Origin of the sequence: Knoellia flava TL1 (assembly GCF_000768675.1) — a bacterium.
GTDB classification, from domain to species: domain Bacteria; phylum Actinomycetota; class Actinomycetes; order Actinomycetales; family Dermatophilaceae; genus Knoellia; species Knoellia flava.
In genome coordinates this window covers 1-41,317 of the sequence record NZ_AVPI01000032.1, presented here as the reverse complement: position 1 = coordinate 41,317, position 41,317 = coordinate 1, and the positions used below count along the sequence as shown (strand labels likewise).

At 71.9% G+C, this 41,317-nt stretch carries 28 protein-coding genes; 24 read left to right on the top strand and 4 right to left on the bottom strand.

Translation table 11 applies throughout. The features are described from left to right. From N798_RS11195 to N798_RS11180, 4 genes are all read left to right on the top strand, one after another. On the top strand, window positions 1–615 hold a 615-nt coding region (locus N798_RS11195), incomplete at its 5' end, for an FHA domain-containing protein (protein WP_156971711.1). After that, window positions 612–2,102: a serine/threonine-protein kinase gene (locus N798_RS11190; protein ID WP_035948524.1), complete on the top strand. Its 1,491-nt coding sequence runs from the start codon at window positions 612–614 to the stop codon at window positions 2,100–2,102. The genes N798_RS11195 and N798_RS11190, both read left to right, overlap by 4 nt. Before the next feature lie 4 nt (window positions 2,103–2,106). Next, window positions 2,107–2,799: an FHA domain-containing protein gene (locus N798_RS11185; protein WP_035948523.1), complete on the top strand. Its 693-nt coding sequence runs from the start codon at window positions 2,107–2,109 to the stop codon at window positions 2,797–2,799. Between the two features lie 248 nt (window positions 2,800–3,047). After that, window positions 3,048–5,918: an immune inhibitor A domain-containing protein gene (locus N798_RS11180; RefSeq protein WP_035948520.1), complete on the top strand. Its 2,871-nt coding sequence runs from the start codon at window positions 3,048–3,050 to the stop codon at window positions 5,916–5,918. On the opposite strand, the gene N798_RS18135 is transcribed toward N798_RS11180, so the two are convergent. Continuing rightward, complete coding sequence (locus N798_RS18135; protein WP_156971710.1) at window positions 5,834–6,469, bottom strand: hypothetical protein; 636 nt, start codon at window positions 6,467–6,469, stop codon at window positions 5,834–5,836. The two genes, N798_RS11180 and N798_RS18135, sit on opposite strands and share 85 nt — an antisense overlap. Window positions 6,470–6,567: 98 nt before the next feature. Between N798_RS18135 and N798_RS17415 the strand changes: the two genes are divergently transcribed. The 6 genes from N798_RS17415 (at window position 6,568) to N798_RS11145 (ending at window position 25,969) form a co-directional block, all read left to right on the top strand. After that, window positions 6,568–7,617, top strand: coding sequence for a hypothetical protein (locus N798_RS17415; RefSeq protein ID WP_156971709.1), 1,050 nt, complete (start codon window positions 6,568–6,570; stop codon window positions 7,615–7,617). Between the two features lie 377 nt (window positions 7,618–7,994). Continuing rightward, entirely contained in the window at window positions 7,995–8,963 is a 969-nt protein-coding gene (locus N798_RS11165; RefSeq protein WP_035948517.1) for an AAA family ATPase, read from the top strand. Window positions 8,964–8,997: 34 nt separating this feature from the next. Beyond that, entirely contained in the window at window positions 8,998–10,644 is a 1,647-nt protein-coding gene (locus N798_RS11160; RefSeq protein ID WP_229708768.1) for a DUF58 domain-containing protein, read from the top strand. 13 nt (window positions 10,645–10,657) lie between these two features. Continuing rightward, window positions 10,658–13,072: a transglutaminase TgpA family protein gene (locus tag N798_RS11155; RefSeq protein WP_052117219.1), complete on the top strand. Its 2,415-nt coding sequence runs from the start codon at window positions 10,658–10,660 to the stop codon at window positions 13,070–13,072. Then, on the top strand, window positions 13,069–19,476 hold the full coding sequence (locus tag N798_RS11150; RefSeq protein WP_035948513.1) for an Ig-like domain-containing protein: 6,408 nt from the start codon (window positions 13,069–13,071) through the stop codon (window positions 19,474–19,476). The genes N798_RS11155 and N798_RS11150 overlap by 4 nt, the downstream gene beginning before the upstream one ends. Before the next feature lie 112 nt (window positions 19,477–19,588). Next, window positions 19,589–25,969, top strand: coding sequence for an Ig-like domain-containing protein (locus tag N798_RS11145; RefSeq protein ID WP_229708772.1), 6,381 nt, complete (start codon window positions 19,589–19,591; stop codon window positions 25,967–25,969). Window positions 25,970–26,005: 36 nt separating this feature from the next. Here the strand turns inward: N798_RS11145 and N798_RS11140 are convergent, their stop codons facing one another. Further along, window positions 26,006–26,221, bottom strand: a complete 216-nt coding sequence (locus N798_RS11140; RefSeq protein WP_035948508.1) for a biotin/lipoyl-binding carrier protein — start codon at window positions 26,219–26,221, stop codon at window positions 26,006–26,008. A 188-nt stretch (window positions 26,222–26,409) separates the two neighbouring features. Between N798_RS11140 and N798_RS11135 the strand changes: the two genes are divergently transcribed. The 3 genes from N798_RS11135 (at window position 26,410) to N798_RS11125 (ending at window position 28,737) form a co-directional block, all read left to right on the top strand. Continuing rightward, on the top strand, window positions 26,410–26,982 hold the full coding sequence (locus N798_RS11135; RefSeq protein ID WP_035948506.1) for a M23 family metallopeptidase: 573 nt from the start codon (window positions 26,410–26,412) through the stop codon (window positions 26,980–26,982). 154 nt (window positions 26,983–27,136) lie between these two features. Continuing rightward, window positions 27,137–27,880: a hypothetical protein gene (locus N798_RS17410; protein WP_052117217.1), complete on the top strand. Its 744-nt coding sequence runs from the start codon at window positions 27,137–27,139 to the stop codon at window positions 27,878–27,880. After that, window positions 27,877–28,737, top strand: a complete 861-nt coding sequence (locus tag N798_RS11125) for a zinc ribbon domain-containing protein (protein WP_188450466.1) — start codon at window positions 27,877–27,879, stop codon at window positions 28,735–28,737. Before N798_RS17410 ends, N798_RS11125 begins: the two co-directional genes overlap by 4 nt. A 103-nt stretch (window positions 28,738–28,840) precedes the next feature. Here the strand turns inward: N798_RS11125 and N798_RS11120 are convergent, their stop codons facing one another. Both N798_RS11120 and N798_RS11115 read right to left on the bottom strand, forming a co-directional pair. Next, window positions 28,841–29,932, bottom strand: coding sequence for an inositol-3-phosphate synthase (locus N798_RS11120; protein WP_035948503.1), 1,092 nt, complete (start codon window positions 29,930–29,932; stop codon window positions 28,841–28,843). A 92-nt stretch (window positions 29,933–30,024) separates the two neighbouring features. Continuing rightward, window positions 30,025–30,633: a PadR family transcriptional regulator gene (locus N798_RS11115; RefSeq protein WP_035948501.1), complete on the bottom strand. Its 609-nt coding sequence runs from the start codon at window positions 30,631–30,633 to the stop codon at window positions 30,025–30,027. Window positions 30,634–30,944: 311 nt separating this feature from the next. Here N798_RS11115 and N798_RS11110 point away from each other — a divergent pair, with 311 nt between their 5' ends. The 11 genes from N798_RS11110 to N798_RS18735 all read left to right on the top strand — a co-directional run. Continuing rightward, window positions 30,945–33,155, top strand: coding sequence for a transglycosylase domain-containing protein (locus N798_RS11110; protein ID WP_035948533.1), 2,211 nt, complete (start codon window positions 30,945–30,947; stop codon window positions 33,153–33,155). Between the two features lie 2 nt (window positions 33,156–33,157). Next, on the top strand, window positions 33,158–34,372 hold the full coding sequence (locus tag N798_RS11105; protein ID WP_052117214.1) for a hypothetical protein: 1,215 nt from the start codon (window positions 33,158–33,160) through the stop codon (window positions 34,370–34,372). Window positions 34,373–34,510: 138 nt separating this feature from the next. Next, window positions 34,511–34,798 carry a 30S ribosomal protein S6 gene (gene rpsF / locus N798_RS11100; protein ID WP_035948499.1) on the top strand — a complete coding sequence of 96 codons (288 nt, stop codon included), beginning with the start codon at window positions 34,511–34,513 and terminating at the stop codon, window positions 34,796–34,798. Window positions 34,799–34,905: 107 nt separating this feature from the next. Beyond that, window positions 34,906–35,496, top strand: coding sequence for a single-stranded DNA-binding protein (locus N798_RS11095; RefSeq protein ID WP_035948497.1), 591 nt, complete (start codon window positions 34,906–34,908; stop codon window positions 35,494–35,496). An 83-nt stretch (window positions 35,497–35,579) separates the two neighbouring features. Then, window positions 35,580–35,816 (top strand): 30S ribosomal protein S18, encoded by a 237-nt coding sequence (gene rpsR / locus N798_RS11090; RefSeq protein WP_035904052.1) that lies wholly within the window; start codon window positions 35,580–35,582, stop codon window positions 35,814–35,816. Window positions 35,817–35,842: 26 nt separating this feature from the next. Beyond that, on the top strand, window positions 35,843–36,289 hold the full coding sequence (gene rplI / locus N798_RS11085) for a 50S ribosomal protein L9 (RefSeq protein ID WP_035948495.1): 447 nt from the start codon (window positions 35,843–35,845) through the stop codon (window positions 36,287–36,289). Window positions 36,290–36,382: 93 nt separating this feature from the next. Then, window positions 36,383–37,528: an MFS transporter gene (locus N798_RS11080; RefSeq protein WP_156971708.1), complete on the top strand. Its 1,146-nt coding sequence runs from the start codon at window positions 36,383–36,385 to the stop codon at window positions 37,526–37,528. A 15-nt stretch (window positions 37,529–37,543) separates the two neighbouring features. After that, window positions 37,544–38,929: a DNA repair protein RadA gene (gene radA, locus N798_RS11075; protein WP_035948492.1), complete on the top strand. Its 1,386-nt coding sequence runs from the start codon at window positions 37,544–37,546 to the stop codon at window positions 38,927–38,929. A 211-nt stretch (window positions 38,930–39,140) separates the two neighbouring features. Next, window positions 39,141–40,193, top strand: a complete 1,053-nt coding sequence (gene disA / locus N798_RS11070; protein ID WP_035948528.1) for a DNA integrity scanning diadenylate cyclase DisA — start codon at window positions 39,141–39,143, stop codon at window positions 40,191–40,193. A gap of 15 nt (window positions 40,194–40,208) precedes the next feature. Continuing rightward, entirely contained in the window at window positions 40,209–41,123 is a 915-nt protein-coding gene (locus tag N798_RS11065) for an HhH-GPD family protein (protein ID WP_035948490.1), read from the top strand. Continuing rightward, on the top strand, window positions 41,120–41,317 hold a 198-nt coding region (locus N798_RS18735), incomplete at its 3' end, for a hypothetical protein (RefSeq protein ID WP_035948487.1). The genes N798_RS11065 and N798_RS18735, both read left to right, overlap by 4 nt.

Sequence of the window (41,317 nt, the reverse complement as noted above, 5' to 3'; positions counted from 1 at the left end):
GGGCCCGCCGCACCCGCCTCGGACCCCCGACCCGAGCCGCCGTCCGAGCCCGTCCCGCCACCCGGACAGCCCGCTGCGAGCGCGCCGCCCGCTCCCGACGTCACGATGGACCGCAGCGCGCTCGGCCCGGCCGTCGACGGTCCCGCCGACAGCCCGATCGTCCTCGCCGTCATCTGCCCCGCCGGCCACCACTCGTCGCCGCACGCGAGCAGCTGTCGTGTCTGCGGTCGCGACATCCCGACGCAGCAGCCCTTCCAGACCCCGCGCCCACAGCTCGGCGTCCTGCGGGTCTCCACCGGCGGGCTCGTCCCGCTCGACCGCGGCGTCCTCCTCGGGCGCTCTCCCAAGGTCAACGCCGACCTGCCGCCGAGCAGCCGGCCGCACCTCGTCCGCCTCGCCTCGCGCGACAACGACATCTCGCGCAACCACGCCGAGGTCATCCTCGAGGGCTGGCACGTCCTCGTGCGGGACCTCGGCTCGACCAACGGCACGACGGTGACGCTGCCCGGCCAGGAGCCGGTGCGCCTGCGCCCCACCGAGGACTTCGGCATCGAGCCCGGCGCCGTCCTCACGCTGGCCGACGAGGTCTCGCTCACCTACGAGGTCTCCGAGTGACCCGAGCTGCCCCGGGCTCCGCGCCCGAGATCCCCGGCCTCGTCTACCGCCAGCCCCTCGGCTCGGGCGGCTATGCCGACGTCTTCCTCTACGAACAGCAGATGCCGCGGATGCCCGTCGCCGTCAAGGTCCTCAAGCGCGACGGCCTGACCCCGGCCATCCGTCGGCAGTTCGTCGAGGAGGCCAACACCATGGCCCAGCTCGCGGACCACCCCTACATCGTCCAGGTCTTCCGCAGCGAGCAGCTGGCCGACGGTGGCGCCTACCTCGTCATGAAGTACTACCCGCCGCCCAACCTCGCGACCCGGGCCAAGCGGGAGCGGCTCACCGTCGAGGAGGTGCTGCGCACAGGTATCCAGCTCGCCAGCGCCGTCGAGACCGCGCACCGGGCCGGCATCGTCCACCGTGACATCAAGCCGGCCAACGTCCTCGTCAGCCAGTACGGCGCCCCCGGGCTCACCGACTTCGGCATCGCCGGCCGCGCCGTCGGGCAGGACGAGCACGACGAGGACGTGGGCGTCTCGGTGCCGTGGTCCCCGCCCGAGGTGCTCTACGGCCAGAGCAACGGCGACGCCCGCAGCGACGTCTACTCGCTCGCGGCGACCCTCTGGCACCTCCTCGTGGGGCGCTCGCCGTTCGAGCAACCGGGAGGCGACAACTCGGCATACGCGCTCATGCCCCGCATCCGCGCGACCCCCGTGCCGCAGACCGGCCGCGCCGACGTCCCCCTGAGCCTCGAGCGGCTCCTCGGCCACGCCATGGCCAAGAAGCCCGACGCCCGTCCCCAGACGGCGATCGACTTCGCCCGTGGCCTCCAGGCCATCGAGCAGGAGCAGCGGTTCGCCCGCACTCCGATCGTCGTCCTCGACGAGTCGGGACACACGACGGTCGCCGACAGCACCGGCCAGCCGGCGCCCGAGCACACCGACCCCGACCGCACGAGCGTCCGCGCGCCCAAGGTCACCTCGGCCCAGACCTACACGCCGACCACGACCTCGACGAGCCGTCCCGCCCACGAGGAGGCCGACGCCGGATCGCAGCCCACGACGATCAGCGGCGGTGCCCTGCTCGCCGGTGTCGGGGTCGTGCTCGTCGCCCTCGTCGGCGCCCTCGTCTGGGCGATCGGCTTCCGCGGGGGCGACGAGCCGACCGAGGCCTCGACCGACGCCCCGACGGCGTCGGTCACCCAGGGAGGTGGGGGTGCCGTCGTCGACATCCCCGAGCAGCCGGCGATCGACGGGCAGGGCATCGCCGGCGGCGCGGTCTTCTCGTGGCAGTACGCCGGCGTCCGCAAGGGCGACTACTACCGCATGCGCATCGCCCCCAGCGAGGCCCAGGTGGCCGACGCCACGGTGACCACGGTCAAGGCGATGCCGCACCGCGTCACGGCCAAGCCCGGCCAGTCCGTCTGTGCGCAGGTGGCGGTGGCCCGCGCGGCCGGCCCGACATCGGCATACTCGGCGATCAAGTGCGTCCAAGGAGGGTGACCCGATGGCAGTGACCGTGGAGTTCTGCGGTGAGGAGTTCGTCGCGCCGGAGGGCGCGCCGCTGACGATCGGCCGCGTCGCCGACGTCGAGATCGACGACAACCCCTACCTCCACCGCGTCTTCCTCCAGGTCCACCGCGAGCACGACCTCTGGTGGCTCACCAACGTCGGCTCGACCCTCACCGCCACGGTCGGCGACCGCAAGGGCCTCTTCCAGGCCTGGCTCAACCCGGGTGCCCGGATCCCGCTCGCGCTCGAGGCCTTCACGGTGTGGTTCACCGCGGGCCCCACGACCTACGACTTCGACATCACCGTCGACGACGCGACCTTCACGACGATCGAGAACGACCCCGAGCCCGAGCCCGAGGACTCGCCCGGCGAGACGACCGTCGGCCGGGTCTCGATGACCCCCGACCAGAAGCTCCTCGTCGTCGCGCTGTGCGAGAGCTTCCTGCGGACCTCGTATGCCGGCCAGGGCCAGATCCCGTCCTCCGCCCAGGCGGCGGAGCGGCTGGGTTGGACGACGACGAAGTTCAACCGCAAGCTCGACAACGTCTGCCAGAAGCTCGCCGACGCCGGCACGCGGGGGCTGCACGGCGGTCCCGGCAAGCTCGCGAGCAACCGCAAGGCTCGGCTCGTCGAGCACGCGCTCTCGACCCGCATGGTGACCGAGGCGGACCTGGCCCTGCTCGACTGACGACGATCGCCGGAGCCAGCGAGCGCAGGACGAGTGGGGCCGTAGGCGCGGGGGAGTGGGTCGCGTCGGGACGCCCTGACCTGCGCGGACGGCATACGGGGGTCTCTTCCGGGCCATCCCGGGGACCCGTCGTGACCACTCGGCGCAAAGTTCTTCCCCTCTGTCGGTGCCTCGCGGCAGGATGCACAGAAGTTCGTGCAAAGACGCACGCACGCCCGGGCCCCCTGCCCGGTTCCTGGAGGAGAGACATGACTGCTCGCACATCTCCGCGCGGACGGCGGCGCTACCTCGCCGCAGTGCCCGCGCTGGCGTTGGCCGCGACCGGCTTGACCATGGGGTCGAGCTCCGTCGTCGCCGCGCCCAGCTCAGGTTCGCCATCGGCCGGCGCAGACAGCGCGTCGTCCGAGGGCTACATCAACTACGTCGCCCCGCGGATGGAGGCCACCAGCTCGACGGACAAGGCCGTCAAGCGCAACGGGAAGACCGTCTCCAAGGTCACCGCCGACCAGCAGCAGAAGGCGTTGGCCAAGGCCAAGCAGGTCGACCGCAAGCACAGCCAGGGCAACCCGCGCGCCGCGCGGCAGCTCGCCAAGCTGGAGGCGGAGTCGATCCGGACGGGCAAGAGCCCGAAGGAGATCAAGTCCAAGCGCTTCAAGCAGGCGAAGTCGACGCAGGAGGCCAAGCTCCTCACGATCCTCGTCGAGTTCAACGACAAGGCGAACGACGACTTCACCGACGTTATGGTCCCCGACGGCTTCAGCGCGGAGAACTGTGTGGCGGGCAACATCCAGAACGGCCCGAAGCACAACAACATCCCGAACCCCGCCGAGAGCGAGCTCAAGGACAACAACTCGATGTGGGTCTCGGACTTCTCGTCCGAGCACTTCAACAAGATGCTCTACACCCAGACGGGCATCACTGAGCGGGTCCGCCCCGACCTCACCGGGCCCGACGGCAAGCCGGGCATCGACATCTCCGGCTACACGATGAAGAACATGTACGAGGAGATGTCCAAGGGTGCCTACACCGTGAGCGGTGCCGCGACCCCGTGGATCACCGTCCCCCACTCCGAGGCCTACTACGGCGCGACCACCTGCCACAAGAACCCGGAGACCGGTGAGTGGGAGTACGGCGCGATCCAGGACATGCAGGGCCACCCCGACAACCCGCTCGGCCCGGGCCAGCTGCCCATCGACGCGGTGGCGGCGCTCGCCAAGGCGCAGCCGAGCTTCCCGTGGGCCGACTACGACATCGAGGACCAGGGCGACCGCGACGGTGACGGCAACGTCCTCGAGCCCGACGGCATCATCGACCACGTCGTCCTCGTCCACGCCGGTGAGGACAAGTCCGGTGGCGGCGGCGCCGAGGGGCCCTACGCCATCTGGGCGCACTCCTCCGCGGTCGCCGGTGGCGCCCCGGTGCCCGGCACCGACCTGCGGCTGTCGAACTACATCGTCCAGCCCGAGGACTCCGGCGTCGGCGTCTTCGCGCACGAGTACGGCCACGACCTCGGTCTCCCGGACCTCTACGACACCGCCAGCGGCGGCGACTCCGACGTCGACTTCTGGGACCTCATGAGCTCCGGTTCGCACTCGGGCCCGATCTTCCAGTCGATGCCGACCCACATGGGCATCTGGGACAAGTGGGTCCTCGGCTGGGCCGACCCCAAGGTCGTCAACCCCGGTGACGCCGCACAGCAGATCAAGGTCGGCCAGACGAGCCGCACCCCCAAGGGCTCGGCCGACGGCGTCAAGATCAACCTGCCGCCCAAGACGGTCTCCCTCGCGGAGCCGCACAGCGGCGCGTCGATGTGGTTCTCCAGCGCCGACCAGTCGTGGGCCAAGAACACCCTGACCCGTGACGTCGCCGTCCCGGCGGGTGCGAGCGACGCCCGGTTCTGGTCCTGGAACACCGGCTCCATCGAGGAGGACTGGGACTACGGCTTCTTCGAGGTGTCCACCGACGGTGGCACCACGTGGACCGAGCAGAAGCTCTACGACGCCGCCGGCAAGGAGGTCACCACTCCTGACGGCTACTCCGACCCCAACGGGCGGATGAAGGACTTCGGCAACAAGAAGTACGGCGTCACGGGCACCATCGAGGGCTGGCAGCACTACTACGCCAACCTCACCCCGTTCGCCGGCAAGACCGTCAAGGTCCGCTTCCTCTACGCGACCGACGCCGCGTTCGAGGACAAGGGCTGGTTCCTCGACGACCTCGCCCTCACCAACGGCAGCACGACCGTCTGGAGCGACGACGCCGAGGCCAACAACGGCTGGACCGCCACGGTCGGCACCTGGACCGACAGCTCCGGCGCCGGCTGGGTTCTCGACCCGGGCAAGCACGACTACGCCCAGTACTACCTCGTCGAATGGCGCAACCTCGACGGGTTCGACAAGGGCCTCCAGTACGCCTACGACACCACCTACCAGAAGCTCGGTGGCGAGGGCGCGTGGAAGGTCGAGAAGATCAAGTACAACGCCCCGGGTGCGCTCGTCTGGTACCGCGACACGTCGTACGGCAACGCCAACCACGTGCTCAACAACCTGACGACCCTCCCGAGCGAGGGCGCCAAGGGTGGTCTCCTCATCGTCGACAGCCACTTCGACCCGCTGCGCCGCAGTGGTGCGAACGCTCTCAACGACACGTCGACGCTGAAGAACCTGCCGTCGCGTCCGCAGTCGTCCAACGCCGCGTTCAACCTGTTCGGGACCTACCCGTTCAACGAGTGCACGACGAAGGCCGACTTCACCGGTGAGGTGTGCAACACCTTCGGCAAGCAGGCCGCGGTCAAGTCCTTCACCGACGACAAGGGCTGGTACCCCGGGTTCGAGATCCGCAAGGGTGCCGACGGCAAGCTCTCCATCTTCTACCGAGATGCCGACGCGTCCACGGTGGTGCCCTCGGTCGGCAACGCCCCGTACAGCACGCGTGTCGTCGACGCGGACGGCAACCCGCTGAAGCAGTACTACGGCGCCGATGTGGGGGCCATCACCCCGCTCGGCACGGGCAACCCCGCCGACGACGGTGTGGGTTACGGCACCGGCGTCTCCGTCGTCACGACGACGCAGGGCAACATGTCGGCCCAGCTGAAGATCACCCCGCCCAGCGCGGAGTAGTCCGCACCTGCTGCACGCCTCAGGCACGCAGCAGATGCCACAGCGGGCCCGCATCCTCGTTCCGAGGGTGCGGGCCCGCCGCCGTCCCCCCGCCCCCGCGACTTCTTGCCCCAACGCGCCACGCGCGTCTGCGACTTCTTGCCCCAACGCGCCACGCGCGTCTGCGACTTCTTGCCCCAACGCGCCACGCGCGTCTGCGACTTCTTGCCCCAACGCGCCACGCGCGTCTGCGACTTCTTGCCCCAACGCGCCACGCGCGTCTGCGACTTCTTGCCCCAACGCGCCACGCGCGTCTGCGACTTCTTGCCCCAACGCGCCACGCGCGTCTGCGACTTCTTGCCCCAACGCGCCACGCGCGTCTGCGACTTCTTGCCCCAACGCGCCACGCGCGTCTGCGACTTCTTGCCCCAACGCGCCACGCGCGTCTGCGACTTCTTGCCCCAACGCGCCACGCGCGTCTGCGACTTCTTGCCCCAACGCGCCACGCGCGTCTGTGACTTCTTGCCCCAACGCGCCACGCGCGTCTGTGACTTCTTGCCCGATTGCGCCACCGGAGTCGTCCTCCACAGACGCACGAGCCGCTTCCGGTCATCCACAGGCGGACAGGAGGCACCCTTGTCCGCGCGCCCGTCGGCCACAGCATGACGTGATGAGCAGATTCGCGGTCCTTCCTCAGCCCTTCGTGCGCCCGGATGTCGTCGCGGCGGGCCTCTCGCTCCGCACCATGAACCGTGCGGTCCTCTCGGGCGAGCTCGGCCTCGTCTCGAAGAACCTGTATGCCGTGCAGCCCGCATGGTCCCTCCTCACCTCTTGGGAGGCCCACCGGGCAATGGCTGAGGCGGCCGTACGGCTGACCAAGGACGCGATCGTCAGCCACGCCAGCGCTGCCGCACTGTTGGGGCTGCCTCATCCCACGCATCCGCCGGACCACGTGACGATGACCGTCCTCGACGACGTCCGCACCAGTCGCGGCGACACGTGGCGCAGGCTCCACCGCGGCGCCACGCCCTACGAGCACATCGTCATCCAGAACGGCGCGCCGCGCTTCATCGCGGCGCGCACCGTCATTGACTGCGCCAGGGAGCTGCACCCGCGGGATGCCCTCGCAATCGCCGACGGGGCACTGCGGTCGGGCATGGTGACGCACGCCGACCTGTGGGCGATGCGATGCCATCAGCGCCGATGGCCCAAGGTGACGAACGCGAACGCCGTGCTGTTCCTTGCGGACGGTCGGCGCGAGAACTGGCTCGAGTCGGCCTCGGCGTGGGCCGCTCATCGGTGGGGACTGCCCGTCGGTGTTCCCCAAGTGGTCGTCCTCGACCGGGCGGGCAGGTTCGTCGCGAGACCCGACGTCCTCTGGCCCGACCACGGCGTCGCAGGTGAGGCCGATGGACTGGGCAAGTACCTCCTCGACGGCACCTCCGAGGAGTCCGTCCGTCGGCGGCTCATGGCCGAGGAGCAGAGGCAGGCCGGTCTCACGGACGTGGGTTTCGAGGTCGTGCGCTGGACTCCGCATGAGGCTGTCGACGGTTCCGACATCCATGCCCGGTTCATGGCAGCCGCGCAGTGCAGTCCCACGATCGACGCCGAGCTCCTCTGCTCGTGTTGCGGCGGCAGCCTCGGGGACTGTGCGGTGGAGGCGCACCTGGCCACATGGCGTCGCATGCTCACGAAAGAACTCGCCCAGAGGATGTGGTGACGGGCCACCACGCCTGGCGCGTTCGGGCAATGAGTCGCGGCGAGGGGCGAGCCCGGAATGACGCATCGGGGCAACAAGTCGCGGCGAAGCGCGGGGCCGAGATGTCGCATCGGGGCAAGAAGTGGAGGAGGGGTGGGGACCGCGAGAGGTGCGGTTTCAACTACCTTCCGGTAGGCAAAGAGTAGGTATGGGCACCCATGGGGAAGGGGGCCGGCAGCCGGTAAGGTGCGTCACGGCATACGCGGAAATTCTTGTCACGCCGGGGATCGTCGCGGTGCCTGAAGCACCCACGGGGGGTGGCGCCATCCGAGCCGAGCAACGCGCACGGGATCGGCACCTCGGTCCGCCCCGCCACAGCGACGAGAGGACCCCGACCCATGACGGTCACCCACGACCAGGCCGCGTGGTTCACCAAGACCTTCGAGGCGATGGTGAGCAACGTCGACAAGGCCGTGCTCGGCAAGGAGCACGTCATCCGCCTGGCCCTCACGTGCATGCTGTCCGAGGGCCACCTGCTCCTCGAGGACTTCCCCGGCACGGGCAAGACCCAGCTCGCGCGGGCGCTGTCGAGCACGGTGCACGGCACCAACAGCCGCATCCAGTTCACGCCCGACCTCCTGCCGAGCGACGTCACCGGCGTGACGATCTACGACCCCAACAGCAAGAAGTTCGAGTTCCACAAGGGCCCGATCTTCGCGACGATCGTCCTCGCCGACGAGATCAACCGCGCCTCGCCCAAGACGCAGTCCGCGCTCCTCGAGGTCATGGAGGAGGCCCGCGTCACCGTCGACGGCGTGCGCCACGAGGTCGGCGAGCCGTTCATGGTCATCGCGACCCAGAACCCCATCGAGCAGGCCGGCACCTACCGCCTGCCCGAGGCCCAGCTCGACCGCTTCCTCATGAAGACGACGCTCGGCTACCCCGACCACGACGCCACGGTGCGCGTGCTCCGCGACGCCAAGACCCGTGACCGCACCAAGGCGCTCGAGCCCGTCGTCACCTCGCAGGTCGTCCTCGACATGGCCGAGCTCGCCGACGAGGTCCACGTCGACGACGCGATCCTCGACTACGTCTCGCGCATCGCCGAGGAGACGCGTCGCCACGTGAGCGTGCGGCTCGGACTGTCGGTGCGTGGCTGCCTCGCGTTCATCCGGTGCGCGAAGACGTGGGCCATCGGCCAGGGCCGCACCCACGTCATCCCCGACGACATCAAGCTGCTCGCCCACCCGGTCCTCAACCACCGCCTGCTCGTCACCGCCGAGGCGCAGTTCGCCGGCATCACCGTCGAGCAGGTCATCGACCAGATCCTCGGCGAGGTCGCACCGCCGACCGAGCGCGTCGCCTGAGATGTCCGACCCGGTGGAGCCCGACGAGGCGACGGTGAGGCGGTCCGACCTGAGCGGACCGCCCCCGTCGGCCTCCCCGGCTGCGCCGACCCAGGCTGCGCCGACCCAGGCTGCGCCGAGCCCCGCATCGCCCACCCCGGCGTCGCCCGCCCCTCCCGCCCTCGTCGAGGAGGAGGCGACGGTCTCGCGCTCCTCGCTCAAGGTGCGCCCCGCGCAGGACCAGCCGAGCCGCCGACGCGCCTCGGGCGCGACCGCCACGGGTGGCTCGCGCTGGCGTTCGCTGCTCGGCCTGCGCCAGAGCGACGACACGCAGGAGGTCCGCCGCAACGACCTCCGCAAGGACGGCCAGCCGTCGCCGTCGACGGGCGGCCGGTCCACCCGGCTGCGCCCCGAGCTGCCGACGATCACGCTGCCGCGCGTGCAGATCCCGGCCGCGATCACCCAGACCGGCGCCCGCCTCGTCGACCTCACCGGCGAGCGGATCAAGCCGCTCGCGGAGCGGTCCGCGCCGGTCTGGCGCCCGGTCGCCCGGGCCCTCGGCTGGGTCTCGCCGCTCGGCTGGACCGTCCTCGTCCTCGGGCTCGTCTCGTGGTGGTTCGCGGGGCGCTACGGCTGGACCGAGCTCGCGATGATCGCCGCCGCCTGCCTCGTCCTCTTCCTCGCGTGCGTCGCGCTCGCGATCGGCCACGCCAAGGTCGAGATCCGCACCGACGTCGACCCGACGCGCGTCGTCGTCGGCGAACCCGCCACGGGTCGCATCGAGGTCCGCAACCTCTCGGGCCGCGGCATGCTGCCGCTCCTCGTCGAGCTGCCCGTCGGTCGATCGGCCGCCCGCTTCACCCTGCCCTCGCTCGGGTCGGGCAAGTCGCACGAGGAGCTCTTCGTCGTGCCCACCGAGCGCCGCGGTGTCATCCAGGTCGGCCCGGCGACGACCGTCCACGGCGACCCGCTCGGCCTCGTCCGCCGCACGATGGAGTGGACCGAGCGGACCGAGCTCTTCGTCCACCCGCTGACGACGAGCCTCGAGCCACTCGGCGCCGGCCTCCTGCGCGACCTCGAGGGCCAGGTGACGCCGGACCTGTCGATGTCGGACCTCGCCTTCCACGCCCTGCGTGAGTACCAGCCCGGCGACGACCGTCGCTACATCCACTGGCGCTCGAGCGCGAAGCACGACCGCCTCCTCGTGCGCCAGTTCCTCGACACCCGCCGGTCCCACCTCGCGGTCGTCGTCGACACGACGCCGGAGGTCTACACCGGCGAGGACGCGGCCGTGGAGCTCGCCATCTCGTGCGCCGCCTCCCTCGCCGTGCGCTCGATCCTCGACGAGCAGGACACCACCGTCGTCGTCGGCGACCAGCAGATCTCGCGCGCGACCGCGCCGCTCACGCTCGACACCTTCGCCCGCGCCGCCGTCGGGCCGACCGACGTCTTCGGCTCGGCGAGCGACGGCGCCGCGCTCGCTCCCGACGCGAGCGTCGCCATCCTCGTCACCGGCTCGCACCGGCCGTTCATCCAGGTGCAGCGGGCGCTCGCCCAGTTCGAGGTCGAGGTCATCAAGGTCGCGCTCGTCATCGACCCCGACGCCCAGGTCGGCGTGCGGCACGCAGGCGGGCTCACCATCCTCACCGTCCGCGAGCTCGGCGACCTCCGCCGCGTCCTCTTCAGCGGAGCACTCGCATGAACGGGACCTCGTCATGAGCATCGACGCCACCGCGAGCCGCCGTGCCCGGGCCGACGAGCGCAACGCGCGCCCCTCGTCCTCGCGCCTCATCCTCCCCGGTATGCCGTCCCGCGACGTCCTCGTCGACCTCGCCTTCTCCCTCGTCCTCGTGACGATCGCCCTCGTCGGCTTCCGCACGGGCTTCATCGGCTGGGAGTGGATCCTCGCCGCGGCAGTGGGCGTCGTCCTCGGCACCGTGGTCGCGCACGTCGCGGTCACGCGCTCGTGGCCGCTCCTCGCGACGGTGCTCGTCCTCGCCGCCCTCCACTTCGTCCTCGGTGGTCCCGTCGCGGTGCGCGGCGACCTCATCGGTGGCGTCATCCCGAGCCTGCAGACCCTCACCGACCTCGCCGTCACCCCGGTCACCGGGTGGAAGGAGTGGCTCACGCTCCTGCCGCCGGTCGACGCCCGCGGCCCGCTCGTCGCCCTGCCATGGGTCACCGGCCTCCTCGGGGCCGCCGCGACCTACGGCGTCGCCCGCCGGTTCCGCAGCGTCGGCGGCGCGGCCGTCGCCCCGCTCGTGCTCCTCGTGGGGACGATCGCGCTCGGCACGCAACAGCCGGCGGCGAGGCTCGTCCAGGGCGTCGTCTTCGCTCTTGTCCTCATCCTCTGGCTCGTCGCCCGGGCCGCCCGCACCCGCGCGAGCCTGCAGAACGGCGCCGGCCAGCGAGCCCGGGCCGTCACCGGCGTCGCGCTCCTCACCGTCGCCGCGCTCGCGGGCACCTTCCTCGGACAGGTCCTCCCGGGCGCCGGGTCGAGCGAGGCGCGCACCGTCGTGCGCGACCAGCTCACCCCGCCCTACGACGTCGCCCAGTTCATGAGCCCGCTCTCGGGGTTCCGCCGCTACACCGAGCCCAACTCGGCCGAGCTCTACGACACCGAGATCCTCCGGGTCACGGGCCTTCCCGCCGGCACGCCGATCCGGTTCGCGACCCTCGACAGCTACGACGGCCTCGTCTGGGGTGCCGCCGACCGCGCCACCGACGGCACGCCCTTCCAGCAGGTGGGCACGCGCATCGCCCCTCGTGTCACCGGCACGCCCGTGACGGCGAAGGTGACCGTCCCCGAGGGTGGCTACGAGGGGGCATGGTTGCCGCTGGCCGGGTCGACGACCGGCGTCCGTTTCGACGGGCCGCGGGGCGACGACCTCGCCGATGCCCTCTGGCTCAACACCGCGACCGAGACCGCCGTCGTCCCCGCCCTCGTCCGGCCTGGGGACACCTACACCTTCCAGACCGTCCTCGACGACGCGGTCTCGACGACCCTGCCCAAGGACCTCAAGGTCGCGAGCGGGGCGCAGGTCGCCGAGGACACGAGCTTCCTCGATGCCAAGCTCGATGCCTGGAGCGGCCGCGCCGGCAGCCCGTGGGAGAAGTTCGTCGCCGTCGCGAAGACGATGACGTCCGACGGCGCCTACACCGACGGCGGCACCGCGAACTCCTACGAGAAGGTCTACCTTCCCGGTCACGGGCTCAGCCGGCTCAGCCGGTTCGTCGGATCGACCCAGCTGGCCGGCAACGACGAGCAGTACGCCGCCACCCTCGCCCTCGTCGGCAACCGCCTGGGCATCCCGACCCGGGTCGTCATGGGCGCCATCCCGGAGTCCGGCACCGCCATCAAGGGCAAGGACGTCCACGCCTGGGTCGAGGTCCAGGTCGACGACGGCACGTGGCACGCGCTGCTGCCCTCGACCTTCCTCCCCGACCGCAACAAGAAGCCCAACGAGCAGCAGCTCAAGTCCGAGGAGCAGAAGGTCGGCGCCCAGGTTCCGCCACCGGCCGGCGTCAACCCACCCTCGGTCCTCCAGGGCCCGGACCAGGCGCAGAACGCCACCGACATCAAGAAGAAGAAGCGCAACCCGCTCGACATCGGGTCGTGGCCGCTCTGGCTGCGCATCCTCGTCCTCGGGCTCGTCGTCCCGGTCCTGCTGCTGCTCGGGGCCTACGCGCTCATCCGCTGGCTCAAGACGCGGCGGCGTCGGCGCCACGCGACGACGGGTGCGCTCGCCTCGCGACCGGCGTGGGTGTGGCGTGACCTCGTGAGCGACGCCCGCAGCCTCGGCGTGGCCGTCCCGCGCGGCGCCACCCGCCTCGAGCAGGCCCGTGCCTTCCCCGCGTCCGCGTCAGCCTCCGCCGAGCCGATCGCGGTCGGCGCCAATGCCGCCGTCTTCGGCCCCGGCGACCCCGAGGCCGAGGTCGCGACCGCCCTGCTCGCCGACGCGGACGGGGTCCGCAGGGAGCTTCGCGGCACCGTCTCACGCTGGCGCCGGATCCGCTCCGACGTCGACGTCCGGCCGCTGCTCGAGCGCGACCGCCGCACGCGCACCCGCCGCAGCCTGCCCTCCCTGCCGTCGCTGCGCCGCACCCGCGGCGCCGAGGGATCGGCGTGAACCCGCTCCGACGGCGCACCCGCTCCACCCCGGCGACCCGGTCGCTGCGTCACGCCAAGGGCCGTGGGCGGGTCGCCTCCACGACCGTCGTCGTCCTCGCCGCCTCCACGCTCGGGTGGGCCGCGGTGACGTCGCAGGGGGCCACCGTCCACGAGGCCGACGTCGGCGACGGCGCAGTCTGGATCACCTCCGACGTCCAGGCCAAGTTCGGCCGGCTCAACAAGGCGGTCTCCCAGCTCGACGCCGGGGTGGCCTCCGACGCCGCACCGGGGTCCGGCATCGACATCCTCCAGGACGGCAGCGCGGTCGTCGCGTGGTCGAAGGCGACCGCCCAGCTCCAGCCGATCGACGTCCGCACGGCCCAGTTCCGCGAGGAGACCGCAGCGGCGCCCGGATCCCCGACGGCCCAGCCGGGGCGCATCGTCCCGACCCTGGTCGACCTGCGCGGTGGCACCATCGCCGCAGTCGACCCCCGCTCGGGCAAGGTCTGGGCGCAGCGCGTCGACCCCCGTGACGGCATCGAGAACCTCAGCGGTCTCGGCGCGGCGACCAAGCCGCTCGCGACCGTGGGCGGCGACGCCGTGCTCGCGGTCGGCGAGGACGGCGCGGTGCACGTCGCCTCGGGCGCCAAGGGCACGGTGACGACGATCCGTCCCGGCGGCTCCTCGTTCGCCAAGCCCGTCACCACTGACAGCGGGGCCAAGGGCGACCGGCTCCAGGTCACCGCACTCGGACGGGCGTGGATGGTCTACGACCCGCAGCGCGACGCCCTGCACAGCGAGGGCCGCACCGAAGGCGTCGCCGCCGGGTTCGCGCCGTCCGAGGGCGAGCCCGCCTACGCCGCCGTCCAGGTCCCCGGTCCGGCAGCCGACGCGGTCGCGATCGCCGGTGGCAGCGCGCTGCGCATGGTGCGCGTCGACGGCGGTGCGCCGTCCGGCGGCATCGAGGTCGCCGAGCGGGTCAACCGCAGCGGCGCCGTGCCGCTGCCGGCCCACCCGGTCGTCCTGCGCGGCTGCGTCCACGGCGCCTGGTCGGAGACGGGCAAGGTCTTCTACGGCGCCAACTGCGGCCGGGAGGACCCGGTGCCGACGGGCACCATCGACAACGTCAGCGAGACCCCGCTGCGCGACGGCGTCGCCTTCCGGGTCAACCGCGGCGTCGTCGTCCTCAACGACCTCGACAACGGCTCGGCCTGGGACATCCAGCGCGACAAGCAGAAGATCGACAACTGGGACGCCCTCATCCCGCCGCCGGAGCGCGACGAGGACAGCAAGAAGAAGGACAGGAACGTCGTCGACGACGCCGTCGCCCAGCAGCCGCCGACGGCCAAGCCCGACAACCTCACCGTCCGGGCCGGTCGCACGAGCAAGCTGCACGTCCTCGACAACGACACCGACGCCGCCGGCTCGGTGCTCGCCATCGACCCGCGCGACGTCAGCGCCGTGTCGGACCCCGACGTCCGCGCCTCGGTCTCGGCCGACGGCCAGAGCATCGACGTCACGGTGCCGGCCGGCAGCGTCGAGCCCTTCCAGTTCACCTACCTCGTCGGCAACGGCAAGGTGAAGGCCAAGTCGCGGGCCGCGGTCAAGGTCGCCATCGCCCCCGAGACGACGAACAACGCGCCCTACCTGCGTGAGGGACAGGCCAGGCTCGCGAAGACGGCATACCCGGTCCTTGCCGGCAAGCGGCTCGCGGTGCCGGTCGTCGCGGACTGGCGCGACCCCGAGTCCGACCCGGTCCTCGCGACGGTCGACGGCGAACGGCTCAGCATCGACGGGCAGGGGCGCCTCGCCTACCTCGCGCCACCGGAGCCGGGCAAGGAGAGCATCGACTATGTCGCCGACGACGGGCGTGGCGGACGGACCAAGGGCGCCGTCCCGGTCGAGGTCGTCGCGCTCACCGAGACCAGGGCGAGGCCGCCGGTCACCCAGCCCGACGTCATCCGCGGGGTCGTCGGCAAGTCGCTCCAGGTCGAGCCGCTCGGCAACGACATCGCCGGCGCCGACCCCAGCGATCCCGACGACCGCATGCACCTCGCCGGAGAGGTCCGCGCCAGCGGCTCGCTCACCGTCGACAGCAACCTCGACACCGGTGTCGTCACCGTCACCCCCTCCGCGCCGGGCACCTACGAGCTCTCGTATGCCGCCCAGGTCGGCGGCGGTGTCGCTCCCGGCCGGATCCGGGTCGACGTCATCGAGGCCGCGGACCCGGACGCGCCGCCGGTCGCCGTGGGCGACAGCGCGACGCTGCGCGACCAGTCGCCGACCCTGGTCGACCCGCTCGCCAACGACTACAGCCCGCGGGCCGACGTCCTCGTCACCCAGGCCGCGACGGCCGCGACGAGCGAGGACTCGTGGCTGCGTGCGTCGATCTACCAGGGGCGGTGGATCCGGGTCGTGGCGCTCGAGCCGGCCGGCGCGGCCGCCGACGCCACCCGCCGCGGGACGATCCGCTACACCGTGAGCGACGGGTCCAAGCAGGCGACCGGCGAGGTGACGGTCACCCAAAAGGCGCCGCTCGACCTCGACCCCGTGGTCGAGGACGACACCGCGATCGTCCGCGAGGGCGACGCCGTCGCCGTGCCGGTGCTCGACAACGACACGATGGCCGACGGCATCCCGCTGCGCATCGACCCGCTGAGCGTCAGGGTCCTCGGCCGCGACGTCGAGCAGACGGCCTTTGCCTCGGGCAACGTCGTGCGGTTCGTCCCGTGGGCGACCCGGCTCACGGCCGAGCAGCTCGTCACCGTCGAGTACGCCGCCTACCCCGAGGGCATGCCGGAGCGGGCCCAGACCGGTCGAGTGAGCATCCGGGTCACGCCGCTGCCCAGCGAGGCGCGGCCCAACCAGGTGCCGGTCGCCCGCAGCTTCTCGTCGTCGGTCACCGCCGGCGACCCGCTGACGATCACCGTCCCCACGACCGGGGTCGACCCCGACGGCGACACCGTGGGTGTCACCGGGGTCGTCGGAGCCAACGGCGGAGCGGTCGAGCTGACGCACGGCCGCGTCGTCTCCACCGGACCGTCGACGATCCGCTACGAGTCGTTCCCGACCGCGTCGGGCACCGAGGTCATCAGCTACGAGGTCGTCGACCGCTTCGGCGGGGTGAGCCGCGCGTTCGTGCGCGTCGGCGTCGTCGCCCCCGGCGACCCGCAGCCGCCGGTCGCCGTCGACGACACGGTGACGGCCGCGCCCGGCAAGACGGTCACCGTCCCGGTCACCGCCAACGACCTCATCGCGCGTGGCGACTCCGTCGAGCTCCAGCACGAGGGACTCAACCCCTCGTCCGAGGCGTCGCAGTGGAAGGTCGACGTCGACGAGGAGACCGTGTCGACGAAGGTGCCCGCCGAGGGCGCTCCCGTCCACGACTTCACCTACGGCATCACCAACGGCGTCTTCGACCCGTCGCGCGCGAGCCTGCTCGTGCGTGGGCAGAAGGACTGGGTCAACCCGCCCACCGCCAACGACGACGTCGCCAGGCCCAAGGCCGGCGAGACGGCCACGACCGTCGACGTCCTCGTCAACGACACCGACATCGACTCGGACCCGGCGACGCTCGAGGTCGTCGACGTGCTCTCCGCGCACGGCCGGGTCGTCGGCAACCGGGTGAGCGTCGACGTCCTCGACCACCCCCACACCGTCCCCTACGTCATCGAGGACGAGGACGGCGCGCGGGCCATGGCCGTCGTCCACGTGCCGCGCGGCGCCGGCGGCACGCCGTTCGTCGTCGAGGGCGCGCTCATCGAGATGGAGAAGGACTCGTCGCGGACCGTCCGGCTCGGCGACTACGTGAAGTCGCCGCAGGGGCGCACCCTCGGCATCACCTCGGCGAGCACGATCTCGACCGTCCCCGGCAGCAACCTCGCCCTCGCCTCCGACGGCGACGGCACCCTCACCCTCACCTCCTCCGGTGGCTACGTCGGGCCGGCCTCGGTGATGTTCGAGGTGACCGACCAGATGAGCGACGAACAGCAGGACGTCCACACGGCCTACGTCTCGGTCCCGGTCCAGATCGGCCCCAAGGTGCCGCTGCTGCGCTGCCCGGCCACGGCGGTCACCGTGCTCGCGGGCGGTCTGCCGCGAGACCTCGACCTGCCGACGCTGTGCCGTGCCTGGCTGCCCGTTGGGATGTCGGTGGACGACGTCGAGTTCACCTCCGAGTGGGAGCAGGAGCCGGCGGACGTGCGGCTCGAGCGCAGCGGGACCGGCGAGCGGCTCGTCACCCTCACCGCCGACACCGGCGCGCCCTCGGGCGCCGGTGTCCTGTCCGTCGGCACGCGCGGGTCCGACGTGCGTGCCACGGTGCGCGTCACCGTCGTCGGTGGCGACAGCGACCCCTACGCCAACATGCCGCCACCCCGGCTGCGCCCCATCGCCGTCAACGGGCTCGAGGAGGGCGAGAGCCAGCAGGTCGACATCGGCTCCTACCTCGACTCGCCCGTGCAGGAGCCGAAGTGCGCCGTCGAGGCCGCCTCGGTGACGAGCGGCTCCGGCCTCACCGTCACCCGCAGCGGGTGCACGATCACCGTCTCCGCCGGACCGCGACCCAGCCCCACCGGCCGGGTCTCGATCAGCGTCTCCGATGCCCCCGAGGTGCCCGGACGGGCGGCCACGGGCGCGGTGAGCGTGACGATGCTCGGCCGCCCGGACCCGCCGACGTCGGTGGCCGCGCAGGCTGACCGTGACGCCGGGGGCCGCGCCCGCGTGAGCTGGTCGGCGCCGTCCTACGACGGTGGCGCCCCGATCCGTGGCTATACCGCACGGTGGACCGGAGGCTCGACCGGCAGCCAGGAGTGCTCGGCCTCGCCCTGCACCATCGAGGGCCTCACCAACGGCAAGGACTACTTCTTCACCGTCACCGCCACCAACGCGGTGGGCGAGAGCGAGCCCGGCGGCCCGAGCAACGCCGCGCGTCCCGACACCAAGCCGGGACCCGTCACCGCGGTGTCGATGGCCGGCCGCGGCGACGGCTCGCTGACCATGACGTGGTCGCCGCCGGAGAACAAGGGCTCTCCCGTGACGAAGTACCTCGTGCGCCTCGTGCCGACGAGCGGGGGGACGCCCCGCACGGCGGAGGTCGCGGCCCCCGCGACGACGGCCACGGTCACCGGCCTCGACAACATGAGCGAGTACGCCGTCGCCGCGCAGGCCTACAACGAGGCCGGGCCCGGCCCGTTCGGCGCCGACACGACGATGCAGTCCGCGGGCACGCCTCCCGCCCCGGCCGGTTTCACCGCGAAGGCGGACGGACCGGGAGCCAACAAGGACCTCGCCGCCATCACCCTCACGTGGGAGACGACGAGCCCCAACGGACCGCCGCTCAAGAGCTACACGGTCAAGCGCCGGGTCGACGGCGGAGCGTGGTCGGTCCTCAAGACCGTCCCGGCCTCCGCGACGCGCACGAGCGACCAGGTCGTCTACGACGGCCGCCGCTACGACTACGTCGTCACCGCGACCAACGGTGCCGACATCACCTCACCGGACAGCGCGGTCCAGTCCTTCACGTCGATCGGTATGCCGTCCACGCCCTCGGTGAGCGCCGCGACGCCGACGAGCGACCGCAGGGCCCGGCTCACCGTCACCCTCGGTTCGCCCAGGGCTTCCGGATTCGCCTCGGTCGCGTGGAGCAGCTCGACCGGGGAGAGCGGCACCTTCTCGTGCGGTGCCTGCCCGAGCGGGGGCAGCGTCACCTTCACGACCAAGGAGCTGAGCACGACCGGCAAGACGTTCACCGTGCGCACCGACAACGGCACGAGCACGTCGAACCCCTCCTCGGCCAGCAACCCGGTGACCCCCTACGGGCCGACACCCGCGCCGCGCGCGGGCAACCACACCGCGTCGGGCCGGACGGCGACCTTCAACTGGAGCCTGCCGGAGGACGGCCGCAACGTCACCAGGGTCGAGGTCACGGGCGATGCCCGCTACACGGGCAGCTCGGCGATCACGTCGATCCAGGCCACCGGCGCCTACTCCGAGCCCCTCGTCATCCAGGTGCGGGCCTACTCCGTCGCCGGCTGGTCGGGCTGGACACAGATGAGCCGCACCACCGACCCGCCGCCCGACCCCACCGTCTACAACGTCCACCCGGGCTCCAGGCTCATCGTGGACAGGTCCGGCAACGGCGTCGGCTCGTGCGCAGTGTCTCCCGGCTGCCCCGAGGTGATGTTCGACATCCGCGACTTCACTCCCGGAGGCGGCCAGTGGCGCGCCCAGCAGGACGCCGACCGCAACGGGACCCCGGACTACTACAGCACCTGGCGGCCGATCACCGTCACGGGTCCGACCTCGTACTCCACCCCCTACCGTCCCATCTTCGGTCGCAACGTCGGCAACATCCGCGTGCAGATCAGCCTGGGCGGGCGGGACTACTACTCGGGATGGGTCCAGTGGAACGCGCCGTACTGAGCAACCGAGGGCCCCGGGCAGTTCTCCCCATGTCCTGCCCGGGGGACCTGTGGCATGGTTCGAGCGAGGGAAGGGGAGTCTCGCCCACTGGGGTGAGCGGTGAGGGTTCGTCATGACACGCACATCACGCCGAGTCGCGGGGTTGACCCGCAGCCGCCGCGGGATCGCCTCCGTCGGCGTCGTCGCGATCGCCGCCTCCCTGCTCACGTATGCAGCCGTCACGAGCCGGGGCTCGACCGTCCACGAGGCCGACGTCGGCGACGGGGCGGTCTGGGTCTCCTCGTCGGCCCAGGCGAAGTTCGGCCGCCTCAACACCCAGGCCCGCCAGCTGGACGCCGGTGTCGCGACGGCGCTCGCGAACGGGTCCGAGGTCGACATCCTCCAGGACGGCGCGGCCGTCGTCGGCATCGCGACGGGCAACACCCTCTCGCCCATCGACGTCCGCACCGCCACGTCCGGTGACTCCGGCGCGGCTGCCCCTGCGCCCCTCCAGGCGCGCGCCGGACAGTTCGTCCCCGCGACCGTTGACCTGCGCGGCGGCACGATCGCCACCGTCGACCCCAAGACCGGCAAGGTCTGGGCCCAACGGGTCGACCCCAAGGAGGGCATCGAGTCCCTCCAGGACATCACGACGACGGCCAAGCCGCTCGCCACCATCGGTGCCGCGGCCTCGCTGGCGGTCGACGCCAGCGGCGCGGTCATCGCCGTCTCGGGCGCGACCGGACGTGTCGTGACGATCACCCCCACCGCCGACGGCTTCGCCAAGCCGGTGACCACGACGACCGACGTGCGCGCCCCTCTGCTCGACGTCACCGCTGTCGGCGATACCTGGGTTCTCTACGACCCCGACCGCGACGAGCTGCACGTCGAGGGGCGCGAGGAGCCGGTGAGCGCCGGGGCCGCTCTCGGTGACGGGCCGGCATACGCCGCCCTCCAGGTGCCCGGACCCGAGGCGTCGACGGTCGTCGTCGCCAACGCGGTCGCGGCACGTCCCGTGAGCCTCGACGGCAGCGGCGACGGCGTCGGAGGCGTCGAGGTGCGCGACCAGGCCAACCGCGCGGCCGAGCCGCCGCTCGTCACCCGCCCGGTCGTGCTCCGCGGCTGCCTGCACGCCGCGTGGGCCGAGACCGGCAATGTCTTCTACGGCGCCAACTGCGGACGCAGCGACGCCGTCGCCGCGGGCTCGCTGGGCGGAGTCGGCGAGGCGGTCGTGCGCGACGGCGTCGCCTTCCGCGTCAACCGCGGCAACGTCGTCCTCAACCAGCTCGACACCGGCGACGTCTGGGACCTCGACTCGACGAAGCAGAAGATCGACAACTGGGACGCGCTCATCCCACCCACGAGGCAGGACGACGACAACGACAAGAAGGACGAGAACGTCGTCGACGACAACCAGGTGAGCCAGCCGCCCAAGGCGATGCCCGACAACCTGCGCGTCCGCCCGGGTCGCACGAGCAAGATCCACCCGCTCGACAACGACACCGACGCCAAGGCATCGATCCTCGCGATCGACCCCAAGGACCTCACCGCGCCGAGCGCACCGGACGTCACCGCGACCGTGTCGAGCGACGGTCAGACGGTCGACGTCAACGTGCCCGCGAACCCGTCGTCGTCGACGATCACGTTCTCCTACAAGGTGAGCAACGGCAAGGCCAAGGAGAAGGCGTCGGCCAAGATCGTCCTCACCGTCGTCGGGGACGAGGTCAACACCCCGCCGAAGCTGCGTGAGGGGCGCGCCGAGCTCGCCCGCCGGACCTACCCCGTCGTCTCCGGTGGCCGAGTCGCCGCCTCCGTCCTCGGCGACTGGCGCGACGGCGAGAGCGACCCGCTCACCGTCGACGCCGCCGACCCGAGCACGGTCATCGACGGGCAGAACAGGGTCGGGATCAGCGCGCCGGTCAAGCCGGGTCCCGCCACCGTCCCCTACGCCATCAACGACGGCCGCCAGAGCAGCAAGGGCGAGGTCAACCTCACGGTCCTCGACCTCGCGCAGCCCAACGCCGTCCCTCCGACGACGCAGCCCGACGTCGTGCGCGCCGTCCTCGGCAAGCCGGTCCAGCTCGAGCCGCTCGGCAACGACATCCCCGGCGCCGACCCCGGTGACCCCGACGCCCGGCTCCGCCTCGCCGGCGAGGTCGCGCCGACCGGACCGCTCGACGTCGACACCAACCTCACGACCGGCGTCGTCACGGTGACGCCCAACGGACTCGGGACGACCGAGCTCGCCTATGCCGCCCAGTCCGGTGGCACCGTGAGCCCGGGCCGGATCCGCATCGACGTCGTCGAGCCCGCCGACCCCGAGGCGCCACCGGTCGCGGTGCCCGACGGCGCGACGCTGCGCGACCAGTCGCCGACGATGGTCGACGTCCTCGCCAACGACTACAGCCCACGCGCCGATGTCGTCGTCACCCAGAGCGCCAAGGTCGACGCCGACAACGGCTGGCTCCGCCCGACGATCTACCAGGGTCGGTGGGTTCGCATCGAGGCCCTCGAGCCGTCGCCGATCAGCGGCGAGGGGAGCCGTCAGGGCACGGTCGAGTACACCATCAGCGACGGCACCAAGCGCGCGACCGGTCGCATCAACGTCGTCCAGCGGCCGCCCGTCGCCGGGGCGGCACCGACGGTCGAGGACGACCGCGCGACCGTCCGCGAGGGCGACAGCGTCTCGGTGGGGGTGCTCGACAACGACACGATGGCGGACGGCATACCCCTCGTCCTCGACCCCGGGAGCGTCAAGGTCCTCGGCGGCAGCGAGCCTCGGGCGTTCGCCTCGGGCAACCTCATCCGCTACGTCCCGGAGTTCACCGCACTCGCGGCGCCCAAGGACGTCGTCATCGAGTACGCCGCGTATGCCGAGGGCTCGCCCGAGCGCGCGAAGACCGGCCGGCTCACGGTCACCGTCAACCCCCTGCCGACCCGTGCCACCCCCAACCAGGCGCCCGTCGCCCGCAGCTTCTCCGGTTCGGTGACCGCGGGCGAGTCGGTCACCCTGACGATCCCCTCGACGGGTGTCGACCCCGACGGTGACACCGTGACGATGCGCGGGATCGTCGGCAAGGACGCCGAGGCGCTCGACCTCACCCACGGGCGCGTCGTCTCGATCGGCCCGTCGACGATCCGCTACGAGGGCTACCCCAACGCCGCCGGCACCGAGCTCATCCGCTACGAGGTGCAGGACCGCTTCGGTGCGACGAGCCAGGCGTTCGTGCGTGTCGGCGTCGTGCGCCCCGGCGACCCGCAGCCGCCCGTCGCCGTCGAGGACGAGGTCGTCGCCGCCCCCGGCAAGCGCGTCACCGCCCACGTCCTGCGCAACGACCTCATCGCCCGGGGCGACGCCGTGCGGATGCAGTTCAGGGACCTCAACCCCGGCGAGGTGCAGCGCCAGTGGCAGGTCGACGAGGACGACAACACCATCACGACCGTCGCCCCCGCACCCGGCGCGCCGACGCACCAGTTCGTCTACGGCATCGACAACGGCATCTTCGACCCCTCGCGCACGACCGTTCTCGTCCGTGGCGTCGAGGGCCACATCAACCCGCCGATCGCTCAGGACGACGTGGCCAAGGCCACCCCTGGCGAGACGACGGCACTCGTCGACGCCCTCGCCAACGACACCGACATCGACTCGGACCCCGAGACGCTGAGGATCGTCGAGGTCCTGTCACCCGCGGGCACGATCGAGAACGGCAAGGTCCGCGTCACCCTGCGCGACCACCCGCAGACCGTCCCCTACGTCATCGAGGACGAGGACGAGGCCCGCGCCCTCGCGATCATCCACGTGCCCGCCGGCGACAACGGCCTGCCGTTCGTCGTCGAGGGCACGCTCATCGAGATCGACAAGGACTCGACCAAGACGGTCCGGCTCTCCGACCACGTGAGGTCCCCGCGCGGCAAGCGCGTGAGCATCACCGCCGCCGCCACGGTGTCCACCTCCCCGGCGCAGTCGTTGGACGGCGCGGCGCAGGGCGGCGACGCGGTCGAGCTCACCTCGCGCGGGGGCTACGTCGGACCCGGCGCACTCATGCTCGAGGTGAGCGACAGGGAGAGCCCGGACGACAAGGACGTGCGGACGGCATACGTCTCGATCCCGGTCCAGGTCGGTCCCAAGGTGCCGCTCCTGCGCTGCCCGGACGCACCGCTCGTCCTCGCCGCCGGCGGCCGGCCGCGCGAGATCGACATCCCGACCTACTGCCGCGCCTGGCTGCCCATCGGCATGAACCTCGACGAGGTCGACTTCGAGGCGCGCTGGGAGCCGCAGGCCCGCGGCGCCGAGCTCGAGCAGGCGGAGACCGGTGGACGCCTCGTCACGCTCCGTGCCGGTGAGCGTGCGCCCACGGGCACCGGATCGGTCACCGTCACCTCCCCCGGTATGCCGTCCGTGAAGTTCCCGGTGCAGGTCCTCGGCCGCGACGCGGCCGGTCTCGCCGCCGGTGCCGCTGCGGGGGCCAATGGGGCGGACCCGGCCGCCGTCCTCGGACCGCCACGCATGCGCCCCATCGCCGTCGACGGTCTCAACGAGGGCGAGTCCGCGACGGTCGACGTGAGCCGCTACCTCGACTCCCCGCTCGAGAAGCCGTCCTGCTCGATCGAGGCGGCCGCGCTCGAGAGCGGCTCCGGCATCGAGGTCTCGCGCAGCGGGTGCACGCTCACCCTGCGCGCGACGTCGCAGCCCAGCCCGACGGCGACGATCTCGCTGCTCGTCTCCGACGGTCCCGACCGCACCGCCGCCGGGCGGGTCACGGTGACGATGCGCGGCAAGCCGACAGCGCCGACGGGCGTCAGCGCGGTTGCCGACCGCATCGCCGGCGGCCAGGCCCGCGTGTCGTGGGTGGCGCCCGGCTACGACGGTGGCGTGACGATCTCGACCTACGTCGTGCGGTGGTCCGGTGGCAGCAGCGGGACGCTCGAGTGCTCCTCGTCGCCGTGCACCGTCACGGGGCTCACCAACGGCAGGGACTACACGTTCACGGTCCTCGCCCGCAACGCCGTGGGCGACAGCCCGCCGAGCGCGGCGAGCAACACGGTGCGCCCCGACACCAAGCCCGAGGCGACCTCCGGGGTCCGGATGATCTCCCGCGGCGACGGCACCCTCGACGTCGGCTGGTCACCGGCCCCCAACAAGGGCTCGGAGATCACCAAGTACGTCGTCCGTCTCGTGCCGACGAGCTCGGGTGCGGGCGTGCGCACGGTGACCGCCGCGGGCGCCGCGACGAGCGCGAGCGCCGGTGGGCTCGACAACAACTCGCCCTACTCGGTGTCGGTCCAGGCCTGGAACGGCGCGGGAGCAGGTCCGTTCGGTCCGGCGGTCCAGATGCAGTCGGCCGGCACCCCGCCGGCGGTCACGGGCATCACCGGGGCGACGCGCGGGCCCGGTGCCGGCTATGACTCCGAGTCGATCACGGTGTCGTGGAACCAGCAGACCAACCCCAACGGTCCGCCGCTCAAGCACTACACCGTCTACCGCAACGTCGACGGCGGTGGCTGGACGCAGATCGGACAGGTCGGCGCCCAGACCCGCACGCTCGCCGACACCATCCCCTACGACGGCCGCCGCTACGGCTACACCGTCTCGGCGACGAATGGCGCCGACCTCGAGTCGCCCAAGGGCAACCCGTGGACCTACACCTCGGTCGGCGTGCCGAGCAACCCATCGGTCACCGCGCGCACGCCCAACCCCGACAAGTCCGTCGTCATCGACGTGCAGGTCGGGTCCCCGCGCGCCGGTGGGTTCTCCTCGATCGAGTGGCGAGGCGGTGGCCGGTCCGGCACGCACGCCTGCGGTTGCGCGCCCGGCTCGACCGTGCGCATCACCCTGCCCAACATGGGCATCGACCCGCTCACGGTCAAGGTCCGGACCGTCAACACCGGAGGCACGAGGTCCGCCGAGGCCACGAGCAACCAGGTCACCCCCTACGGCCCGACGCTCACACCCGGCGGGCTCGCCTCCTCCGTCAGCGGCCGCACGATCACCTGGACGTGGAACCTGCGGACCAACGGCCGGCCGATCGACCAGGTCCAGATCAGCGTCGACGGAGGCAGCTGGCGCGCACCGGACGCACGCGAGCGGCACGCCCAGACCTTCGGCTACTCCGAGACACATGGTCTGCGGGTCCGTGCCCACAGCGAGGCCGGGTGGAGCGACCCCACGGCGGGCGAGAGGGCGACCACGGTCCCGGAGCCCAGGAACCCCGAGATCTACAACGTCAGGTCCAACGGCACGGGCACCGGCACCGGCAGCTGCGCCGGCGGCTGCCCGAAGATGGACTTCGACATCCGCGACTTCCCCGGCAACACCTCCTGGACGGTGACCTGCCAGCATTCGTCGACCGCGGCCAGCGACTTCACGAGCTCGTCGCCGGCGAACGTCGGACCCGGCGGCAACGGCTACACGTGGGGTGGCTACTGCGTCTTCGACAAGGCGCTCGCCGGGGACGCGCGCATCGTGCTCAGCAGGGGCGGTGAGGTCGTCCGGTCGAACTGGGTGCCCTGGTGACGGGCGGTCCTCCCGCGCTGAGGAGCGAGCTGCGCGTCAGTCGATGACGGCGAGGATGTCGCCCTCCTGGACGACGTCGCCGACCTCGACCTTGACCTCGCTCACGGTGCCGGCCTGCTCGGTGAGCACCGGGATCTCCATCTTCATCGACTCGAGGAGGGCGATCTCGGTGCCCGCCTCGACCGTGTCGCCGACGGTGACGGCGATCGAGAGGACGTTGGCGACGAGGTCGGAGACGACGTGGTGCGACATGTCCCGAACCGTATCCACTACGCACCGGTAACCCCGCTTCGCGCCGCTATGCAGCGGCGACGTCGAATCCCGTCCGCAGCGGATTCGCAGCGGACCCGACCCGTCCGAAGCGGTTTCGCAGGACCGGCCCGCAGGGTCGAGGTCGTCGGGCAGCGGGCCCGGCGGACATCGACACGAAGGAGCACGACATGAGCATCCTCAGCGGACGAGCGAGCAGGATCACCCTTGGACTCGCGGTCGCCGTGGCCACCCTGAGCGGCGGCGTCGCGAGCGCTGCCCCCACCGCCGAGCTCGCCGGCACGCGGCCGGCGTTCAAGGCCCCCTTCCAGTGCGGCACCCAGTGGCGCGGCAGCGCCTGGACCTGGTCGGACGGCCACCAGCACAGCCCGCTCAAGTCGGTCGACTGGAACTGGGGGAGCGGCAACGACGACAAGGGCAAGCTCGTGCGCGCCTCGGCCGGCGGCACCGTCGAGTTCGCCGGCGACGGCCCCGGTGGCTACGGCAAGATGGTGCTCATCCGCCACGGCAACGGCTGGAAGACCCGCTACGCGCACCTGCTCGTCGGCTCGCTCGAGGTCTCGGCCGGCCAGTCGATCAACCAGGGCAAGGTCATCGGCAAGGTCGGCCAGTCCGGTGGTCAGCCCTCCTCGCACCTCCACTACGAGCAGATCGCCGACGGCAACGTCGTCGACGCCGTGGTCCAGGGCGTGCGCTTCGACCCCAACGACGTGCACTACATCACGAGCACGAACGCCTGCTGACCTCGGCGTTCGCGCGTGAAGTGGGCGGACGGCATACGGGAACGACCTCCGTATGCCGTCCGCCCCCGTCTCGGGGACCGTCCCGCGGTTCGTGCAGGAGGGGGTCCTGCCGTTACCGTGGCTGGCTGATCCCAGCCCCACGTGAGGACGTCCCATGCACTGCCGGACCTGCGCTGCCGACCTGCCGGTCGACGCCGCGTTCTGCTCGCAGTGCGGCGCCCGGGTCGAGCTCGGGTCGGTCCTCGGTGTCGGCACCGACCTCCCGGCCGGAACTCAGCGGCCGACGCCCCCTCAGGCGGCGTGGCATCGCTCCGCCTCCCACGAGGAGGCCGCACCTGTCGTGCCGCGGGCGACACCGATCCCTGCGGGAGCGGAGCCGGACGACGGCGACGACCCGCGCCCCGGCCCCTCACGCAGCAGCCTCCTCGCGATGGTCGCGACCTTCGCGGTGCTGACGCTCATCGGGACCTTCGCGCTCACCCGGCTCGTCGGCTCCGACGACCCGCAGCCGACGACCCCGGCCACCGCCTCGTCGTCGAGCCAGGCGGCCGAGGAGACCGGTGACGCCCAGCCCGCCCCGACCACGAGCGTCCCCACGACGACGAGCTCACCCGAGGTGTCGCCCTCCGCGTCCTCGTCGCTCCCGGCCGAGGCCCGTCGCTGCTCGACGAGCGGAAGTGACGCCGTCGCGACGGCATACGCAGGGACCGAGCGCACGTCCTGCGAGTTCGCGGCATCGGTGCGCGACGCCTACCGCCAGGCGGGTTCCCCGGGTGACGCCACGAGCCTGCGGGCCTACAGCCCGGTGACGAAGAAGTGGTACTCGCTCTCCTGCGACGGCGGCGAACCCGTCCGATGCACGACCACCACGAACGCGATCGTCTACCTCGCGCCATGACGCCCACCGAGCCCGCGCGCTGCACCGCGTGCGACAGGGAGCTCACGCCGGGCGCCCGCTTCTGTCCCCGGTGCGGCGCGGCTGTGGCGTCGCAGCCCACGCGTGACGAGCTGCTCGCGCAGGCCGAGCGCGCCCGGGCCGAGGCGCGGGCCCGTTCGGGTGCCGGGGGATCCGTGCCAGGGGCCTCGGAGGCCGTCCCGCCGGCCCATCGAACGCAGGCGCCCGAGGCCGTCCAACCGGCGCCCGATGCCGAGCCGAGCGCCGACCACGAGCCTACGGACGTCCTGCACGTCGGTCCGATGTCCCGCCACGACGCGTCGCGGTCGAGCCACGACGACCACGCACCCGCCGAGCACGACGGACCGGCTCCCACCTTCACGCCCGGACGGGTCGCCGCGATGGTCGCGACGTTCGTCGCGCTCACCGTCCTCGGCACCTGGACGCTGTCCCAGCTCTTCGGGTCGACGCCGGACGGCGCGCCTGACCCCACGGGTGCGGCGACGGCCGGCGCGACCGTGTCGTCGCCGCCATCGCCGTCCGGCTCCCGGAGCGGCAGCGCCCCCGCCGACGCCGCGCCCGAGCCGCGACTGGCCGACGCCCCGAAGCGCTGCTCGACGAGCGGGAGTGACGAGGTCGCGACGGCGTGGTCGGGCAACCGCGACACGTCGTGTGCCTTCAGCGACGCAGTCCGTGCCGCCTACCGCAAGGCGGGCGCGCCGGACGGCTCCGAGCCGTTCCGCACCTACAGCACCGTGACGAAGAAGTGGTACGACGTCACCTGCCTCGCGACCGAGGCGACGCCGCCGATGCGCTGCCACAGCGCCGACGGCAACGCCGTCGTCTTCCTCGGCCCCTGACGCCCGGCCACGAAAGCCGTCGAAAGAAGGCAAAACCCCGCCTCCGGCATACGGAAGCGGGGTCCTGTCTCCTCTCGACCAACGGAGAGGCGAGGGGCTGCGCTCAGCGCTCCTCGGTGCCGGCGATGAAGGCCTCGAGCTTCGCGCGGCCGAGGTCGTCGGGACGCTGCTCCGGCGGGGACTTCATGAGGTAGCTCGACGCGGACAGCAGGGCGCCGCCGACGCCGCGGTCCTTGGCGATCTTCGCCGCACGGATGGCGTCGATGATGATGCCGGCCGAGTTGGGGGAGTCCCACACCTCGAGCTTGTACTCCAGGTTGAGCGGCACGTCGCCGAAGGCGCGACCCTCGAGGCGGACGTAGGCCCACTTGCGGTCGTCGAGCCACGCGACGTAGTCGGACGGGCCGATGTGGACGTTCTTGCTGTCGACGACGCCGGCGAGCGAGCCGGTGAGGTTCGAGGTGACGGCCTGCGTCTTGGAGACCTTCTTGGACTCGAGGCGCTCGCGCTCGAGCATGTTCTTGAAGTCCATGTTGCCGCCGACGTTGAGCTGGTAGGTGCGGTCCAGCGTGACGCCGCGGTCCTCGAAGAGCTTGGCCATGACGCGGTGGGTGATCGTCGCGCCGACCTGGCTCTTGATGTCATCGCCGATGATCGGGACGCCGGCCGCCTCGAACTTCGCCGCCCACTCGGGGTCGGAGGCGATGAAGACGGGGAGGGCGTTGACGAAGGCGACGCCCGCGTCGATGGCGCACTGGGCATAGAACTTGTCGGCCTGCTCCGAGCCCACGGGGAGGTAGGACACGAGCACGTCGACCTCGGCGGCCTTGAGCGCGGCGACGACGTCGACCGGCTCGGCCGGGGACTCGTCGATCGTCATGGCGTAGTACTTGCCGATGCCGTCGAGGGTGTGGCCGCGCTGGACCTCGACGCCCGTCGTGGGGACGTCGGCGATCTTGATGGTGTTGTTCTCGGAGGCGTTGATGGCCTCGGAGAGGTCCTTGCCGACCTTCTTGTCGTCGACGTCGAACGCCGCGACGAACTCGACGTCCTTGACGTGGTAGTCGCCGAACTGGACGTGCATGAGGCCGGGCACCGACGCGCTCGCGTCGGCGTCCTTGTAGTACTCGACTCCCTGCACGAGCGAGCTCGCGCAGTTGCCGACGCCGACGATGGCGACGCGGATCGAACCCATGGTGGTGTTTCCCTTCGGTGGTGTGCCGGTGTCGACCGGCGTATGCCGGCCTGCCCGGTCGTTCTGTGGGCGGGAGGTGGTCTGTGGCCGGGTCATGGCTGGGGGCCGGGGTCGGTGGGGTGGCGGCGCTCGGCGTCGATGAGCTCGGTGAGCCAGCGGACCTCGCGCTCGGTGCTCTCCTCGCCGTGGCGCTGCAGGGCCGAGGTCCAGGAGTCCATGCGCTCGCGGTTGCGGGTCGCGTTGGAGCGCACCGTCTCGAGCTGCTCCTCGACGCGGGAGCGCCGGCCCTCGAGGATCCGCAGGCGGACGTCGGCCTCGGTCCGCGCGAAGAACGCGAGTCGCACTCCGAACCCATCCTCCTCGTAGGCCGCGGCGTCGATGCGCCGCGCGGCCTCGTCGAAGGCTTCCTTGCCGGCCGCCGTGATCTCGTAGACGATCCGGTTGCGGCCGCCCGCCCTCGCGGACGCACTGGGGGCCGACCGGGACGTCCCGCGGGACGCCGGCGGTGCGGGCGCCGAGGACTGGGCGATGAGCCCGCGGTCGACCAGCCCGGAGAGGGCGGGGTAGAGCGTGCCGTAGGACAGCGCCCGGAACGCTCCCAGCGCCTCGTTGAGGCGACGGCGCAGCTCGTAGCCGTGCGCCGGACCCTCGTGGAGGAGCCCGAGGAGCGCGAAGTCGAGCAGCTCCGACCGCTTGCTCATCCGCACCTCCTCGCTTCGTCGTGTGCAGGTCGCCGACTGACAAACTCGGACCTTGTCAGCGCGACTGTACCTCACGGCTATATCGGCGCGATACATCGAGCCGACTTGTTGCCACTTGCAGCGGCTTCCGGGAGCGGCGCACCGGGCGTTCGGACGCTGAAAGTGGCAAGAAGTCGGGGTGTCGGGGTGGGCGACGGCGGCTTTCCTGAACGTCGCACTCAGGTTGGGGGCGTCATACTGGAGATGGCGCGGTCTGCCCTCGAGCGGATCGCGCCCACGTCCGCACCGCTGCCTTCCCCCGAAAGATGTTCATGAGCACCGCACCCCGTTCGCGCGCAGAGGCACGTCGCCGCACCGACGGACGCACCGGCCGCGCCGGCCGCTCCCGTGGCGGACCCCAGCGCCGCTGGCCGCGCCGCCTCCTCTACACGATGCTGGGGCTCTTCGTCCTCGGCGTCGCCGGGGTGGGGATCGCATACGCCATGACGGACGTGCCCGAGCCCAACGAGGTGGCGACGGCGCAGACCTCGGTTATCTACTACGCCGACGGCAAGTCCGAGATCGGGCGCGTGTCCGAGTACAACCGCGAGTCGGTCAAGCTGGAGCAGGTGCCCGTGCACGTGCAGCGGGCGTTGCTCGCAGCCGAGGACCGCAACTTCTACGAGAACAACGGCATCTCCCCGACCGGCATCGCGCGCGCCGTGTGGGTCGCGATCAAGGGTGGTGAGGCCACCCAGGGTGGTTCGACGATCACCCAGCAGTACGTCAAGAACTACTTCCTCAGCCAGGACCGCACGCTGTCGCGCAAGGCCCGGGAGATCCTCATCTCGGTCAAGATCGACGGCCAGCAGTCCAAGGAGGAGATCCTCGAGAACTACCTCAACACGATCTACTACGGACGCGGCGCCTACGGCATCCAGACGGCGTCCAAGGCCTACTTCAACAAGGACGTCTCCAAGCTCACCCCGGCCGAGGGTGCCTTCCTCGCCTCCGCCATCCGCGGCCCGTCCTTCTACGACCCCCGCCTCGGCGAGAAGCAGAAGCAGAACGCCCAGACCCGCTCCGCCTACATCCTCGACGCGATGGAGGAACAGGGCTGGCTCAGCCCGGAGCAGCGCGCTGCCGCCACCTTCCCGACGGACAAGCAGTTCGCGCCCTACCGGCCCCCGTCCGTGGGCGGCACCAACGGCTACCTCGTCCAGCTCGTCAAGGACGAGCTCCTCAAGAAGGTCAAGGTCGACGAAGGGGACATCTCCACCGGTGGCCTGCGGATCGTCACGACGATCGACAAGAAGAAGCAGGCCGCCGCGGTGAAGTCGATCGCCGACCGGATGAAGGGGATCAAGGGCATCAACGTCGGCCTCGCCTCGGTCAAGCCGGGCGACGGCGCCGTCGAGGCGCTCTACGGCGGCAGCGACTACGCCAAGAACCAGTTCAACACCGCCACCGACGCGACGATGCAGGCCGGCTCCGTCTTCAAGATCTTCACCCTCATCGCCGCCCTGCAGAGCGGAGACCTCAGCATCCGCCAGTCCTTCGACGGCAACAGCCCGCAGTACTTCGACGAGTTCGAGAACCCGGCCGGGGCGACCGACTTCAACCGTCGCGGCGGGGTGCGCAACTTCAACGACCGCGACTACGGCCGGGTCACCGTGCCCGAGGCGACGGCGGACTCGGTCAACACCGTCTTCGCCCAGCTCAACATCCTCGCGACGCCGCAGAAGACGGCGGCCGCGGCGAAGCAGGCCGGCATCACGACCAAGCTCAACCCCAACTACGCCAACGTGCTCGGCAGCGACAGCGTCAAGGTCATCGACATGGCCAACGCCTACGCCACCCTCGCCGCCAAGGGGGTGCGCGCCACCCCCTACTACGTCAAGTCGGTGACGTCCACCAGTGGCGCCTTCGACTACAAGGCCCAGCCCAGGACAACCCGCGTCTTCGACCAGGACCTCGTCTCGGACGTCGTCTACTCGATGCAGCAGGTCATCGAGAAGGGCAGCGGCGAGTACGCCGGCGAGCGGCTCAACCGCGAGGCCGCCGGCAAGACCGGCACGTCGAGCGACAACTACTCGGCCTGGTTCGACGGGTTCACCCCGCAGCTCGCCACGGCCGTCGGCCTCTACAAGGGTGACGGGTCCATCAAGGAGGAGAACCAGATGGACGACGTCCCCGGCTGGGGGTCGATCACCGGTGGCACGATCCCGGTGCGCATCTGGACCGACTACATGCGCGCGGCGACCGACGGGATGGAGAAGCTGAAGTTCCCGGAGCCGGCATACATCAACAAGAACGCCGCACCGAAGCGCACCCAGCAGCCCACCCGGACGCAGGAGCCGACGCGCACGCGTGAGCCCGAGCGGACGCCGGAGCCGACGCCGGAGCCGACGCCCACGACGCCGTCCGCGGAGCCGACTCCCACGGAGACGCCGAAGCCGACCAAGACCAAGGGTCCGAAGCCGTCGATCACGCTGCCCTTCCCCGACCCGACGCCCACGACGGGGGCAGGGGGCGGCGGCTGAGCGTGACCTCGCCCGTCCCCGACCGGGCGGGTCCCGGGGGACCCACCGCCGCGTTCGCACCGGTGGCGCTGCTCGCAGCGCTGCCGGTGCTCGCGTCGTTGTGGAAGCAGGCGCCGTGCCTCGACCGCGGCTGGGGAGGCCAGGAGCCGTTCTGGCGGTTCTGCTACTCCGACCTCGCCGTCTCGACGCAGACGACCGGAGCCTCCGGCGGGCTCGCGGCCTGGCTGCGCGGTGACGTCCCGCTCGACCACCCGCCGCTCACGTCGGCCCTCGTCTCGACGGTCGCGGGCCTTGGCCCCGGCGGCGACCCGCTCGCGACCCAGCGCTGGGTCCTCGGCGTCTGGGCGCTGCTGTCGCTGGTCGCGCTCGTCCTCATCGGCTGGTGGGTGCGCGACGCGGGGCCGCGCGGCGCACTCGGGGCGCACCACGTCGTCCTCGCGCCCGTCGCTGCGCTCACGCTGCTCCTCTCGCCGGACCTCCTCGGCGTCACGCTGGCGACGGGTGGGCTGTGGGCCTGGTCGCGCCGACATCCGGCGCTGGCCGGCGCCCTCCTCGGGGCCGGGTTCCTCGCCCGCACCTACCCCGGTCTGCTGCTCGTCGTCGTCGCGGTCCTCGCGTGGCGCACGGGGCGCGAGCGCGAGCTCGTCCGGGTCGCTGCCGGCGCGCTGACGGCCGTCGCGGTCGTCGCCGTGCCGCTGCTCCTGGTCCGGCCGGTGCTCCTCACCCGTTCGTGGGGCCTGTGGGCCGACAGCCTCGCCGGGCTCGGCTCGGTCTGGTACGTCCCGACCCTCTCCGGCAGCCCGTGGTCCGCAGGGGTCCTCACGGCGGTGGCCGTCCTCGGCGTCGTCGTCGCCGTGGGCCTCGGTGCGCTGCTCGTCCTCGGCTCGCCGAGCGTGCCCCGCATCGGCGCCGCCGCCCTCGTCGTCGTCGCCGTCGTCCTCGTCACCGGCAAGAGCTTCCCGGTGCAGGCCTCGCTCTGGCTCGTGCCGCTCGTCGCGCTCGCCGGGCTGCGGTGGCGCGACCACCTCGTCTGGGCGCTCGCGGAGGCGGTGCACTTCGTCGCCGTCTGGCTCTACCTCGGCGGGCTCTCCGATCCCGACCGCTCACTCCCCGCGGGCTGGTATGCCGTCGCCCTCCTCGGGCGGGTCGCCGCCGTCGCCTGGCTCGCCGTGCGCGCGTGGCAGTCCGCCACTTCCGAGGACCCGCGCCGGATTTAGCCGTATGCCGTGCAGCCGGTACCCTTGCACGGTTGCCTTGTGCCCTGTGGACAGCTCCACGGCGGTGTCGGCAGCGATGCATACCCTCCTGTCACGGAGAGACCGTGACCGTTCAGACCGAAGGAGGCGGGTTAACGCATGCGTCAGTACGAACTCATGGTCATCCTCGACCCGGAGCTTGACGACCGCACGGTGCAGCCGTCGCTCGACAAGTTCCTCACGGTGATCACCAAGGACGGTGGCACCGTCGACAACGTCGACATCTGGGGCCGTCGTCGCCTGGCCTACGAGATCAAGAAGAAGGCCGAGGGCATCTACGCCGTCGTCAACTTCACCTCGGAGCCGGCCACGGCCAAGGAGCTGGACCGCCAGCTCGGCCTCAACGAGTCGATCATGCGGACGAAGCTCCTTCGTCCCTCCGCCTGATCGTCTCCACCCCAGCGACACCCGCTGGACCCTGCACCACCTGAGCCACCCGCACCAGCACCGCATACCCATCGTCGTTTTGCACCAGACCAAAGGGGATCTGATCCATGGCAGGCGAGACCGTCATCACGATCGTCGGGAACCTCACCGGTGACCCCGAGCTGCGCTTCACCCCGTCGGGCGCTGCCGTCGCGAACTTCACCGTGGCCTCCACGCCGCGCACGTTCGACCGGCAGAGCAACGAGTGGAAGGACGGCGAGACGCTGTTCATGCGCTGCTCGGTCTGGCGTGACGCGGCGGAGAACGTCGCCGAGTCCCTCCAGCGGGGCACCCGCGTCATCGTCACCGGCCGCCTGAAGTCTCGTTCCTACGAGACCAAGGAGGGTGAGAAGCGCACCGTCATCGAGATGGACGTCGACGAGGTCGGCCCCTCGATGAAGTACGCGACGGCGAAGGTCAACAAGACCTCCCGCGGTGGCGGCGGTGGCGGCTTCGGCGGCGACCAGGGTGGCTCCGGCCAGCACGACCCGTGGGCCACCGGCGGCTCCGCACCCCAGGGTGGCGGGCAGCAGGGCGGCCAGGGCGGCGGCTGGAACCAGGGCGGTGGCCAGCAGGCGCCGCAGCAGGGTTCGCAGGGACAGCAGGGTGGCCAGGGAGGCTGGGGCAACGCCCCCGCCTACGACGAGCCCCCCTTCTGATTCGACAACCACCACAGATTCACACCATCCCTGGGTGACCAGGGCTCATCCGCCGAGGCACTCGGCAGAAGGAGAGCACCACGATGGCCAAGCCAGTTGTGCGCAAGCCCAAGAAGAAGGCCAACCCGCTCAAGGCGGCGAAGGTTGAGAACATCGACTACAAGGACACTGCGCTGCTGCGCAAGTTCATCTCCGACCGCGGCAAGATCCGCGCCCGTCGGGTGACCGGCGTGTCCGTCCAGGAGCAGCGTCTGATCGCCAACGCGGTCAAGAACGCCCGTGAGATGGCGCTCCTTCCCTACTCCAGCTCGTCCCGCTGACGCGCGACCACCGAAGGAGAGAGAACATGAAGGTCATTCTCACGCACGAGGTCTCCAACCTCGGGACCGCCGGTGACGTCGTCGACGTCAAGGACGGCTACGCCCGCAACTTCCTCTTCCGCCGCGGTCTCGCGACGGCGTGGACCAAGGGCGCCCAGAAGCAGGTCGACTCCATCGCCAAGGGCCGTGAGGTCCGCGCGGTGAAGTCGCTCGAGGAGGCCCAGTCGATCAAGGGCAACCTCGAGTCGAAGGCCGTCAACGTCCCGGCGCACGCCGGCAAGGAGGGTCGCCTCTTCGGCGCCGTCTCCACCGCCGACATCGCCGCGGCCGTCAAGGACGCCATCGGCACCGAGATCGACAAGCGCAAGATCGAGGTCCCCACCCCGATCAAGACCACGGGCGCCCACGAGGCCCTCGTCCGCCTGCACCCCGAGGTCCAGGCCAAGGTCGCGCTCAACGTCGTCGCCGGCTGATCCAGCCACCCACGACGCACCACCGCAGCGCCCGCCCCCGCACGGGGAGCGGGCGCTGCCGCGTTGTCCGGCCGACGGCATACGGTGTCGGCCGTGCCCCTGACCCAGCCGAGCTCCGTCCTGCACGCCGTCGTCGCCGTGCGGGTCGTCAACCGACTCGGCGGGTTCGGGATGAGCTTCCTCGGGCTGCGGCTCGCCCGTGACCTCGGGATGTCGCTGTCAGCCGTCGGGGTCGTCCTCGCCGTCTTCGGTGCCTGCACCGTCCCGAGCCGGATCCTCGGCGGCGTCTTCGCCACCCGGGTCGGAGCGCGCTGGACGATCGCCGGCGGGCTCCTCGCCGGTGCCGTCGCGCTGCTCGCGATCGCGCTCGGCGACTCCGTCCCCGTCGTCGTCGCGGCGGTCCTCGCGCTCGGGCTCGCCTACGAGATCGTCGAGCCCGCGACGCAGGCCGTCATCGCCGAGACCATCGAGCCGTCACGGCAGGCGTCGGCCTTCGCGCTGCTGTGGTCGACCCTCGCCGTCGCCGGTGTCGTCTCCGGCCTGCTCGCGGCGCTGCTCGGGCGCTGGGGCGTCTCGGCGATCTTCGTGTGCGACGCCGTCTCGAGCGCGCTCGCGGCGGTCGCCGCCCTCGTCCTGCTCCCGTCGGCGCACGCGGAGCGGCACCCGTCGCCGTGGCGCTCGGCCCTCACCCCGCGGCTGCTCGCGTGGACCGGGGTGGGCACGGTCCACGCGACCCTCGTCATGGTCATCGTCTTCATGCTTCCGCTGGCCGTCGACCGCGCCGGCCACCCGACGTCGATGACCGGCTGGCTGCTCGCCGCCGCGGCCGCCTCGGCGATCGGCGCGCAGCGGCTCCTCGCCCGCGTCGAGACCCGTATGCCGGCCGTCACAGCCCTCGTGGTCGGTCACCTCGTCCTCGCCGCGGGCCTCGGGTTGTGGGCGACGGGCTCGGTCACCGGGCTCGTCGCCGGTGCCGTCCTCGAGGGCGCGAGCGGGGCGTTCCTGCTCGGCACCTACCAGGCGACGGCCGCCCGCATGGGTGGCCCGGGCCTCGGCGCCGCGGTCATGACGATCTTCGGGCTCTCGTGGGGCGTGGCCACCGTCGTCGCCCCACTCGTGTCGGCCCCGCTGCTCGACCGTGGGCCGGCCGTCCTCTGGCTGGCGGCCGCCGGGCTCTCGCTCGCCCTCGCCGCCGGCCACGCCGCCCGGGGCGTCGCCGAGCCGGTGTCGGTGCCCTGACCTAGGTTGGCGGCCATGGCAGCGAAGGGCGCGCGACCGGCATACCGGTGCACGGAGTGCGGGTGGACGACCGTCAAGTGGGTGGGCCGCTGCGGCGAGTGCCAGGCGTGGGGATCGGTGACCGAGGTCGGTGCGGTGAGCGCGCGCACGACCGCCGTCAAGAGCGTCGAGCGCCCGGCGGTGCCCATCGGTGAAGTCGACTCCAGCCGGGCCGAGGCTCGCGGCACCGGTGTGCCCGAGTTCGACCGCGTCCTCGGTGGCGGGCTCGTGCCCGGGGCCGTGGTCCTCGTCGCCGGCGAGCCCGGCATCGGCAAGTCGACCCTGCTCCTCGACGTCGCCGGCCGCGCTGCGCGTGGTGGCGAGCCGGGTGCCGAGCGACGCGTCCTCTACGTCAGCGGCGAGGAGTCGGCAGCGCAGGTGCGCAGCCGGGCCGAGCGCATCGAGGCGATGGCACGCACCCTCTACCTCGCGTCCGAGACCGACCTCGCCACCGTCCTCGGCCAGATCGACCAGGTCGCGCCCGACCTCCTCGTCGTCGACTCGGTGCAGACGATCAGCAGCGCCGAGGTCGACGGCTCCGCGGGCAACGTCTCGCAGGTTCGCGAGGTCGCGGCGAGCATCATCGCCACCGCCAAGTCCCGGGGCATCGCGACCCTGCTCGTCGGCCACGTCACCAAGGACGGCTCGATCGCCGGCCCGCGGGTCCTCGAGCACCTCGTCGATGTCGTCGTCCAGTTCGAGGGCGACCGGCACAGTCGCCTGCGGCTCGTCCGGGCGGTGAAGAACCGCTACGGCCCCACCGACGAGGTCGGTTGCTTCGACCTGTCCGACGTCGGCATCACCGGCCTCACCGACCCGAGCGGGCTCTTCCTCTCCAACCGCACCGCAGCCGTTCCCGGCACGTGCGTCACGGTGACGCTCGAGGGCCGCCGCCCGCTCGTCACCGAGGTGCAGGCGCTCGTCGACCAGAGCGAGGTGCCCAACCCGCGGCGGGCGACGAGCGGCCTGGACTCCGCGCGGGTCGGCATGATCCTCGCGGTGCTCGGCACCCGCGCCCGTGCGCCCATCGGGCGCAAGGACGTGTTCGCGTCGACCGTGGGCGGGGTGCGCATCACCGAGCCGGCCTCTGACCTCGCCGTCACGCTCGCCCTCGCCAGCGCGATCAACGACCAGCCCCTCCCGCCGGGCACCGTCGCGTTCGGGGAGGTCGGGCTCGCCGGTGAGCTGCGCCCGGTGACCGGCGCCCACCGCCGGCTCGCCGAAGCCTCGCGGCTGGGCTTCACCACGGCGATCGTGCCCCCGGGCGTCGTCGGGGGAGGCCCGGTTCCCGACGGGCTGCGCGTCATCGAGGTGGGCAGCGTCCTCGAGGCGGTCCAGCTCTCCGTGACGCCCGTCGGCTGACGAACCCGGCCGGAGGCGCCCGACGAGGTTCGCGAACCGCACCGTTGCTCCCGCGCCTGTTCGGACCGGCTCGCGAGCGACAAGGGGGTTCGCGAACCGGATCGTGGGGAGCTCGGCCCGACGCCGTTAGACTCGCCATCGGGTCAGGGAGACCTGACCTGCGACGACTGGAGGGAAGCACGTGGCCACGCCGCTGCACGAGGACGAGTTGATGCGCACGACGCTCGCTGCCGTCGCACCCGGCACCGAGCTGCGTGACGGCCTCGAACGCATCCTTCGCGGACGCACCGGAGCCCTCATCGTCCTCGGCACGGACCGCACGGTCGACGCCATCGCGACCGGCGGCTTCCCGCTCGACGTCGAGTTCTCGGCCACCCGCCTGCGCGAGCTGGCCAAGATGGATGGCGCCATCGTCTGCGACCGCGACGTCACCAAGATCCTGCGCGCCGCGACCCAGCTCGTGCCTGACGCCACCATCGAGACGAGCGAGTCCGGCACCCGCCACCGCACCGCGGAGCGGGTCGCGAAGCAGACCGGCTTCCCCGTCGTCTCGGTGAGCCAGTCGATGCGGATCGTCGCCCTCTATGTCGGCGAGTCCCGCTTCGTCCTCGAGGACTCGAGCGCGATCCTCTCCCGCGCCAACCAGGCGCTGCAGACCCTCGAGCGCTACAAGCAGCGCCTCGACGAGGTCACCGGCACCCTCTCCGCGCTCGAGATCGAGGACCTCGTCACCGTCCGCGACGTCGCCAACGTCCTCCAGCGCCTCGAGATGGTGCGCCGGATCAAGGACGAGATCGGCGACTACGTCCTCCAGCTCGGCACCGACGGCCGCCTGCTCAGCCTCCAGCTGGAGGAGCTCACCGGCGGTCTCTCCGACGACCTCGGCCTCGTCATCCGCGACTACCTGCACGAGTCGCGCGGCGAGCACGACCTGGCGCAGGCGACCGCCAACCTCACCGACATCGACGCCACCGAGCTGCTCGACCCGTCCGCCGGCGCCAAGGCGCTCGGCTTCATCGTGTCCGGTGACGCGCTCGACTCCTCGGTGAGCCCGCTCGGCTACCGCATGCTCAGCAAGGTCCCCCGCCTCCCGGGCGCGATCGTCGACCGCCTCGTCGAGCACTTCGGCAGCCTCCAGAAGCTCCTCGCCGCCGGTGTCGACGACCTCATGAGTGTCGAGGGCGTCGGCGAGGGCCGTGCGCGGCTCGTCCGCGAGGGCCTGTCGCGACTCGCGGAGAGCAGCATCCTCGAGCGCTACGTCTGACCCGGGCCGGGCACCGTGAGCGCCGTGCGTCCCTCCGCGACCGACCTCGCCGCCCTGCACGGCGCGGTCCTCGACTGGTATGCCGTCAACTCCCGGCCGCTGCCGTGGCGCGAGCCGTCGTGCTCGCCGTGGGGCGTCCTTCTCTCCGAGGTCATGTCGCAGCAGACGCCGCTGGGCCGGGTCGAACCGATCTGGCGCCAGTGGATGGAGCGCTGGCCCACCCCGGCGCAACTCGCCGCCGAGTCGCCCGGCGAGGTCGTGCGGGCCTGGGGCCGGCTCGGCTACCCCCGCCGCGCGCTGCGCCTGCACGAGGCCGCGGTCGTCATCACCGAGCGGCATGATGGGGAGGTGCCGCGCCACGAGGCCGATCTGAGGGCACTGCCCGGCATCGGCGACTACACCGCGGCGGCCGTCGCCGCCTTCGCCTTCGGGGACCGGTCTGTCGTCGTCGACACCAACGTCCGCCGCGTCCAGGCGCGGGCGGTCAGCGGCGTGGCCCAGGCGGCGCCGTCGATGACGCGGGCCGAAGTGGCGCTCGCCGCCGACCTCCTGCCCGTCGACGATGAGGACGCCGCCACGTGGAACGTCGCCGTCATGGAGCTCGGCGCGCTCGTCTGCACCGCCCGCAGCCCGCGGTGCGACGACTGCCCGGTCGTCGGCAGGTGCGCGTGGGTGCTCGGTGGGCGGCCGGCATACGACGGCCCTCCGCGGCGAGGACAGAAGTGGCACGGCACCGACCGGCAGGTGCGCGGGGTCATCGTCCAGGCGCTGCGCGAGAGCCCGGGACCAGTGCTGCGCGAGGCGCTTGCTCCCGGTCGGGACGAGCAGCAGGTCGACCGGTGCCTGGCCGGGCTCGTCGAGGACGGGCTCGTCGAGCCGGTCGGCGACGAGCACTTCGGCCTGCCCGGCGTCGAGGAGGTCGCGGGGTGAGCCGCCGCGACGAGCCGACCGAGCCGGTGCGCCCGGTCGACCCGACGCGGCCCATGCCACCCGTCGACCGGAACCCGTCGCCCGAGTCTCGCGAGCACCGCGCAGGGCAGGACCCCAGCGAGCCGGCCGGAGAGGGCACCGGGACCGGAGGGCGCCACGGCGGGCGCCGGCCGCCGCCGGACCCCTACGGCGTG

Bases quoted from the DNA above. Each gene is read 5' to 3' on its own strand.
- N798_RS11110 (WP_035948533.1), top strand. From the start codon at position 30,945: ATGAGCACCGCACCCCGTTCGCGCGCAGAGGCACGTCGCCGCACCGAC.
- N798_RS11185 (WP_035948523.1), top strand. From the start codon at position 2,107: ATGGCAGTGACCGTGGAGTTCTGCGGTGAGGAGTTCGTCGCGCCGGAG.
- rpsF (WP_035948499.1), top strand. From the start codon at position 34,511: ATGCGTCAGTACGAACTCATGGTCATCCTCGACCCGGAGCTTGACGAC.
- N798_RS11095 (WP_035948497.1), top strand. From the start codon at position 34,906: ATGGCAGGCGAGACCGTCATCACGATCGTCGGGAACCTCACCGGTGAC.
- radA (WP_035948492.1), top strand. From the start codon at position 37,544: ATGGCAGCGAAGGGCGCGCGACCGGCATACCGGTGCACGGAGTGCGGG.
- N798_RS11125 (WP_188450466.1), top strand. From the start codon at position 27,877: ATGACGCCCACCGAGCCCGCGCGCTGCACCGCGTGCGACAGGGAGCTC.
- N798_RS11120 (WP_035948503.1), bottom strand. From the start codon at position 29,932: ATGGGTTCGATCCGCGTCGCCATCGTCGGCGTCGGCAACTGCGCGAGC.
- N798_RS11115 (WP_035948501.1), bottom strand. From the start codon at position 30,633: ATGAGCAAGCGGTCGGAGCTGCTCGACTTCGCGCTCCTCGGGCTCCTC.
- N798_RS17415 (WP_156971709.1), top strand. From the start codon at position 6,568: ATGAGCAGATTCGCGGTCCTTCCTCAGCCCTTCGTGCGCCCGGATGTC.
- N798_RS11165 (WP_035948517.1), top strand. From the start codon at position 7,995: ATGACGGTCACCCACGACCAGGCCGCGTGGTTCACCAAGACCTTCGAG.
- N798_RS11155 (WP_052117219.1), top strand. From the start codon at position 10,658: ATGAGCATCGACGCCACCGCGAGCCGCCGTGCCCGGGCCGACGAGCGC.
- disA (WP_035948528.1), top strand. From the start codon at position 39,141: ATGCGCACGACGCTCGCTGCCGTCGCACCCGGCACCGAGCTGCGTGAC.
- N798_RS11140 (WP_035948508.1), bottom strand. From the start codon at position 26,221: ATGTCGCACCACGTCGTCTCCGACCTCGTCGCCAACGTCCTCTCGATC.
- N798_RS11180 (WP_035948520.1), top strand. From the start codon at position 3,048: ATGACTGCTCGCACATCTCCGCGCGGACGGCGGCGCTACCTCGCCGCA.
- N798_RS17410 (WP_052117217.1), top strand. From the start codon at position 27,137: ATGCACTGCCGGACCTGCGCTGCCGACCTGCCGGTCGACGCCGCGTTC.
- N798_RS11135 (WP_035948506.1), top strand. From the start codon at position 26,410: ATGAGCATCCTCAGCGGACGAGCGAGCAGGATCACCCTTGGACTCGCG.
- rpsR (WP_035904052.1), top strand. From the start codon at position 35,580: ATGGCCAAGCCAGTTGTGCGCAAGCCCAAGAAGAAGGCCAACCCGCTC.
- rplI (WP_035948495.1), top strand. From the start codon at position 35,843: ATGAAGGTCATTCTCACGCACGAGGTCTCCAACCTCGGGACCGCCGGT.
- N798_RS11145 (WP_229708772.1), top strand. From the start codon at position 19,589: ATGACACGCACATCACGCCGAGTCGCGGGGTTGACCCGCAGCCGCCGC.